The following is a 56,811-nucleotide window of genomic DNA, read 5'->3' on the forward strand; positions in this document are numbered from 1 at the left end:
TGATCGGCGTTGGTTGGAACGGGGGCGGGCAGGGGCAGGGCGACAGACTGGATCTGGATCCGTCCGTCCACCAGACGCGTGGGGTAGCGGGGCAGGGGGTCAAGCGCCAGTGGTTCGATCAGGCTGCCGTCATTCAGGTCAAAAACAGCCTTGTGCCATGGGCAGACCAGTTTGCCCGCGCATAACGTGCCCTGTTCCAGCGGTGCGCCCTTGTGTGGACAGGTTGCGGCAAAGACCCGCACCCGCTCCCCCTGCCGCACGACCAGAAAGGACCGGTCGCCCACCTGCATGCGGCGTGGGGTGGCATCTGCCAGATCCGCCAGCGGCATGACGTCATGCCAGGGGCCGTCCAGATCAGGGGATGACGGGGTGCGGATGGCGGGAAGTGTGGTCGCCTGCTGCATGGCGCGTCTCCTGCATTCCGGTGCCGGGCGGAAGCAGGGACGCGTACCGTCACGGCAAAAGGGTATACAGGGATCAATACGCCGCGTGGCGGTGAATGTTCCCCTGATAGCGCAATTGCCGCGCGTGTTGTTCTTACGCCGGCGGGACGCGATACATGGCACACAGCTTGTTGCCGGTCGGGTCACGCAGGTAGGCAAGGAACAGGTCACCGGATTCATGGTGACGGATGCCTGGCGGGTCTTCGCATGTCGTGCCGCCATTGGCCACGCCCGCCGCATGCCATTTGCGCACGGCATCTTCCGAACGGGCATGCAGGCCGATTGTCCCGCCATTGGCAGCCGTTGCGGGCTGGCCATTGATGGGCCTGGTCACGACCAGACGGCCGGTGCGGTCGGCATAAACCAGCCGGCCCTTGGCATTGATTTCCGACGGCGGCACATCAAGGGCTTCAAAGGTACGGTCATAGAATTTCTTCGAAGCTTCAATATCGTTCGAACCGATTACGATATGGGTAAACATGAAAGTTTCCTCTGTTCTGTCCGGACGCGATCATGGCATAGGCCGCGACAGGGCGGCAACCACGTCACGGCGGGGAATAAGCGTGGACCGGGGAGCAATTTTTTGTAACAATACCGGATGGGGTCAGCGATAGGGCTGACCAGTGACCTGATACGTTTGCTGAAAAGGAAAACCATGCGTCTTATTGCCTCACTGGCCGTCGTGACCGGACTGGTTGCAGCACCACTTGGCGCGCATGCGGCATCGCTGCATACCGACTGGGAAAAATACAAGGTAACCCGTGCGTTCAATCATCTGTCCGCTGATGGCCAGCGCGCGATGGCTGATATCCTGAATGCAAAGCAGATCCTTGACGGCGGCCAGACAGACGCCGCCATTCCCGCGCTGTACGACGCGACAAAGCGCCTGACCGCGGCAGGCAAGGCGAACAGCAAGTTCATGGCCGCTGAAAACAGCCTGCAGCCCGCTCCCCAGCATCCCGCACCCAACGGACATGTCGCGGGCACGACGCCGGTTGCGTGGGTGCCGGTTGGTGGTGAAATCATCGGCAGCGAGACGCTGGCACCGGAAAAGAAGACGGCCATTTCCACCGCCAATACCCAGCTGAAGGCCGGGAAGACCCAGCAGGCGGCACAGACGCTGCAGGTCGTGGCGGAAGATGCCGACTTCATCATGGCAATCACACCGCTGGACCAGACGCTGGGTGCGGTAAACCGCGCCACCGTCTTTACCGAAGCCCGTCACCCGAAGGAGGCTTCGGCGGCCCTGCAGCAGATTATTGACAATCTGGTTTTCGTTTCCGAAGATTTTGCTGAAACTGCCATTCCCGATCAGGGGCAGAAATCCGCCCCGGCCAGGAAATAACAGCCAGACCACCGGATGCCGCGCCACGTACGGGGCACCCGGCAGGGTGGGGATCATTCATCCCCACCCACCTTTTTCTTTTCACGTTCGGCATCCACGCTCATGCGCTGGAACACGCCAAGCGATACGACAATCAATGTCGCCACCACCAGCAGGCTGGCAGGGTAAAGGATATCGCCCGGTTCGCTGGTATTGGTTTCAAATACACCCACCAGCCCTTCTATGAACACCGCAATGATGATGGTGGTAATGAACTTGGTCAGGCTGGCGCGGGCTTCGCCCAGGCTTTTCTTGCCACTTGTCTGGATCACCTCCTCCTCGACAAAATACTTGGCCACGTCAAAGACCGCGACGGCAATAACGACATAGCTTATGGCCTGTAATATCGCGTTCCGGCCCGCATGCCATGAATGGCCCAGTGCGGACAGAAGGTTGACCATTCCGAATGTCAGAAGCAGCAGTGCAAGCAGCATGAGCATGACACTGGCGCAGGCAAAGGCGAAGCGTGACAGATGTTGCATGGACGGGTTCCGTCATTTCTGTAAGGGGGTGGCAGTTCACGGTCCGGCAGTGATTGTATGAAACCAGGTCTACCCTGCGCGTAGCAGCGACCGCACAGGCATGACCTTTTTTTACATGCGGCAGGCATGCAATGGTTTCAAGTACGGGCAGGCTGCCGCCTGTGATTTTTATATTATGAACTCGATACATAATTCATGAATTCATAAGGGAATATTATTTTTTTATTCTGCCTGGCGGAGCCGGAACCGCCTGCATCCTGTCCCGTTGATCTGTTCACAGCGTGTAGTTTCAGGATTGCTTCCCTATGACAGGCCCGACGGCGGCAGGGGAAAAACAAGGATCCCCATATATCGCTGTAATCAGCAAAACCGGGAAAGGTAAACGGTCATGGTTTGTCGCATCGATCCGCATGAACGCCTCAGTATCATCACAATGATCCCTGCCAACAGTCATGGCGGTGGATGAACCGCGCATGGTCCGGGCAATTTCGCTAACAATTCCGAAAAGATTGTAGCGGCACGGCATGAAGGCGGCCGGCATGGCCATGCACGGTCACATGGAAAAACCTGAATATGACGGGTGTACTTTCATGGGTTCCGTTTTCTTGCATGCGGACAGTCAGGCTGACCGGACCTGCTGATACGGTCGGCTACCATTTTCCGTGCCTGCCATGAATATCCGGTCCGGGCCATGAGGGAACAGGGCAGAGGTCATGTTCCTGTCCACCGTGATGATGGCCTGACTGCATGGAACACACCTGTTCCAAAATATCTGGAGTAAGCCAAATGAAGAAAAGCACAATACTGATGCTGGGGATGGCAGTATGCCTGTCCGCACCCGTCATGGCGCAGTCCATACCGGAAAAGGCAGGGATCAATTCCCTTATGGGCGTTGCCCCGCGTACGGAAGATTTTGTCAAGATCGCGACGATCAGTGACATGTTTGAAATCCAGTCCAGTGAACTGGCATTGCACAGCAAGGATACTGCCCTGACGGAATTCGCGACAAGGATGATCGCGGACCACAAGAAGACATCTGCCGCCCTGCAGGATCTTCTTCATAGCGGCAGCGTGCAGATACAGCAGCCTACCGCGCTGGATGAAACCCATCAGGACGAACTGGACAAGCTCAAGACCCTGCATGGACGTGATTTTGCCCTGCAATATAGAAGTGACCAGGTATCCGCACATGAAGATGCGGTGTCCCTGTTCCGGCGCTATGCTGAAAATGGCGAGAATGCCAGCCTGAAAACATGGGCGGCCAATACCCTGCCAACACTTGAAAACCACCTGCAGGCGGCAAGATCACTGCCGCAATAGGTGACGGTATGCCGTGTTCCCGTCATGCTGTTTTTTTTGTAAAATGATTATCCCGTTCCGCCCTGTCGGGTGCAACTTTCCACAATGCATGCTGTTGAAGCCGGATATCCGGTAAAGGATGGTTCCAATGAAGTATTCATCAAATGGAAATCCGCGGGACGGACGTGCCCCTGTCAATCCTACTCATGCCCCGCCATTCACGACACCTGAGCAGAAACGGCATGGTTTTATTGTCGGCTGCATGGTCGTCTTCTTTGTCACGCTGATTGCGATGGTCTGCTGGTTTTTCCCGCAGATCCCGCTTCCCAGATTCTGACATGCCACCATGAACACAAAAACACACATGACCCGAATGCCGGTCCGATATGGGCCGGCATTTGTTTTGGGGACTGTTTGAAAAAATCTGCTTTTTTAAACATCATGCAGATTAAAAAGAAGTTTTGGTGCAGCTTTTTTCAAAAAGTGCCAAGAAATTCCGTCTTTTTGAAAAAAGACGGTACCCGGAAACGTCAATTTTTCAATAAGCCTGCCCTACAATGTGCTGGCCGCACACCATAGCCCCAGCGATATGGGGGCAGGACAAGGCCTGAACGGCCGTAGCGGCGGAACCGGGTCTGTGTATATCGCTGTGCGTCAGGAAGCCATGTCACGGTGTTTCTTCCTTCTGCCAGATGGGCAGGGGATGTGAGCTGCTGTTGCGGTCGTGTGCATGTGCTGGATATGGGCGCCTGTTCCGCCACAGGGCGGGAGTATAAATGTGCCAGCCGGTCGAGCAGGGGCATGCTTCATGCAACCGCCCCGTTCAGGGGGCGTTGGCGGCAGGCCACGTCATGACGGGTGCCTGTCGCCAGCGCACCGGTCCCAGCAAGAATGTAGCGCCATGAGCGATATGACGCCATCATGCAATACCGATGATGAACAGGCAGTGACCGATCTGGCGCTGGATCTGCACTGGACATGGAATCACGCCACCGACCGGCTGTGGCGCCAGCTTGCGCCGGATATATGGGACCACACGCATAATGCGTGGACCGTATTGCTGAACACGCCGCGCAGCCACCTGCGCAGCCTGCTGGCAACGTCTGATTTTCGTGACATGCTGGCGCAACTGGTGCAGGCCCATGCCGACAGCCAGAAAAAACCGTCATGGTTCACGCCCGTCAGCACCATGACCCCGTCACCGACCATCGCCTATTTCAGCATGGAATACATGCTTGATGAGGCCCTGCCCATCTATTCCGGGGGCCTGGGCAATGTGGCAGGAGACCAGTTGAAGGCCGCCAGCGACCTTGGCGTACCGGTGGTGGCGGTGGGGCTGCTGTACGCGCAGGGGTATTTCCGGCAGGGTTTTTCCCCAACCGGGCAGCAGGAAGCCCTGTATCCCATTAACGATCCCGCCCAATTGCCGCTTACGCCGGTATGCGATGGCAATGGCGACCGGCTGCGGGTGCCCTTCCGCATTGCCACGGGGCAGGTCTGGCTGCGTGCGTGGCGGGCGCGGGTGGGGCGTACGGTGCTTTACCTGCTGGATACCAATGACCCCGACAACCCCCCGGATATCCGCTGTATCACAACGCAGCTTTATGGCGGGGATGATACGCTGCGCCTGCGGCAGGAACTGGTGTTGGGCATAGGGGGGTGGCGACTGCTGCGTGTGCTGGGGCTGCGGCCCGATGTCTGTCACCTGAACGAAGGCCATGCCGCCTTTGCCGCGCTTGAACGTGCATGCGGCCTGATGGAGGATCTGGGCATTTCCTTTGCCCATGCCCTGACCATTGCCCGCGCGGGCACGATCTTCACCACCCATACCGCGGTCCCCGCGGGATTTGACCGCTTTGCCCCGGAAATGGTGCGGCGGCATCTGGATTTTTATGCCCGCCATGACCTCCGCACCGATATTGCCGAGATCCTTGCGCTGGGACAGGGGGAGGGCGCATCCCCCGATACCCCCTTCAACATGGCCTGGCTGGCGCTGCGTGTCAGTGGCGCGGTCAATGCCGTCAGCCGCCTGCATGAACAGGTCAGCCGCAGCCTGTTCAATCCACTGTTTCCCCGCTGGCCACACGTTCAGGTGCCGGTATCCCATGTCACCAATGGCGTGCATGTGCCGACATGGGACAGTGCCGCCGCCGATGCGTTGTGGACCAGCGCTGCGGGCAAGGACCGCTGGCTTGGCACGCTGGAGGACGTGGAAAATGGTATCCGCGCCCTGCCCGCCCATGACCTGTGGCACAGCCGCATGCAGGCCCGTGCGGCACTGGTCGGGTTCATTGCGGACCAGCACGGCGCGCGTTCATGTCTTGCGGGCGGACAGCATGATTGCGGCATGCCATCACCGCAATTCGATCCCGCTGCCCTGACCATCGGTTTCGCCCGTCGCTTTGTCGCCTACAAACGTCCCGACCTGCTTTTGCATGATCCCGACAGGCTGGCCCGTATCCTGACCAGTACGGACCGCCCGGTGCAACTGGTGATCGCGGGCAAGGCGCATCCGCGCGACATGGCGGGGCAGGCGCTGATTACACGATGGATGGATTTCATCCGGCGGCCTGATCTGTGCGGCCGGGCAACCTTTCTGGTAGATTATGACATGTCCATTGCCCGGCGGCTGGTGGAAGGGGTGGATCTGTGGGTCAATACGCCCCTGCGCCCGTGGGAAGCCTGTGGCACCAGCGGTATGAAAGTACTCGTCAATGGTGGCCTGAACGTGTCGGAACCGGACGGGTGGTGGGCCGAAGCGGGTGCGCCGGATGTCGGCTGGGTCATTGGGGATGGCATGGATCATGGCGAAGGCCCCGCGCGTGACGCTTATGATGCGGACAGCCTTTATACCCTGCTGGAAAACGAAATCGTTCCCCTGTTTCATCAGCGTGACGGGGCGGGCATACCGCAGGGATGGGTTGCGGTGATGCGTGAAAGCATGGCCCGTCTGACCCCACGTTTTTCGGCCAACCGGGCCGTGCGTGACTATACACAGCGGTTTTACCTGCCTGCCGCCGCCGCCTGTCGCGCGCGTCTGGCCGATGGCGGGGCAAAAGCGGCCGCAATCGGTCGCTGGCGGCAAGCGCTGGCGGCGGGGTGGCATGACATACGCTTTGGCGCGCTACGGGTCACGCGCGTGGCGGACCGCTGGCGTATCGGTATCGACGTGCATCTGGGGGCGATTACGGCGGACATGGTGCAGGTACAGCTTTATGCCGATGTGGCGGCCGGAACCCCGGTCATCGTGCTGATGACACCGGCGCCGGGCGGGGCGGATGGGCAACTGACCTACAGCGCGGAAGTGAATGCCACGCGTGCTGCGACCGATTATACGCCACGGGTTGTGGGCTTTCATCCCGATGCCGCCATCCCGCTGGAAGCCGCCTTCATCACATGGCAGAAATAGGCGCGGCCCCTGTGCGGAGAAATAATAACGCCAAGTCTATATTTGGTTATTTTGTCACATAATTGCCATTTTTATTATATCCGGAATTTCTGAACAATATTCAGAAGTAATGGTTCGTCATCATAAGATCACATAACCGTGTTGGTGAGACCATGCAGTCCATGGCCCGTTAACTGCCTAGAACCAGAAAATATGACCGGTTTTTCCCCCTGCAAGGAAACAGGCCGATGGTCCGTGCGGTTACCACTTTCTTTTCCCCGATCCGGCTGCTGTCTGTCACGGCGGAGATGTTTCCCTTCGTCAAGACCGGGGGGCTGGGTGACGTGGCGGGTTCGCTACCTGCCGCCCTGACCCCCTATGGTGTCATGGTCACGACGCTGCTGCCGGGCTATCCCGCCGTCATGGCGGCTGCGCGTGAACGTCGGGCGGTCGCCCATATGGACAACCTGCTGGGGCACGCGGCCACATTATGGTCCGCAACCGTCGCGGGGCTGGACCTGCTGATCCTTGACGTGCCTGAACTGTTTGACCGCCCGGGCAATCCCTATATGTGCCCCGACGGGCAGGACTGGCCTGATAACGGCATCCGTTTCGCGGCCCTGTCGCGCATGGCCGCCGATATCGCGCAGGGTCGCATCGACCAGTACCGCCCCGATATCGTACAGGCGCATGACTGGCAGGCGGGGCTTGTGGCAGCCTACCTGCATCATGACGCCATTGCGATGGGAACGCCCCGCACGCCGGTGGTCCAGACCATCCACAACCTTGCATTCCAGGGACGGTTTCCCGCCGCCTGCCTGGCACGGTTCGGCCTGCCGCCTGAAGCGTTCTCGATCGAAGGATGCGAATGCTATGGCGCGATCAGCTTTCTCAAGGCCGGGCTGTACTATTCCGACCGCATCACCACCGTTTCCCCCAGCTATGCGCAGGAAATCCAGACACCCGAGGGCGGCATGGGGCTGGATGGCCTGCTGCGCCATCGCAGCGACAGGCTGGAAGGGATCCTGAACGGGATCAATACCGACATATGGAACCCTGCCAGTGATCCGGCAGTACACTTTCCCTACGTGGTGGGGGACATGACCGGGCGCGCGTTCAACAAGCGCGACCTGCAGTCGGAATTCGGCCTGTGGGCGGACCCCAGTGCCTTCGTGATCGGTATTGTCAGCCGCCTGACCGCGCAGAAGGGCATTGACCTGCTGGCCGATGTCATGGCCCGGCTGCTGGTGGGCAATACCCAGATCATTGTGGTGGGGGAAGGGGACCGGGATATTGAACGTGGCCTTGTCGCCCTGCAACGGCAGTTCCCCGGACGGTTTGCGTGCCGTATCGGGTATAGCGAAGTACTGGGCCACCGCGTGCCCGCGGCTGTGGACGCGCTGCTTGTTCCCTCGCGTTTCGAGCCCTGCGGGCTGACGCAGCTTGGCGCGCTGCGTTACGGGGCCGTGCCGATCGCATCACGCGTGGGAGGGCTTGCGGATACCATTGTGGACGCCAACCCCGCCGCACTGGCGCGTGGCGGGGCGACGGGGTTCCTGTTCGCACCCGTTGATGGCGATACGCTTGTCGCGTGCGTCAACCGCGCACGCACGCTGTATCGCCGCAACCGGCTGGCCTGGCGTCAGTTGCAGCACAATGGCGCGGCGTATGACGTATCATGGAATGACAAGGCCGCGCATTACGTCATGCTGTTTGCCGAAGTGCTGGGGGTCGACCTGTCAGCGCCTGCGGTGTCGAACGTGATCTCCCTGTCCGGTGGGGCGGATATGGGCATGCGCCTGCGTGAAGGGCGCAGGCGCACCATTGCCCGGCGGCCCCCGCGCCTGTCCCGCCCGCTTGCCGCGCCTTAGCCCGCGCGCGGCGATACCTGTTCAACGGCGTCATTACATTTAAAGACAATAATAAAGGCCACGGCATGAGGATCAGGCACGATGCAGCCCACTATTCCCTTCCCGAAGGCGTTGATGACCTGGTGCATGGACGCAGTCCCGACCCGTTTTCCATCCTTGGCCGCCATAATATGGGCAAGGTCGATGTCATCCGTGTCATGTACCACGACGCAGCCCGTGTACGGCTGGTGGTCGAACGCCCGCGCGCGGGCGCGATCGAACGCCCCATGCGGCGCATGGGGGATACCGGACTGCATGTCGGCACGATCCCCGCAGGCGCACGCTATCACCTGAAAATCCAGTGGGCCGATGCGGCGGAGGAAACGGATGATCCCTACGCCTTCGGCCTGCTGGTGCCGGAGGCGGACCTGCGCCTGTTTTCCGAAGGACGGCATCCACACCTCGACCGCGTCATGGGGGCGCAGCCCATGGTGGTGGAGGGGACGGCGGGCGTGCGCTTTGCCGTATGGGCCCCCAATGCGCGGCGGGTTTCGGTTATCGGGGATTTCAATTTCTGGGACGGCAGGCGTCATCCCATGCGCCTGCGCCACGGGGCGGGGGTATGGGAACTGTTCATTCCCGGCCTTGGCCCCGGGGAGCGGTACAAATTCGAGATCATGACGCGCGAAGGCCATATCCTGCCGCAGAAGGCCGATCCCTTCGCCCGCTTTGCCGAACGTCCCCCCGCCACTGCGTCCGTCATTGCCTCTCCCGCGCCCTTTGCGTGGCAGGACCATGAGTGGATGGAACAGCGCGCGGGCAGGCAGCGCGAGGATGCGCCCGTTGCCATATACGAACTGCATGTTCCCTCATGGCGCAGGCCGCAGGGCGATCCCGACCGCATCATGACATGGCGTGAACTGGCGGCGGAACTGATCCCGTATGTAGTGGAGGCGGGCTTTACGCATGTCGAACTCATGCCCGTGATGGAATACCCGTTTGGCGGGTCATGGGGATACCAGCCGCTGGGCCTGTTCGCCCCGTCCGCACGCCACGGGACGCCAGCGGATTTCGCGGCCTTTGTCGATGCCTGCCACGGTGCGGGCCTGGGTGTGATACTGGACTGGGTACCTGCCCATTTCCCCAATGATGTCCATGGTCTGGTCAATTTTGACGGCTGCGCGCTGTATGAACACCAGGACCCGCGCGAAGGGGTGCACCGCGACTGGAACACCCACATCTACAATCTTGGCCGGCATGAGGTGCGCGGTTTCCTGATCGCCAGTGCGCTGATGTGGCTGGAACGCTTCCATATCGACGGCCTGCGGGTCGATGCAGTGGCGTCCATGCTGTACCGTGACTACAGCCGCCGGGATGGGGAGTGGATACCCAACATACATGGCGGCCGTGAAAACCTGGAGGCCGTGGCCTTCCTGCGGCAACTGAACCAGGCCGTGCACGACGCCATGCCCGACACCATTACGGTGGCGGAGGAATCAACCGCGTGGCCCGGTGTCACCCGTCCGGTGGAACAGGGGGGGCTGGGGTTTTCATACAAATGGAACATGGGCTGGATGCATGACAGCCTGCGGTTCTTTGGCCGTGACCCGTTATGGCGGGGCTATCACCTGCCGGAAATCCTGTTCGGGCTGCATTATGCTTTCAGTGAGCGGTTCATCCTGTGCCTTTCACATGACGAGGTCACGCACGGCAAGGGATCGCTGCTGTCACGCATGCCCGGTGACAACTGGCAGCGCCATGCCAGCATGCGGCTGTTCCTGGCCTTCATGTGGGCGCATCCGGGCAAGAAGCTGGTTTTCATGGGCATGGAATTCGCACAGGAAGGCGAGTGGTCGCATGATGGCCAGCCCGAATGGCACACCCTGCCCGATCCGTTCAAATCCGGCATGCTGCGGCTTGTGACCGATCTCAACCATATGTACCGCACGTTGCCCGCATTGCATGCGCAAGACTGCGACCCCGCAGGCTTTGCGTGGGTCATTGGCGATGACACCGTCAATACGGTCCTTGCATGGCTGCGCCTTGCCCCCGGTCATGCGCCGGTTCTTGTCGTGCTCAACATGACGCCGGTGGCGCGTCACGACTACCGCGTGGGCGTGCCGGTTGGGGGGGCGTGGCGTGAATGCCTCAATTCCGATGCCACAGAATATGGCGGTAGTGGGGTGGGCAACGGGGGATATGCCATGGCGACGGACCATGCCGCCCACGGGCACCCGTGTTCGTGCGTCCTGACGCTGCCGCCGCTGGCCGCGCTTTACCTTCATCCGGCAGGAGATGGATCATGATGCGCTTTCCGTCTTCGCTCCTGCCCGGAATGCCCACGCGCCTTGGTGCGCACTGGGACGGCATGGGCGTCAATTTCGCGGTCTTTTCCGCCAATGCGCAGCAGATTGACCTGTGTCTGTTTGACCCGCGCGACCGGCGCGAGATCGCACGGTTCCACCTGCCCGAATACACCGACGAAGTCTGGCATGGCTACCTGCCGGATGCGGAACCGGGGCTGCTGTACGGCTTTCGTGCCTTCGGGCCGTACGACCCGGTCAACGGGCACCGGTTCAATCCCCACAAGCTGCTGATCGACCCGTACGCCCGTCGCCTGACCGGCCCGATTTCATGGTCGGACATGCAGTTTGGCTACCGGCTGCACTCACCCCGCGCCGACCTGTCGTTCGACCGGCGCGACAGCGCGCCCTACATGCCGCGCTGCGTGGTGGAGAACGATGCCTATGAATGGGAAGACGATGTCCTGCCCCGCGTGCCATGGGACCGTACCGTCATCATGGAAGCCCACGTAAAGGGGTTGACCATGCGCCGGGAAATGGATCGCAATCCCCAGCCCGGCACATTCCAGGCACTGGGCGCGCCGGAAATGATCGCCCACCTGCACCGTCTGGGTGTCACCACCATCGAACTGCTGCCCATCCAGTGCTTTGCGCCCGAACGTTACCTGCTGGAACGTGGGCTGACCAATTACTGGGGCTACAACACGCTGGCGTTTTTCGTGCCGCATGCGGGTTATCTGGCCAGCGGGTCGCCGCACGAACTGCGCGCGGCGGTCCGCAGGCTGCACAAGGCGGGGATCGAGGTGGTGATGGACGTAGTCTACAACCACACCTGCGAAGGCAGCGAACTGGGGCCGACCCTGTGTTACCGGGGGCTGGACAATGCCACCTATTACCGTCTTGTGCCGGGGAATGAACGCCACCTGATAAACGATACCGGGTGTGGCAATACGCTCAACCTGTCACACCCGCGCGTGTTGCAGATGGTACTGGATTCCCTGCGCTACTGGGCGAGCGATTTCCATATCGATGGCTTCCGCTTCGACCTTGCTCCCGTGCTGGGGCGTGAACCGTATGGCTTTGACCCCGGATCGGGTTTTTTCGATGCGATCATACAGGATCCCGTCCTATCCAGCCGCAAGCTGATTTCCGAACCGTGGGATCCGGGGCCGGGCGGGTACCAGTTTGGCAATTTTCCACCCGGCTTTGCCGAATGGAATGACCGTTTCCGCGATACGACGCGCCGCTTCTGGCGGGGGGATGCGATGCAGCAGGGCGAAATGGCGGCCCGTATCGCAGGGTCGGGCGACCTGCTGGACAAGCGGGGACGCAGGCCATGGAGTTCGATCAACATCCTGACCACGCATGACGGGTTCACGCTGGAAGACGTGGTCAGCTATGCCGGGCGGCATAACGAGGCCAACAAGGAAAACGGGCAGGACGGCAGCGCTGAAAACTACAGCGCCAACTGGGGCGTGGAAGGGCCAAGCGATGATCCCGCCATACTGGACCTGCGTGGCCGCGTGCAGCGCGCGATGATGGCGACCCTCATGCTGTCCCATGGCACGCCCATGCTGCTGGCGGGTGACGAGTTCAACCAGACGCAGAACGGCAACAACAATGCCTATTGTCAGGACAATAACATAAGCTGGCTGGACTGGAGCCGTGCGGAAACGCCCGCAGGAAAGATGATGACCGGGTTCGTGGCACGGCTGGCGATACTGCGCCGGGCGCATCCCTCGCTCCGGGCCGCGCGTTACATGCATGGGCGGCATCATCCATTGCCCGACCTGCCCGATATAGGCTGGTTCCGCCGCGACGGTTCCCCCATGGGACAGGAACAGTGGGGCGAGGAAGCCTTCCACCTGCTGGGCGTACGCCGCGCCAGCACGGAGGCGGGCAGCGTGGACATTACCTACATGCTGCTCAACCCCGGCGGTGATGACATTCACGCCACCCTGCCGGGACCTGCGGGACGGTGGACGCTGCTGCTGGACACCACCCGACCAGAACAGCCGGAAACGGCGCTGGATGAGGCCGCCGATGATGTTGTCGTCCCCGCGCATGGTCTGGTGCTGCTGTCAGTCACGCCCGGGGCGGAGGACGCGCCATGAACCGGTATTTCCAGTATCCCCGCCATGCCGGGGCCACGGTTGTGGACGGGGGGCATACGCGTTTCCGCCTGTGGGCGCCGTCATGCGATACGGTGGCGCTGGAGGTGGAAGGTCATGCCCCGGCGCCGATGGCACGGCGTAAGGGGGGATGGTACGAATGCGTCTTTCCCTGCGGTCCCGGCGCGCGCTACCGCTACCGTGTCGCTCCCGACCTTGCGGTGCCCGACCCCGCATCATGCTACCAGCCCGATGACGTGCACGGGCCGAGCATGGTGGTCGATCCCGGTGCGTATGACTGGCAGTATCCACGCTGGTCCGGGCGGCCATGGCATGATGTGGTGATATATGAACTGCATGTGGGGTTGATGGGCGGGTACGAAGGTGTCGCGCGCGAACTGCCCCGCATCGCCGCCCTTGGGGTCACAGCCATCGAACTCATGCCCCTGTCGGAAATACCGGGTGGCCGCAACTGGGGATATGACGGCGTGTTTCCCTATGCACCGGAATCCGCCTATGGCTATCCCGATGCTCTCAAGGCGCTGGTCGACGCGGCGCATGGGCTTGGGCTTATGGTGTTCCTTGACGTGGTGTACAACCACTTCGGGCCGGACGGGAATTACCTGACTGGTTATGCCGCACCTTTTTTCCGTGCCGACCTGCCTACGCCATGGGGGGCGGCCATTGATTTCCGGCAGGCCGCCGTACGCACGTTTTTTGAGGATAACGCGCTTTACTGGCTGATGGAATTCCGTTTTGACGGATTGCGGCTGGATGCGGTGCAGGCCATTGCCGAACGGGACTGGCTGCGTGAACTGCCCACACGCATCCGCACCCGTACCGAACCGGGGCGCCATGTCCACCTGATCGTGGAAAACGAGAATAATGACGCGGGCCTGCTGCGCGCGGGCTATCGCGCGCAGTGGAATGATGACGCCCATAACGCCCTGCATGTGATGCTGACGGGCGAGGATGAGGGATATTACGCCAACTTTACCCCCGATCCCACAGCCGCCCTGGCGCGCGTGCTGGCGGAAGGCTTTGCCTTTCAGGGGGAAATCTCGCCCGTTACCGACAGGCCGCGTGGCAGCCCGAGTGGCGACCTGCCGTCCGACCGGTTCATCATCTTCCTGCAGAACCATGACCAGATCGGCAACCGGGCGCTGGGCGAACGGTTGAGCGTGCTCGCCCCGGAACCGGCGTTGCGCGCGGCCTACGGGCTTGTGCTGCTGTGTCCGCAGATTCCCATGCTGTTCATGGGGGAGGAATGGGGATCACGCCAGCCCTTCCTGTTCTTCACCAGCCATACGCCCGGTCTGGGCCGAATCGTGCGTGACGGGCGGCGTAGGGAATTCGCGGCGTTTTCACATTTTACGTCCGAGAAGATGCGTGACACCATTCCGGACCCCAATGCGCCGGAAACCTTTACCGCGTCCCGCCTGCACGATGCGGAACGCACGGCACCGGAGCATGTGGCGTGGACTGCCTTCATCCATCACCTGCTGGCGCTGCGTCATCGCTGGATCATGCCCCGCCTGGCCGGTGCCCATGCCATCGGGGCACGGGTGATCGGGCCAGGGGCGGTGGTGGCGCGGTGGCGCATGGGGGATGGGGCGGTGCTGGGCATCGCGCTCAATCTGGGGGACGTGTCCGTTCCCATGCCCGATGCGCCGCGGGGACAGCGCCTGTATATCCTGCTCGGGCCGGAAACCTGCGGGATTTCAGGCGTTCTGCCTGCCTGTTCCGTCATGGTCTGCCTTGCCGAGGTGCCCGATGAATAACCGCGACCTTGTCGATCGCGCCCGCCATGTCGGGCTGAGCATGCGCTGGCGTGACGCGGCGGGGCAGATCCACCGTGTGTCCAACGAAAGCGTGCGCCGCCTGCTGACGGTGCTGGAGGGGCATGGCGGTCCAGCCACCGCCGGACTGCCGCCCATGGTGGTGACGATGGTGGGGCAGGTCACCCCGCTGGTCCTGCCCGACAATACACAGGCCGCCGATTTCCGCATCGAGATGGAAACCGGGGACGTGATGGAGGGGCCACTGCGCCGTATACGGGGGCGGCCCGCATTGCCGCCTGTTCGGGTGTGCGGGTATCACCGCGTGTCCATCGGTCCGCACGTCACAACCCTTGCGGTGGCCCCGCAGGCCTGCCCGACTGTTGGCACGCGGATGGATGGGGCGGGATCCGGCCGGCCATGGGGGCTGGGAGCGCAGGTCTATAGCCTGCGCACGCCCGGTGACGGTGGCATGGGCCATCTGGGCGCGGTGGCCACGCTGGCGCGCCTTGCGGCGGCACGGGGGGCGGATGCGCTGGCCATAAGCCCGGTCCATGCCATGTTTGCCGCGCGTGTGGGGCAGTACAGCCCGTATTCGCCGTCCACGCGCCTGTTCCTCAATGTGCTGCTGGCGGACCCGCTGGCGGTATTCGATACCGCGACGGTGCAGGCGGCGGGGCTGCGTAACGGCAGGACTTATGTCGATACGGTCAGGACGCTGGAAGATGCGCCGCTGATCGACTGGCCACAGGCTGCCACCCGGCGTTACGAACTGCTGCGGCGACTGTATGATGAACGGATCGTGCCCAATCCGCCTGCCGAACTTGCACAGTTCCGTAAGATACGTGGCATACCATTGGAACAGCACGCCGTGTTTGAGACCCTGCATGCCTATTTCACCACCCGGGGCGCCCGTGGCGGGGACTGGCGGCAGTGGCCACTGGCAATGCGCCGCCCCGACAGCCCGGAGGTGGCGCGTTTTGCCCATGAATTCGCCCATGACGTCAGCTTTCATGTGTTCTTGCAGTGGCTGGCCGCAAAAAGCATGGAACAGGCATGTGGTGCCGCGCGCGCGGCGGGCATGCGTATTGGTCTGGTGGCCGACATGGCGGTGGGCGTTGACCCGACCGGCAGCGAATGCTGGGCGCGGCAGCAGGAATTCCTGGTGGGGGCGTCCATTGGCGCGCCGCCCGATGCGCTAAGCCCGGTAGGGCAGGACTGGGGGCTGACCACCTTTTCCCCCGCCGGGCTGCAGGCGGGGGGCTATGGTGCCTTTATCGACACGGTGCGCGCGGGGCTGGCCCACGGGGGCGGGTTGCGCATTGACCACGTCATGGCGCTGGAGCGGTTATGGGTCATACCGCAGGGTGGTACATCGGCCGAAGGGGCGTACCTGTCCTTTCCCGTGCGTGACCTCATGCGGCTCGTCGCGCTGGAAGCGGCGCGCGCCAATGCCATCGTGATTGGCGAGGATCTGGGCACGGTCACCTCCGCCTTTCGCACCATGGCGCACAAGCACGGGATCATGGGCATGAACGTGCTGTTTTTCGAACGCACGCCACAGGGGGCGTTCAGGCCACCGGGTACGTGGTCGGCCAACGCGACCGCCATGACCACGACGCACGATCTGCCCACCGTGGCGGGCTGGTGGCAGGGGACCGATATCGACTGGCGCGTGAAACTGGGCCAGATGGCCCCGGGTGTTGATGGCGTCACCCTGAATGACGAGCGCGAGAATGACCGCACCGCGCTATGGGCGGCGATGATGGCGCAACGCGACACGCTGCCATCCGACCCGGCCGTACGCAGGAAGCCATCTGTGGAAAAACCCCCCGCCACAGCCGACGGCGCCGTAAAGGTAGTTGATGAAGCCATCGGGTTCGTTGCCCGCGCGTCATGCCCGCTGGCGGTCATTCCGGTGGAGGACCTGCTGGGCCTGAACGAACAGCCCAATCTGCCGGGTACCACTACCGGCCACCCCAACTGGTGCAGGCGGTATCCGGGCATGACCGCGACCCTGCTGTCCGGCGTGGCGGCGCGCCGGCGTTTCGGTCGGCTGCGGGCGGGACGGTCGTCATGAACAGCCGCCACGGCGGGCCGTCGGTACGGGCGACGTACCGCCTTCAGTTCCGGGGCGGGATGACGCTGGATGGCGCAACCGCACTCGTGCCGCAGCTTGCGCGGCTGGGCATAAGCCATCTCTATGCCTCGCCAGTGTTTGCCGCCACGCCCGGTTCCACGCATGGTTATGACACGATCCGCCATGACCGGATCGATCCAGCGCTGGGGGACGAAGCGGCACTGGCACGGCTGGCCGCGCGACTGCATGCCCATGGCATGGGGCTGGTCATGGATATCGTGCCCAACCACATGGCGGCGGATGCGCACAACCCATGGTGGATGGACGTGCTGACATGGGGGCGGGCATCACTGCACGCCAACTGGTTCGATATCGAATGGGACGTGCCCGACCCCGATCTGCGCGGGCGTGTCGTGCTGCCTTTCCTTGACCGTCCGTTTGATGACGCGCTGACGGCGGGCATGCTGGCATTGCGGCATGATGGGGAAAGCGGGCTGTTTTTCATCCATCACCATGACCATCGCTTTCCGCTCTGTCCCACCGGGTATGCTGCCCTTCTGGCGGTGGTCGATGCGCCGGGGGATCTGCTTGCGGCCTTTACCACCGTGGCCATGCGCGCGGGTCCGGGGCGGGAGGCCGATGCGGCGCTGGACAGGCTGCGGCAATGGGTGGCGACTGGCGCGGGAAGGGTGGCCATGGCGCGTATCGCCATGCTTCATGACGGCACCGGGCTGTCGGGCCGCGCGCGCCTTGTGGACGTGCTGGCGGGGCAGGCATGGCAACTGGCAGGGTGGCGCGATGGGGCGCTGCGCCTGAACTGGCGGCGGTTTTTTGATATTACCGGCCTTGTCAGCCTGAGCATCGAACGTGAAGAGGTGTTCGACGCCGTGCACGACTATGTTTTGTCCCTGTACCGGCGCGGACTGGTTGATGGCCTGCGGGTGGATCATATCGATGGATTGGGCGCGCCCGCCATCTACTGCCAGCGCCTGCGCGCCCGGCTGGATGCCCTGACACCCGACCGGCCCCGGGATGTACTGCCCGGCGGAGCGGTCTATGTTGAAAAAATCCTGATTGCGGGGGAAAAGATCCCCGCCGCATGGCCGGTTGACGGCACGACGGGCTATGACTTCATGGATCAGGTATCGGCCGTGCTGCATGACCCGGACGGGGCCACGGTGCTGGACAGGCTATGGGCCGGATGTGGTCCCGATGCCCAGCCCCTTGGCCCGATCGTGCAGGCAGCGCGCACCTATCTGCTTGAGCATGTCTTTTGCGCGGAATTCGGCCATCTGGCTACCCTGCTGCGCCATTGCCTGCCCGATGAGGACGGATCATGGGCGGCACAGGATATGCGGCCCGTGCTGGCATGCCTGCTGCTGCATTTTCGCCCCTACCGCACCTATTTCGGTGATGAGGCGGTGCAGGACCATGCAGCGGACCGCCTGATGCTGGATGCGGCAAAGATGGCGGCGCGCCAGACCATGACCGGGGAGCAGGCCATGGTGGTGGAGGATGTCATGCGCCTGCTGTCGGCCCGTCCCGAACAGGCGCCGCCCCCTGTCATGCGCCGGGCGCAACTGGCCTTTGAACACCTGACCGCACCACTGGCCGCCAAATCGCTGGAGGATACGGCCTTCTACCGTTACGTTCGCCTGCTGTCGCGCAACGAAGTGGGATCGGACCCCGCGATACTGGGGCTGCCGGTCGCGGCTTTCCACGCCTGTTGTAAGTCCCGTCAGGAACAGTTTCCCCATGCAATGCTGGCGACCGCGACCCACGACCACAAGCGCGGGGAGGATGCCCGCGCCCGCCTTGCGGTACTGAGCGCCATGCCTGTCGAATGGGAACGGCAGGTACATGACTGGTTCGCCCATAACGGGGCTGTCGGCCGGGGCGGCCCCGACCGTATTGATGAACTGATGCTGTACCAGACGCTGGTCGGGACGTGGCCGCTGAAGCCGTTTGCGAATGAGGCCGAACGGCTGCATTTCCGCAGGCGCATCCAGCAATGGCAGACCAAGGCCCTGCGTGAAGCCAAGCGCCACACCGGCTGGATCAGTCCCGATACGGCGTATGAGGATGCCTGCACCGGTTTTGTCGACCGCCTGCTTGATCCCGTTGCCAGTGCAGCGTTCCTGCGGCAGATGGCGGGATTTGTGGGCCGCATCGCCCCGGCGGGTGCGGTAAACGGTCTTGCGCAGACGCTGCTGCGCCTGACCGTACCGGGGGTGCCGGACCTGTATCAGGGGTGTGACCTGTGGGATTTCAGCCTTGTCGATCCCGATAACCGTGCCCCGGTCAATTTCGACTACCGTGCCGGACTGCTGGAACATTCCACCAGTTTTGCCGCCGCCGCGGCCGAATGGCGCACGGGACGGGTCAAGCAGGACATGATCCGCCGTATCCTGGCGTTCCGGCAGAATTATCCCGACCTGTTCATATATGGAACCTATGAACCGGTGGAGATCAGGGGGCGGGACCGCGTTCACGCCATTGCCTTCCTGCGGCGGCATGGGGGCATCAGCCTGCTGGTCGTCGCACCCCGCCTGCCATCGGCATTGGGGGTACAGGCCGCGGATCTGTCGGTGGGGCACGATGTTGACCTTGGGCTTGAACTGCCGCGCCTGCATGGGCCGTGGCACAGCCTGCTGGGGGATGTGCCACGGCAGGTGACGCATCCGTTCACGCGCGGGCAGGTGCCGCTGGCCTGTCTTGTGCACCATGCGGTGGGGGAATAACGCAGCGGCCTGCCTGTCCTGTTTCTGGGCGGCGCTTGCGTCTGGGCGGGAATTTTGTATCCTGTTATGTTTCAGGTGCTTGTGCGATGGCACGGGCACGGACAGATACAAAAGGCTGGAACTTGACCGGTTTTGACGACAACCAGAAACACAGGCGTTCTGGCCTGAAACGCAGGGACCTGTTTGCCGGCTCCCTGGCTTTTGGCACCCTTGGGGCGCGCGGTATGTGGAATTCCGTGCCGGCCGCTGCCGCTGCCCTGCAGCGCACCGCTGTCGGTGGCACCGTGCCCCGGCTGGTGCCCATGCGCGCCCATGCCGACCAGATTACCGATATCAAGGTCTGCCTGCGCCCGTTCCGCCCCGCCGGTCCCCGGCTGGATGTCGAACGCGTGGGGGACAAGGTGGTCATCCATAATTATGGCCATGGTGGCAGCGGGTGGTCCCTGTCATGGGGATCGGCCGATATCGCGGTGGGCAAGGCGGCGTCACTGTCGCCCCGGCGGATTGCGGTGGTGGGCTGCGGCGTGATCGGCCTGACATCGGCACTGAGCGCACAGCGCGCGGGCTTTGATGTCACCATCTATACCCGCGACATGCTGCCCCATACCCGTTCTGTCCGGGCCAATGGCAGCTGGACGCCGGATTCACGCATCGCGCTGACCGCCCCCGCCGGGCCGCAGTTTGCCGAAGTGTGGGAACAGATGGCCCGGTATTCGTGGAAAGCCTATCGCGACTATCTTGGCCTGCCGGGCAACCCGATTGATTTCCGTGACAACTACCAGTTGTCAGATACGCCGTTTGACGAAGCCCCTGAACCCGAGGGCCGCACCGGACCGGGGGATTATGCATCAACCGGGATGCCGCGCGCGACCAGCGAATTCGCGGCATATGGCGACCGGATCAAGGATATCATTCCCGCACCCGAACTGCTGGCCAGTCAGGATAACCCCTTTCCCGTAGCATACGCGCAGCGTGCACCGATGATGATGTTCAATTTCGGCGCGTACGGGCATCTGCTGCTGTCGGAATTCTATCAGGCGGGCGGCAAGGTCGTGATCCGTGAATTCCATACTCCCTCTGACATGAAATCCATTGCGGAACCCGTCATCATCAACTGTCCCGGCTATGCCGCGCGGGATCTGTGGGGGGACAGGACCCTTATTCCCGTGCGCGGGCAGACGGCGTGGCTGCCACCGCAGCCGGATGTCACGTATGGGGTGGAATACAGGGGGGCGGCTGCCCTGTCCAAAAGTGACGGGTTGATGATCCAGGCCGTTGACCTGAATAATGTTGGCGAAATGGAAGGGGTCGGCAACAGCTTCGAGCATGCTGACCGCGCCGAAGCTGAAAAGGCGATTGCGGTGTTTGAAAACCTGTTTGCACGCTTTCCCGCGGGGCGTGGCTGATGCGCGGGCGGGGTTATGCCTGTCGCGCGGGCCTTGGGGCCGGGCTTTTGCTGGCGCTGGTGCATGGGAACGTACCTACGGCCAGTGCGGCGCAGGCGCGGACCGTATCCTATTACACCATGGAACAGGCCCAGCGGGGGGAGAGCGCATACCAGCAGTTCTGTGCCGTCTGCCATGGCGCCAGCCTTGCAGGTGCGTTTGATGTGCCCCCGCTGAAGGGCCGGTTCGTCACCAACTGGTCCGGTAGCACGCTGGATCGGCTGTTTGACTATGTTTCCAAGGCCATGCCGCTGTTTTCCCCAGGGGCGCTGACACCGGCGCAGAATGCTGACCTGATTGCGTTCATTCTGCGTGAAAACGGCGTGCCTGCAGGTAAGAGTGACCTGCCTGCGACGGATGCCGCGTTGAAAACGATGGCGTTTCCCGCCATTTCCGCTGACAGGGTAAAATAATGTAGGCACCTTCCCACGTCTGGGAGGGTGTTATGTACTTTGAGGAAGTATGGCGGCATTTCCGGGCATAAAACATGTGAAAGAGACGGCATGGAGATCTGCGCGTGTTGAAGCATGACACTCGTAATCCCTGACGAGACCATGGCAGCGTCTGGATAAGCCGTACCCTCATTGAATGTTAAGAGGCTGCCTGAAAAGTCCGTCCGGAAAACATCCTGCAATCATAAAGCTTTTTTCAGGCGGATCTGGAAAACGCTACCTTTTTGAAAAAAGACAGCACCCAAAAACTTTTATCGTTTTTTATCAATGCGCTGTTTTCAAGCAGTCTTTAAGACCGGAACCCGGCGCATCTGCTGGGCTTTACGCTCAGTTTGTCGGGTTTCCGGGACTATCCGGCATTGGGGGCGCTTCGCCCGGTTTCGGCTTGGGGGCGGGCTTTTCGGGTGGATATTGGTCAGGTGTCTTGCTCATCTGATTTAAGGCTCCAGTTCTGTTCCTGCGATTATTTTGCCGGGGTGCCGGTCGGCATCGGTGCTAACGGTTCACTGCCGCCGGAAGATGCGGGGTTCCCGGATCAGGCATAGTTGCCTCCTTGCTAATCAAGCCCGGTACGTGACGAGAGTTCCCCGATGTATGCGGTCGTCATGCCATGCTCTGAAATTATTGCTGCAGGCACATTTAAGCCAGACGAAGCTGCGCTGGCGGCGTGGTCGCCATGTCGGCCTTTCACTATTTTCCGCAGAAAACTGTCCGGTTGCTCGTTCGCGACAACCGCCTGTCTGCCGGGTGGGAACGGGCTGGGCAGCCTTGCATGCAATCCTTTATGGATGGGCGCAGGAAAGCCGGCATGGCCCGGTGGCTCTTTACGACATGATGCGCGCAAGTTCCGCGAGAGCATTGATCTGGCGAACCAGAAAGTCACGCGTGCCCTGATCCGTCAGTTCGCGCCGTTCGGTGTCGAATTTGGTTGCGGCCTGCCCGATCATGACTTCCGGCCTGTTCAGCACGCAGGCATCCAGAAACACCAGTATCTGCCGGAGATGATATTGCGCGCGGGCGCCGCCGATCATTCCGGGTGAAACCGTCTGGATGGCGAGCGGCTTTCGCGCCAGCGGCTGTGGTGTCACGCGTGACAGCCAGTCCAGGGCGTTTTTCAGGACGCCGGGCACCGAATAGTTATATTCCGGCGTAACGATGATGACGCCATCGGCCGATCTGATCTGGTCGGCCATTTCAAGAACGGGGCGCGGCATTTCCTGATCCTGCAGGTCCTGATCATAAAGTGGAAACGCCCCCACGGAGCCGAGCAGAGAGATCTGAATCCCCTCTGGCGCTATCCGGGGCAGGGTTTCAGCCAGCATGCGATTCAGGGATGCCTTGCGAAGGCTGCCAAGGAGGACGACGAAATTTAGTTTCTGCGACATGAAAAATGTTTCCTGCAAATCCGGATCAAGATGCATCATCCGTGCTTTCCCGGGTAATCACGCTGCCCGGGGGCGTGTGTCACGACCTGCTGGTCCTGTAGGATGTGATGAGATTACGATAGTCGGGAATATGGTTCGACAGCAGCGTGCCGAGCCCATCGACGTCGTTGCGCCAGTCCCTGTGCAGTTCGCATGCGGCCCCGAACCATGTCATCAACTGCGCCCCGGCGGCCTCCATGCGCGCCCAGGCCGCATCGCGTGTCATGGCATTGAAGGTGCCCGAGGCATCCGTCACGACAAAAACCTCATAACCTTCGGCAAGGGCGGACAGGACTGGAAACGCCACGCAGACTTCGGTTACCACGCCGGCAATGAGCAGCTGTCTCCTGCCGGTTGCCTTGATTGCCGCGACGAAATCCGGGTTGTCCCAGGCATTGATCTGGCCGGGCCGGGCAATGAAGGGGGCATCAGGAAACTGTGCCCTGAGTTCCGGCACGATCGGCCCGTTTGGCCCGTCTTCAAAACTGGTGGTGAGAATGGTCGGTAATCTGAAATACCGTGCCATGTCCGCCAGCGCCAGAACGTTGTTGCGGAACCTGTCCGGGTCGATATCGCGAACGAGCGACAGCAACCCGGTCTGATGATCGACCAGGAGGACGGTCACATTGTCCCGGTCGAGGCGCACGTATGGTCTGTTCATATCGGATCTTCCATTCTTCTTGCACAAAGGGATGTGCCTCGCAGGTTTCAGGGCAGGGCACATCCCGACCCGTCCATTTCAGGCAATAACGCCGAACCGGCCGGCCCGGACATCGTTGATCGCCTGCTGGATTTCTTCCTGGGTGTTCATGACGAACGGCCCATATCCCGCAATCGGTTCATTCAGCGGCTGGCCGGTCAGCACAAGGAAGCTGGAGTCCACGGCGGCCTGTACGCTTACCCGGGTGCCCGCCGTTCCCAGCAGGGCGAACTGCGCGCTGCCCAGTTCCTCCGCGCCATTTACGATCAGTTTTCCTTCGAGCGAGACGACGGCGCAGTTGTGCCCTTCCGGCAGGTCAAGTGTGACCTGGCGTCCCTGATGCAGGACCGCATCCCACACGTTCAGCGGCGAGAAGATCCGGGCCGGTCCATGTGTACCGTCATGGTCTCCGGCGATAACCCGCAGGTGCCCCGCGCCATCAGGCAGGGCCACGGTTGGAATGTCCGCCGCAAGCAGGGTCTGGTACGCGGCCGGCACGCCCTTGTCCCTTGCCGGAAGATTGACCCACAACTGGACCATGCGGAACGCCCCGCCGGACTTCGCATATGCAGGGGAGTGGTATTCCGCATGCTGGATGCCGCGCCCGGCAGTCATCCACTGCACGTCGCCCGGTCCGATCACGCCGCCACCGCCTGAAGAATCACGATGCTCGACCTCGCCATCATAAACGATCGTGACCGTTTCAAAGCCCTTGTGCGGATGTTCGCCCACGCCACGGCGGGATTGTGTCGGCTGGAACTGGTGCGGTCCTGCATAATCCAGCAGCAGGAACGGGCTAAGATGCTTACCGAAATCACTGTATGAAAACAGGGAACGGACGGGAAAGCCGTCTCCAACCCAGTGGCCGCGATCATTTCCGTAGCGACCGAGAATCTGTTTCTGCATGGCTGCATTCCTCCATAACGTGACCCTGAATATGCAATGGTCCGGCCGTCTCATGAAGATTGTCAGATCGAACGATACGTTCTACTGATAGAACAATGCGGGATCTTAATGATTTCTACTATTTCGTGCAGGTTGTGCGTCACGGTGGCTTTTCTGCAGCCGCCAGGGCAACGGGGCTGCAGAAATCCCTGCTGAGCCGACGGATCCAGGGACTGGAGGACCATCTGCATACGCGGCTGATCCAGCGGTCCTCACGCCATTTCAAGGTTACGGAGACCGGAAACAGGTTTTATGAACATTGCATGGCCCTGCTTGAGGAAGCCGACCTTGCTGAACGCTCGGTCGCGGAACTGCAAAGCGAACCCTGTGGTGTGATCCGCCTGAGTTGCCCTGTGGCGCTGCTCAATTTCCAGTTCGGGGCACTGCTGGCCCGGTTCATGCAGCGATACCCGGCGGTTACGTTGCATCTTGAGAGTACCAATCGGCACGTGGACGTGCTTAAGGAAGGATTTGACCTTGCCATTCGTGTGCGGTTTCCACCACTCGAGACCTCGGACCTTGTCATGCGCGTTTTCGATACAAGCACCCAATGTCTTGTCGCGGCCCCGGAACTTGTCAGGACGCCCCTGACATCGCCCGCCGACCTTGGTGCATTTGCCAGCATGGATTTCCATACCGCACCCGGTGCCCATTCCTGGATACTGGAAAGCCGGGACGGGCAGACCGCCACCGTTTTCCATGAGCCGAGGTTCGTCACGGATGATATGGCAGTACTGCGCGAGGCCGCGCTGATCGGCAATGGTATCGTGCAACTCCCCACCACGATGGTGTGGAAGGACATCAGGGCCGGGCGCCTGATTTCCCTCCTGCCCAACTGGCATCCCCAGGCCGGGGTCGTTCACGCGGTCTTTCCATCAAGACGGGGTATTGTTCCGGCTCTCCGGGCACTGCTCGATTTTCTGGCACATGAATGCGCGGTGCAGCGGCAGAGGATCGGCCGGGTAATCCAGTAAGCGCAGGACTCATGGCCTTGAGCCAGACGATGACGCCTGCTGCGATATGGATTGCGGACATGCGGGTACGAACACGATGGTCATATTGTGCGGCAGGGGGAACGCCATTGCAGGAAGATGGCGGAACGCATAGGTCACTCCGGACACCTGTTTGAAAACAGCATCACCAGAAACGTCCATCTTTTGCGGCGGTCTCCGTGCTCTGGATCACAGTGTGGGGAGAAAATGTAATCTTCCCGAACTTATGTTAATATCTGGCGTTGGATACATGTAGCAGGCCGCTACAGCGTTCCCACATACCTCGTGACAGTTCCAGTACCCACCATGCAGATGCAGGGAGATGGACATGACGAAGTCAGATTACACCGTGAATAATCAGGAACTTGAGACGCGGGCGATCAGCCTGTGGAACAAGCAGCATCCCGACCGCCCATGGCGGCGGTTAAGTAACCTGCACCGCTATCGCCGGGCCACGCATGCGCTGCAGGGCATCCCGGCCTTTCCTGAAGAACAGGCGCAGTTCCGGTTTCTTGCATCGCATGGCATGGGTCTTTCACAGGACAGGGACTGCATGTAACCCCATGGCGGGCAGGGGGCATGTCTATATGCACCTGTCCGGCCATAGTGGATCGTAACGATATGGGGTGGGGGCAGTCATGCACCCACCCGTTTTCATATGCTCAGTGCAGGGCTGATGGACTGCGCAGGGTCTGGTGATTGCTGGACATGCCGGGGTGGTCCGGGCTTTTGTTGCCCGCAGGCTGTTTTGTCAAGGGTTGATCGGGGGGCTGTTGCTGCCGGGCCGGGTCAACCTGTTCCGGCAATGGTTCCGTCTTGCGGGAATAAGGCTGTGCCCGTTCGATCGAGGATGGCGAATTGCCACCTGGCTGGCTTACGTTCCTGTCCTGTGGGTGCTGCTGCGCCATGGCGGTCGGGGTGATGGCCAGAGGCAGGCACAGCACGAGTATTGCAGGAAAATATCGCATCGCGTCATGTCCCTGAAGATATCTGGAGGGAAGGGCGAAAAAACCGCCATTCTCATCTGCTTTCCTGTCCATAGCGTGCAGGCATATGAACAGTTTCAGACCGCAGGGTGTTTTATTTTCATTTTTACTGACAACGTATTTGCGTCATTCCGTTCTGTGCAGAAATAATCTGAAACTTCAATAAAGGTAGAATGTTATAACCCGGATTGCCAGGGGGCAGCTGCGATGCCGGGCCGATCAGGTAAACGCCAGAGCGTACATGAAATGCACATGACAGAAGTGTGCATGTTTGTGCGGTCATGACGCATGCAATGAACAGGAGTGCGCACATGCCGAAGAGAAACTCTGTCCAGGCGGACTTTTTTAATTCGGATTTCTGTCAGCATAAGAATTTCTGGCAGAAACGTAAGGTCTCCGTCCTGACTGACATGCTGTTTGATATTCATAACACGAAATTCGCCGTGCAGGTCAGGCGTATTGCGACACGCCACCCGATACGCAAGGTGCTTGTTACATCCGTACAGGTTCCCAGACGTAACAGGAAACTTGACAAGGTATTCAACCGGTTCCGGAATACACGACATACCGTTGACTTTGCCCCGGTCCGCATGGTGCATGGCCGGGGCAAGTTCGGTAATATCAATACTGCCCTGTCAAAGATAAACCTGCCTGATTATGACTGGATCGTGGTAACGGATGATGATGTGAACCTGCCCCACCGGTTTCTGGACATGTTCATTCCATTGTGTGAAATCATGAACCTGAAGATATCACAGCCCGCGCACCGGTATCATTCCTATACATCCTTTACTTTCAATTACAGGAAATGGAACAGTATTGGCCGCGTAACACGGTATGTGGAAGATGGCCCCGTTACGGCATTCCACCGGGACGCCATGGCTTACCTGTTTCCTTTTCCCGAATTGCGCTGGGCATGGGCGACTGATATCGCATTCTGTGATGAGGCCCACCGCAACCGTCATAATGTCGGTATTGTCGATTATACGGCCATTGAACATCTCAAGCCCGCCGGGCAGGATTATCCCGTAACGGAAGCCATGGCCGAGGCCCGCACCTTCCTGGCGCGCCGGTCATTGCAGCCTGACCGGCTTGACCTGTTCCGTGATACGGAAATACTCCGTCATATCGGTAACGGATGCCTGACATATGACGTCATGGTGTAAGGGGGCATACCCCCTGCATTGCCAGTCAATACTGGTCGTTTTGATGAATTCCCTTTATGGCAATCCGCACGGGATGACCAGGCGGCAATGGCATCCATAGTTTTTGCGAAGGATTGACCATGCCCCCATCGTATGATGATGCACTGTCCCCTGCCGAACGGGCGCAACTGGGCGTTCATATCTGGCATAATGCCTTTTGCGCCGCCCTGCTGGATATGGACACGGCGCAGCGCCGGACCCTGCTGGCACGGCTGGAACAGCTGGGGCAGACAATAGAGCAGGGCAAGGATACACCCAGCCGCGTCAATACCCCCGCCGCGCGCGATCATGCCCTGAATCTGGTCCGGCAGGCGATAGGGGAGACGGAAAACCGTGTCCCCCCATTGCGTGTGCCCGTGTGGTGTCGGGATGTCCCTGATTGTGACTGATCGTGCATAAGCGTCTTTTCCTTGTTGCTGATTGTCTGCGGGCCGCAACTGGCCCAGTTTGACATTGTAATCATGATGGAAAAGAGGATTTGACGTGATCGACCGTGACCTGCAGGGGATGATGCTGCATCGCATGGCCGCCAATGGCGGGGCGGCCAGTCTGGCGCCCGAGCACGATGCGGATGCCGAACGCTGGGCCCGAAACCTGCTTGATCTGGAATTGCAGGGGCTGAGCAAGGGGGGTGTCAGCATTACCCCTGACGGATTGCGGATTACGGGGGATAGCACTCTTACCAATGCAGGGCGTGCATATCTGGACCGTCCGGATGACATGCATGTGGTGCTGGATGGTCCTGATACCGTAAAGGCCCTGCATCAACGTATTGCTGGCGATCCCGACCTGTCGGACACGGAACGCCACGACCTTGCCCGCTCACTTGATGACATGCACCCGCTGACGCTGAAAGCCTTCGGTCAGGAACTGCTGGAACGCGCGGTATCACACGGGTCGGATACGGTATCCCTATTGAAAAAACACACGGCCCCCAGGGATAAGCCGTAAGTCCGGTCGCCGTGCATGCTGGCCCGCATATGATATTATTTATTCCAAAAACAAATATAAGAAAAAATGTATATAAAATTAAAAATAAGTCTTATTTCAATAAAAATTAATTATGGCAAATAAAAATCCGTTGCCGCAAGTAAATTGCAAAAAGGTAGACGGTTTCTTGCATATCAGCTCGGCTTCCCTGTCTCTGCGCTTTTACAGCCATCTCTGCAATAACGCAGGGTGATTGCCTGAAATGGGAAATTATCGTGCCATTTTTACATGGCAGATATTCATGATCAGGCAGCCGGGATGGAAGGGGAACAATGCGGCACTTAACCTATACTTGCCAACGGGGCGGCAAAGGCCATTCCCTGCCGGGGTTCTGGCGGGTTGCCGTTCTGGGGTTTGTCGCAATGTGCCTGCTGGCCATGCCGGGACAGGGCCATGCCGCCGATACGGATGCGGCGCAGGGCATGAGCCGTGAGCAGGCGCAGCAGGTACTGGCCGTCATGAACGACCCCGCAAAACGGGCCGAGTTCACCAACACCCTGTCGGCTATCGCATCCCGGCTTCCTTCCGCCCCCGCCGCGCCTGCCGCTGCCCCCAGACCCGCCGCCACGGATGCCCTGTCGGTCGAACCCGATACGCTGGGCAGTGACCTGGTGCAGGACATGGGAAGCCTGCGTGGCCGCCTGATCGTGCAGGCCCAGCATTTTGTCGCCCTGTTTGGCGACCTGGTGTTTGTGGCGCACTGGACCCATACCATTTTTGCCGATCCGCAATCGCGGATGATCCTGTTTGACGCCATGGGGCGGGCGACCCTGATCCTGCTGCTGGCGCTGGCGGCGGAACATGGTTTTTCCCTGTTGCTGCGCAAGCCGCTGCTCAAGGTCACCGAACGGGCGGTCGCGACCGAACGCCGCCTGAACCTGCCTGACGCCACGGCCACCGCGGCACCCCCCCCGGCCGGGGCGACAGCGCAGGACAAGGATGACGCGCAGGCCCGGCAGGGCGACATACAGGCCCAGCACGCGACACTGCGCCTGCTGACCCGTGTGCCGTATTCACTCATGCACCTGCTGATCAAGCTGCTGCCGGTGGGGCTGTTTTTCGCACTTGGCACCTGTTTTGCCTATCTGCTGACCACCACGCATCAGGCCATGCTGGTCACGCTTACGCTTACGAATGCCTATGTGGTCGCCCGCGTGGTCTATCTGTTGATGGAAACGCTGTTCGTGCCGCATTCGCCCGCCATCCGGCTATGCAGCGCCAGTGACCAGACGGCCTTCATGGTTACGCACTGGCTCAACTTCCTTGTTGCCGCACCGTCGGTTGTGGTCTGCCTGTCCACGCTGGGTGGCGTGTTTGACATGCCCGCACGCGGGACAGAGGCGATCATCCGTTCCGTCGTGCTGATCGAGCACGTGCTGGTCGCCATTTTCACATGGCGCGTGCGCATGCATGTCGCGCTGGCCCTGCAGCCACCCGCACGCCTGCGCACGCAGCCATTCTGGATGTTTCTGGGGCGACTGGTCTACCTGTGGTGGGTGCCGGCCATGTTCTTCAACTTCGCGTTGTGGCTGATCTGGGCAACCCATATCCAGGGCGGTTATGCATGGATCATCCGTACCGTCATCCTGACGACGGCTGTCGTGATCCTGTCGCGGGTGCTGTCGGTCCTGATCTTCAACCTGCAGAACCGGCTGTTCCATGTCTCCCCCGCGATGGAAGCGCGTTATCCCGGCCTGCAGGCACGGGTGAACTATTATTACCCGGTCTCGCGCAAAATCCTGTCCTTCCTCATGTTCTTTGCCTCCGCCATGCTGTTCCTGCAGGCGCTTGGGCTGCCCGCCATCCACTTCCTGTTCCATGGCAGGCTGGGGCCGAAGATCATTGGCGCGATGCTGTCCGTTCTGGTTGCCTATACGGTCGCCATTTTCATATGGGAAGCTGCCAACGCCGCCCTGCAGGGGCAGATTACCCGCTTCGAGAATTCATCCCAGACCGGGCGGGCCAGCCGGCTGCGCACTGTCCTGCCCATTATCAAGACCGTGCTGCTGGCGCTGATCATCATTATCGTGGCGGTTACCACACTGTCGCAGATCGGGATCAATGTGGCCCCCCTGCTGACCGGTGCGGGGATCATGGGTGCGGCCATCGCCTTTGGCGCGCAGAGTCTGGTCAAGGATTTCATCACCGGCTTCTTCATGCTGGTGGAAAACGCCATTCAGGTGGGCGACTGGGTGACCGCCGGTGGCGTATCCGGCACCGTCGAACACCTGTCGATCCGGACCCTGCGGCTGCGTTCGGTCAATGGCGACCTGCATATCATCCCGTTTTCGGAAGTGTCGTCCATCGCCAATACATCGCGTGACTATAACCTTGTCGTGGTTGATTTCATGATCGACCTCAGCCAGGACACGAAACAGCTTTGCGCCATCCTGCACGAGGAACTGGAACTGATGCGCAAGACGCCCCGTTACGGGCACCTCATCATGTCCGAATTCGCGTTCCTTGGTATTGAACAGGCAGATGGCAATGGCGCGCGTTTCCTTGGCTCGGTCCGCACCACGCCTGGGTCAAAATGGACGGTCTATCGCGAATATTACGCCCGTCTGGCCGTGCGCATGAATAATGAAGGCATCAAGTTCCCGGTTCCCAGCTTCCTTAACCTGCTGGACAATGGCCCGGGGGCGGATGGCCTGAAGGTAACGGCAGCCGTTCCCCCCACGACAGGGACGCACGCGCCACAGGCCTGATCCCCTATAAGAAAGTTTTTGGTGAAGCTTTTTTTAAAGCGTGGAAAGAACGCCGCCTTTTTGGGAAAGGGCGGCACCCCAAGACCTTTGTAATTTTTATCAATGAGTTATTACGCCGGGAAAACCGTATCGTACAGCAGCTTGAAATTCAGCACCAGAATGATGGCCGCTACCAGCCACGACAACAGGGCGAACGGGCGGGAAATAACGAATTCCCCCATTTTCTGCCGGTCGGATACAAACATCACCAGCGGGATCACGGCAAAGGGTAATTGCAGTGACAGGATCACCTGACTGGCCAGCAGCAGTTGTCCCACGCCCCTGTCACCATACAGGGCCGTAACAATCACAACCGGGACAATGGCCAGCCCACGTGTCAGCAGCCGTCGCGCCCAATGGGGAATGCGCAGCCGCAGGAACCCCTCCATGATGATCTGTCCAGCCAGCGTGCCGGTAATGGTTGAATTGGTGCCCGCCGCCAGCAGGGCAACCGCAAACAGGGTGGAGGCAATGCCAAGCCCCAGTATGGGGGACAGCAGGCGGTACGCATCCTCCAGTTCCGCGACATCCTGGTGACCGGTGGTATGGAAGGCGGCTGCCGCGACAATCAAGATAGCGGCATTGATGAACAGCGCCAGCATCAACGCAAGGGTGCTGTCCCATGTGGCCCAGCGTATGGCATCCCGCCGTCCCGGCACGGTGCGGGGAAAAGCGCGTGTCTGCACGATGGAAGAATGCAGGTACAGGTTATGTGGCATGACCGTCGCCCCGATAATGCCAATGGCGATATACAGCATCTGGCTGTTGGCCACGATCCGGGGGGAGGGCACAAACCCCTTCAGTAAGGCCATGATGGGGGGCTGTGCCGCCACGACCTGCACGGCAAAGCATAGGGCAATGATGCTGAGCAGCCCGATAATGAAGGCTTCAAGGTAACGGAAACCCCGGTTCATCAGGAACAGCACAAGAAAGGCGTCCAGCACGGAAATCAGGGCGCCCACCAGCAGGGGCATGCCGAACAGCAGTTGCAGCGCGACTGCCGTACCGATGACTTCCGCCAGATCGCAGGCGATGATGGCCAGTTCACAGGCCAGCCACAGGATAATGTTCACAACCGGTGGAAAATGATCGCGACAGGCCTGTGCCAGGTCACGCCCGGTGGCGATGCCCAGCCGTGCCGACAGCGATTGCAATATGATCGCCATGAAGTTCGACAGCCCGATGACAGACAGCAGCGTATAACCGAACTGCGCACCACCCTGCAGGTCGGTTGCCCAGTTGCCGGGGTCCATGTACCCGACCGAAACCATATAGCCCGGCCCCACGAACGCCATGAACCGGCGCAGCCATGATGCCCCCGCATCCGGTACCCGCACGCTGGCGAAGGCTTCGGGCAAGCTGTTGGTTTCAGGCTCCCCCGGTCGGGCGAAACGCCATGCTGCGGTGGGGGCAGGGGGCGAGGCAGGCGGTCTTGCTGGCGTCATGGGCATACTCAATCGTATCCCCCATAAATATGCAATATGCTATATTGCATGGCATAAGGAAATCTTATCAGCATATGCCATGACATGCAGGCATAATGTATGAAGTATAAAATCATGGAAAAGTTCTGGTGAGGCATCCATAAATAAATATTCATGAAAATCCGTGATTTTGAAAAATGTTTAAAAAATAAAATATTTCCAGAAGAATAATAAAAGCTTTAGGTGCCGCCTTTTTTTAAAGGCGGCATCCCGTGGCGCTTGTTGAAAAAAACTTCACCAAAAACTTTCTTATGATTGCAGGATATTACTGATCCGGTTTTTTGAACGGCCTCCAGAATGAAGGTAGCAGCATAGTGATGGTCATGAATGCCGTGCCGGTTCCGTCAGGGCCACCCTGCCTGCCGCCGCCAGCACGACATCCTCCTGTGGGGCGTGAATACGTGCACAGAGCACGTTGCGAAAATGGCGCTCCAGCGGGTTATCCTCACTCAATGCCGGGTTGCCGATCGCGGCAACGCCCAGTTCCACGGCTTTGATGGCGTTTTCCGTCATGACGTATTTGGTCAGATTGGCTTCAGTACCGGGATAAGTCCCCTTTTCAGCCCGGTCGAGGGCAACGTCCATTATGCTCCGGTTGGTCATCAGCAACGCGTCAATCTGTCCCAGCAGCGTATGGAACCGGGGCAGGGTGGCAAGTGGCCTGCCCAGCGCCGTCGGCACGCGCGCATGCAGGAATGAAATCAGCCAGTCACGCGCCGTGCGGGCCACGCCATCATACAGCGCTGCAATGGCTAGCGCGTGGCCGGTAATTTCTGCCCCGTTATTGCTTTGCCACTGTTCGGGCAGGCGCAGGTCAACCAGTGCCGTTTCGGGCAGTTCCACATTTTCAAATATGAAGGTATGGCTGCCCGTTGCGCGCATGCCCATCTGGTGCCAGCTGCGTTCAATGCGAACGCCCGGCGCATGCAGGTCAACCAGAACCTGCCCCACCCGTGGCTGGGCCTCATCCGTTGCGACCCATACCGTGCCCCAGCGCAGGGCAGTTGACCCGGTGGAATAGATTTTCCGTCCGTTCAGCACCATCCCGCCAGCGCCAGACGTAATGCGTGTTGCGGGCAGGCCGCCACGTGACGGGCTGCCCAGTTCAGGCTCAACCCGCAGCGCGTTGATCAGCGCACCATCATGCAGGGCGGTTTCGGTTACCTGCCGTCGCGCGGCTTCGGGCCAGCGGTCGGACTGCGCAATCAGCATATGCTGCAGGAAATGCATGGCCATGATCAGTGCGGTGGTGGGATCGCCGGTGGCAAGGGTGCCGACCACATCAATCACCTGCCGCAGGCCGCCCCCCTGTCCCCCATCCGCGCGCGCAATGGTCAGGCCCAGCAGGCCTGCCGCACGGCATTCGTCAAGGTTTTCGGTGGCAATTTCACCAGACCGGTCATGGGCGGCCGCACGGGTGGCGAAACGTGTCGCCAGTTCGTCCAGTGTCTGTTGGGCTTCCGGAACGGTTGGGGTAGGGGGGGAACCCATGGTTCAGATATCCTTGCTGCGGTTATCCATGACGAATCAGGCCTTATGGACTTCATCATGATGGATCGATGCACGCAACCCATGCCGTATCCGGGCACGCAGGTATCAGGCAGCAGCCCATATAAAACGATAAATAATGTACATTTACGGAAATATCATGCTGTCCGGTTGAAATGATCGGCCATCCTGTTACCGTCCTGTCATGGATGGGGGAAGGCATGTGTCCGCGCGGTCGCGTCCGCAGGGGCATGATGGTCGTCATGGCTGTCCCTATCCCGGTTGCGCAGCGCAGGCGTGTCGGTTTTTTTTACAACCAGCAGGGTTTCAGATGAAGCAACGTGAACTTGGGCGTACCGGTATCAAGGTCAGCGAGATCTGCCTTGGTACAATGACATTCGGCCAGCAGAATACGGAAGCAGAGGGGCATGCCCAGCTTGATATGGCCGTGGCGAATGGCATCAATTTCATTGATACGGCCGAGCTGTATTCCATCCCCCCACGCGCCGAAACCCATGGTGCGACGGAGCGGATCATCGGCAGCTGGCTTAAGGCCCGCGGCGGGCGTGAGCGTCTGGTTATCGCCAGCAAGGTGGTGGGGCGTGGCACTTCGCCATGGTTCCGCCCCGGGGGCGAGGAAACGCGCCTGACCCCGAAACAGATCCGTTACGCGCTGGATGGATCGCTGCGCCGACTGGGCACGGATTACATCGACCTGTACCAACTGCACTGGCCGGACCGGAAGGTGGGCCTGTTCGGGGCCGGGGGCAATACGTTCACCACTGTGCCCGATGCCGATGAGGTGCCGATTGCCGAAACGCTGGACGTGCTGGGTGAACTGGTGAAGGAAGGCAAGATCCGCCATGTCGGCCTGTCGAACGAGACCGCATGGGGCCTGTCGCAATACCTGTCGGCAACCCGCAATGGTGCGCCGCGCGTTGTGTCGATCCAGAATGCCTATAACCTGATCAACCGCACGTTCGAAATCGGGCTGGCGGAAATGGCGCTGCGCGAAGGGGTGGGGCTGCTGGCCTATTCACCGCTGGCGCAGGGATACCTGACTGGCAAATACCTTGATGGCGCGCGGCCCGCCGGTGCGCGCACGACCCTGTTCAACCGTGGGCAGCGATATGAAAAACCCGGTGTGGATGATGCCGTTCGTGCCTATATCCAGCTTGCACATGAATACGGGATCGATCCGGCGCAACTGGCCATCGCCTTTGTCACGTCGCGTCCGTTCGTGACATCCAACATCATTGGCGCCACCAGCACGGCCCAGCTTGAGACCATTCTGGGGGCGGAAAACGTCACCATTACCCCCGAACTGCTGCAGCGGATCAACGCCATCCACCAGGTCCATTCCAACCCCGCGCCCTGACCCGGCGGGCCATGGCGTGCGGTGTGGGGCCGTGTCGCCATGGTTGTTCCCCATGCCGGGACGGGCGGCCTGCATTTTTATCAACGATCCGTAATGTAATATAAGTAAAAAACGATTTCACCTGATTAAACATATCTGTGCGGATTTATAAAGTTACATGCTATATTGCATGGCCGTCATTTTATGGGTGTCCCGGTGATTTTGTTTTTTTCTGGCCTGATCGCGCTTGTCCTTCTGGTTGCACTTAATATCTTCATTTCACTGTCTGAAATATCCTTTGCCGCGGCACGCGACGCACGCCTGCGTTCGCGTGCGGAAGCGGGCGATGAACGGGCCACCGCGTTCCTTAAGCTGCGGCGCAACAGCGGGCAGGTCATGACCGTCCTGCAGATATGCCTCAATGGCGTGGGTGTTCTGGGCGGCATGATCAGTTCGGAAATGATCGCGCCCTCCGTCACCCATGGGCTGATGGGGTGGGGCCTGCCGTCCCCGACCGCGGAAACGCTGGCCTCGGTCTTCGGGTTCGTGCTGGTGACGGGACTGTTCGTGCTGTTTGCCGACCTGCTGCCCAAACGTGTCGCCATGAACGCGCCAGACAAGATCGCACTGGCTGTCGGCTGGTTTCCCGCTACCGCGCTGAAGCTGCTCTATCCCATCGTCTGGGTGTTTTCCAAGATGTCGGACGCCATCCTGCGCGCCCTGAAGATCCCGGCGGCATCGGCGGTCGAACCGGTCACGCCAGAGGACCTGCGCGCGATCCTGGCCGCGGGCACGGCATCGGGCGTGCTTTTGGAACAGGAACACCAGATGATCCAGAACGTGCTGGGCCTGCAGGACCGTTCGATCACGTCCGCCATGACCCCGCGTGATGAAATCGTGTTCCTCGACCTGCAGGAAACGATCGAGGAACAGAAAACCAAGGTCCGCGCCAAGCCCTATTCGCGCTATCCCCTGTGCAATGGCGGGCTGGACAATGTCATCGGTTCCATCCGCGCGGAAGACGTGCTGGCGGCCGTGGTGGATCGTGACCCGACCCAGCCGCCCGCCAAGGGGCCGCAGGGTGCGCTGTCCAGCGGCAACGCGATCTTTCAGGTGCGGCGCGATGTCCTGTCCGTGCCCGAGACGATCAACCTGTGGGATACGCTGTCGCAGTTCGACACCCATGGCGCGGGCTTTGCGCTGGTCGTGAACGAATACGGGCTGGTGGTGGGGCTGATTACCTTCAAGGACATCATGGGCGCCCTGATGGGTGGGCTTGCCAACCCGTTCGAGGAACAGCTGATCGTGCGCCGTGACGCCAATTCATGGCTGATCGACGGCGCAGCCTCCATCGGTGACGTGCGCCGCGAACTGGAGGCCGCCGATCTGGATGAAGCCGGGCCATTCGACACCATTGGCGGCTTTGTCATGCACCGCCTGCGCCGCATGGCACGCAAGGCCGACCGGGTCGATACGCTGGGTTTCCGTTTCGAGGTGGTTGATGTGGAAGGTTTCCGCATCAACCAGCTGCTGGTCACCCGGCTGACCGGGCCGTAACCCACAGGGATTACGGCCTGCCCATGCCGCCCCCGCCGCCCATATAGGGACCACCATATCCGCGCCCGGGCCCGCCATACCCGTTTCCGTAACCGCCACGGTTATAGCCGTCATACCCACCACGGTGGTGGTGATGGTGATAGCGGCCATCATGGCACCCCGCGACGGACAGGCCGATGGCCAGGGCGATGAATAACCTGATGGGACGTGTCATGGGAAAACCTCCATTACCTGCCATGACAACGTCATGGCGGTGCGAAGGTTTGGGTCATGTGGCCCGAATACATGCTAGCGGCGGCGTTTGCGTACAATCAGCCCATGCATGGCACGGGCTTTTTTCAATATGGGCTGGAAAGTCGCGCGATCCGTCTGCGCCAGGTCGGTCAGCAGGGACGTGGCTTCATGCACCGTATGCAGTGCCACGTCATAATCCTTGTAGGTAATCAGGTACTGCGCCAGATCGAGCAGGCACTGCGCCAGTTGCGGGCGGAATTCCTGCGGGTAACTGGCGGCAAGGATACGGTACAGCGACAGGGCTTCCTTCAGCGCCACCAGCGCCTGATCCAGCTGTTCCAGCCCGTTATGGCATAAAAAGACCCTGTACAGGCTGTCCGCGTAACCGGCGCGGTGATGGTCGGGATCACTGGCATACAGCCCGGCGTAAAGGGTCACCGCTTCCTGTGCGGATTCCAGTGCGTCCGCCCATGCGGGGCCGCCGCCCTGCCACTGGCACATGCATAACCGGACAAGGAAACTGGCCAGATCGGGCAGGAACTGTTCGGGGCATGTTTCGGCCAGCGTGCGGTACAGTGCCACGGCGTCAAGGGTATCGGCCAAGGATTCATCCCTGCCTGTCGCCGCCTGCCGCAGGCGGGGCAGGGCGCGCAGGCATTCAGCAAGCGGGGCTGATAAATTGGCCGGTTCCTGTCCGGCCAGTCTGGAATACAGGTCGATCGCTTCTGTGACGGCCTGCAACGCGGCGGCATGCTGCCCCAGCGTGTCATACAGGCTGGACGCACGGGCCAGGTTTGCCGCCAGCGCCGGTTCAAGCGCCTCCAGTCCGGGCAGTGATATGGGCGAATCCTGTTCAATAAGCGTGCGGAACCGGGATATGGCCTGCGTTGTGGATGCCAGCGAACTTTCGGTCTGGCCCAGATGCTTCTGGCACATGCCCAGCACGCTGTATTTTTTGGCCAGTTCCCATTCAAAACCCGCTTCGCCCTTGTCAATCAACTGTTCGTAAATGGCGATTATGGCTTCGGCAACCCGCCGCATGTCGTCATACTGGCCCAGGGTTTTGTAGATATAGGCCAGCATGTCCATGCTGTGCGCCAGGGCGACATGGCGCTGGCTGTCGTTAATGATCTGTTTGTCTATGCGGCCGTGATGGACGGATATGGCGCGCTGGATGGCCTGCAATGCCTGCCCGGGCTGTCCGTTGTCCAGCAGCCGCTGTGACAGTTTTTCCAGGTTGCCGATCAGAACCGGCGTGAAAATGGCGGGGTGCTGGTGGACAAGTGCGGTAAGGTCCTCGGCAGTTTCATGCCACAGGGCAAAAAACGCATCCTTTGCCGCGCTGTCCTCGCATGGCATGTCTTCCAGTTCGGAAAGGATCCGCTTCAGTTCGTCGGCAAATGTCTCGGGACGCAGGGCGGCGAGTTCCATCATCATGCGCAGGCCTTCGTGCCATGGCGCGTGCATCTGTTCGAACTGCCCCATTTCCAGCGTTATCACTGCCTGCCACAACAGGAAGGTGGCCAGATTCATGCGTATCTGCAGGTTGTTCGGGTTCCGGGCCGAGATGTCGCGGTGCAGGGCCATCACGTCATGCAACAGGACAAGGCATTCCTCCGCCCGGTCATCCATCAGCAGGCTCGCGGCATCCCTGAATGCATCCAGCAGAGCTTCCTGAAATTTATCAGGATTCTTCCGGGTCAGGTCCATGTACAGCCTGACGGCGGCGATACTGCTGACAATGGCCTCGTCGTGCCGGTCCCACCTTTCCTGACGCTGTGACAGTTCGCTCAGGATATGGGCCTGCCGGGGCATGAAGCGCTCCGGGTCCGTCCGGGCCAGTGTGTCATACAGGCTGACGACTTCCTGCATGACCCGTATGTTTTCTGCCCCTATCGCCGGATCGATGGGGGATGTGTCCGCGCTGAACCGTTCAAGCACCCGCGCCAGCGGCGCGCTGAAGGCCTCCGGTGCTTTTTTCGCCAGTATCCGGTACAGCCGGATGGCTTCACGTAGGGTATTGTTACCGTCGTTCACCCGCCTCAGCCCGTCGTGGCACAGGGCAAGGGTATCAAGGTATGCCGCCAGCTCGGGCATGCCCGCCCCCTGCCACCGCTCGGTAAACGCGGACTGGAGCGAGACCGCTTCCTCCAGGGATTTCAGCGCGGTTTCGTGCCGGGCCAGCGCCATCTGGCGGTTGGCAAGCTGGTGCAGGCTGTCCGCCAGTGCGGGCTGGAACGTATCGGGGTAATCATGCGCCAGTCCCGTGTACAGGATCACCGCCTCCAGCGCGGTTTCGCGTGCTTCCTCATACGCGTGCAGGCCGGCCTGGCATGATGACAGCAGCAGCAGGCTTGCAGCCAGGTCTGGCCTGAACGTCACCGGATTGGTGTCAGCCAGCTGGGTCTGGATGGCCATGGCGCGGCGTAGCGTCTGTCGCGCCGCCACGAACTGATCGAGGCCATGCTGGGCGCGTGCCACCTGATACAGGCTGCGGGCACGGTAAGGGCGGAAAGTGGCCCGATCCCCTTCCGCCAGTGCGGTATAGGTCGCCACGGCCTGCTGTGCCATGGGCTGGGCCGCAGCCGGGGCATCCAGCCCGTTGTCGTACCGTGCGATGTCATACAGGCTGGCGGCGGCAGCCGGGCGGCAGGCACGATCCCGCGCGGCAAGGCCGGTCTGGACCGCCACGGCCTCGCGCGCTGCATGTCGTGCCTGTTCCAGCTGCCACAGATCGGCATGGCGGTGGAACAGGGCGGTCAGCGCCCGGCCCAGCGGGGCGGTGGGGCCCGATGCTGTGTCCGCGCGCAGGGTGGCTGTCAGCCTTTCAACCACATCCAGTGCAATGACCTGTATTTGTGATCCCTGCCGGGGCAGGTACCGGGCCAGTGCCTGCAATGCATCACGATCCGCGCCGCACAGGCCGATCAGATGCTCGAGCAATGCAAGGGGCTGGTTATCCCCGATTTCCCATGCGGCCTGGCAGGCGCGGACCGTTCCGGCAATCAGCGGCAGGCGCAGGGATGGGGTGGCAGGCAGCCGGTCCAGTATGTCCGTCCCCTGCGACATGGCCAGATGCATGCCAAGCGCACCGGCCACCATGCCCGGCAGGGACACGGCCGTGCCGCCGTCGCAACCCGGCTGGGCCATGCGCACGGCATGCAGGCAGGCCTCCATCGGGGCGGACGCATCCTGCTGGCTGGCCGGGGCTTCGGCCCTGGCAACCTGTTGCTGTGTGGCCGGGGTCATGCCACCACATAATGCGCTGATACCGGTCAGGTGCCAGGCCTGCGGCCGCAGGTCTGCCGGTATGCCGCCATCCGCCTGCCACAGGGCTTCGATGCGGCGAATTTCTTCTTTCACCATCCGCGACAGGAGGGACGGGACGCCCAGCGTACGGGCAGCAAGCAGCCCCTCACGCGCCGCGACAAACCCCATCGCGATCAGGAACAGCGTCGAACCCTCCCGTGCCAGTTCATCCAGCTTGTGGCGCAGCATCATGGCGGTATCGACGGGGGGCGCATTGCCGCTGGTGGCGCGATAGGCGGCGGCAAAAACCGCGTATCGGGCATCGGCCCCGTTCAGGGGGGGCAGGTCAGGCCACTGTGCAGGGGACAGCAGCGCGGCCAGGGCGGAATCAGCCGCATTGTCCGGGCTGAAAATGTCCTCCACCCACAGGGAGTCCAGTCCCGCGCGTTCCAGCAGGACCAGACGCAGCGGATGTGTGGCAGGACGGGGCTGGCGGACCAGCGCGCGCAGCCATGCCCTGACCTGTGCGACCCGGCTGGCCGCGTTGTCGATAATGACCAGCGTGGGCTGCTGCCAGACCGTGGTGAAGGGTATATCCGTGAAAATTTCCGCATTGCCGGGTGGCAGGAAACCCGCCATCCAGCCATCTTCGCGTGCGCGGGCAGCCAGTTCGGTGCCCAGGCGCGTCTTGCCCTGTCCCGGCCTGCCGGTAATGATCTGGACCGACACGTCCCGGGTCGTGTCCGCCATCCACTGGCGCAGCGCATCCAGCTGTTCCCCATGCCCCTGGAATGGGATGTCATGGCTGTTGCCGGGATACAGGATCTGGGCCAGTGACCGCCGGCTGCCTGTTTCCGCCGGGACGGGGGCACAGGCGCCCAGATCCAGGGAATGGCTGATGAATTCCGCGGTTCCCGGTTCGTTACAGGTTATTTTCAGGACTGTATTTCGGGTCCGGGATTCATGCATGCGGTGATTGCGGCTCATTACCTGACTATACCCATGGATGAAAAGCACGATAAAGAGACTTTACGCGCCATTATGGTCCGACGTCCCTGAAAAACACCAGCCGGACCCGCCATGGTCATGTGGGTCTGGTGTGCGTCCCGTCCTGCGGTGGGGGCGGAGCATCGACCGGCATGCAGCCTTCGGGCGGGTTTTCGCGCAGGAAGCGGGCAAATTCGTCAAATGCCGGGCCGCGTGGGTCGGACGTGCGCCAGACAAGCCCGATCGTGCGACCCGCGCCGGGCAGGGGGGTTACGGTTATCAACCCGTCCCATTCGCCCCGGTGGCGCAGCGCAAGACGGGGGATCAGGGAATATCCCTCACCCGCGCCAATCATGTGCCACAGCATTTCAAGGCTGGTGGCCAGGCGCGACGGGTCACGCTGTGGCGACATGCCACACAGCGCCAGCGCCTGATCGCGCAGGCAGTGCCCGTCTTCCAGCAAAAGCAGGTCCGGCCCCTTCAGGTCCGGCATCGTCAGCGCCCTGCGCCGGGCCAGGAGGTGGCTGGCGGGAAAGGCGGCCAGAAACGGTTCGCGGAACAGGGGCGCACACTGGAATCCTTCATCGCTGACTGGCAGGGCCGCGAACACCACATCCAGTTCATCATGCCGCAGCATCCGCAGCATGGTATCCGTCAGGCTGTCGGTCAGCTGCAGCTTCAGTTGCGGATAGGCCCGTCGCAGCAGGGGCAGCAGGTCAGGCACGTAATAGGGGCCAAGGGTTGCAATGATCCCCATGCGCACCACGCCTTCCAGCGGGCCGGTGCGCGCACGCGCGGCCTCGATCATGGCGCGGGCGGCGGCCAGCACGTCGCGCCCCATCGCGATCAGGCGCGCGCCATCGGGTGTGACCGTTACATGGCGACGCGTGCGTTCGAACAGGACCACACCCAGCAGCGATTCCAGCTTGCGCACCTGTTCCGACAGGCCGCCCTGGCTTACGCCACAGCGTTCCGCCGCACGGGAGAAGTTGCGCAGGTCATCCACCGCCACCACATATTCGATGTCGCGCAGCGACAGGCCCGAAAGAGGAATATAATTCATATCTATAGATAGGACCGATTTCGTGGCATTTGTAAAAAGGTTTTTCCGATCAGACCCATTGACAGAAACGGTTTCACCCCATTTCGTATTTATGGGACAGATACCCGGTCAATAACTGACAAGCCAAAGCAAGGAGCATTCCGCATGGCACGCATCAATTCGTCTCTGAAGCCGTTCGAGACAGACGCCTTCCACAACGGAAAGTTCATCAAGGTGAGCGATGCCGACGTGAAGGGCAAATGGTCCGTCTTTTTCTTCTATCCGGCGGATTTCACCTTCGTCTGCCCGACGGAACTGGAAGACCTGGCTGAAAATTACGAGACGTTCCAGAAGCTGGGCGTGGAAATCTACTCGGTCTCGACCGACAAGCATTTCACCCACAAGGCATGGCACGACACGTCACCGGCCATCAGCAAGATCAAGTTTGTCATGCTGGGCGACCCGACGGCCCACATCGCACGTAATTTTGATGTTTATATCGAGGAAGCGGGCGTGGCCGACCGCGGCACCTTCCTGATCGATCCGGAAGGCCGCATCCAGTACATCGAAATCACCGCTGGCAGCGTCGGCCGCAGTGCCGCCGAACTGATCGCCAAGATCGAGGCCGCGCAGTATGTCGCGTCCCACCCTGGTGAAGTCTGCCCCGCGAAGTGGAAGGAAGGCGGCGCCACGCTGACCCCGTCGCTGGACCTCGTCGGCAAGATCTGACGCCCATGGCCGTGGCCCGACCCTGCGGGGCCGGGCCACCCACGCCACCTTTTCCCAAAGAGCGGAGTCCATTCCCATGTTGCAAGATCCCATCAAGACGCAGCTCAAGGGTTATCTGGCCAGCCTTGCGCACCCGATCGTGCTGGAGGCCAGCCTGGATGACACCCCCAAATCGCGTGAGATGCATGAACTCCTGCATGAGGTCGCCGCCCTTTCGGACAAGGTGCAGGTGTCCGAGACAGGGCAGGCCACCCGGCGGCCCAGTTTCGTCATCCGCCGTGATGGCGCGAAAACGGGGGTGACGTTCGCCGCCATCCCGCTGGGGCATGAATTCACCTCCTTCGTGCTGGCGATGCTGCAGGTCGGTGGTCACGCGCCAAAGATCCCCGATGATGTGGCCGCCCAGATCCGCGCCCTGCCGGGACCATACAATTTCGAAACCTATGTCGCCCTGTCGTGCCAGAACTGCCCCGATGTGGTGCAGGCACTCAATGCGATGTGCGTGCTGAACCCCAACATCCATAACGTCACGATCGACGGGGCGCTGTTCCCTGATGAAGTCGCGGCGCGCAACATCATGTCCGTGCCGCAGGTTTACCTGAATGGTGAACTGTTCGAGACGGGACGCATGGAAATCGAACAGATCCTGGCGAAACTGGATGCTGACGCCCCACGCCGGGCCGCGGAAAAGCTGAAGGATGTCGCGCCGTTTGATGTCCTGATTATCGGGGAAGGCCCCGCTGGCGCATCGGCTGCGGTCTATGCCGCGCGCAAGGGGCTGCGTACGGGATTGCTGGGCGACCGCTTTGGCGGGCAGGTCATGGATACCGCCGGGATCGAGAATTTCATCTCCATTCCCGAAACCGATGGCCCGAAGCTGGCGGCGGCGCTGGAGGCGCATGTCCGTCAGTATGATGTGGACATCATTTCCGGCCAGCGTGCCAAGGAACTGTTCCCCGCCACCCAGCCCGGCGGCCTGCATGGCGTCGTGCTGGAAAGTGGCGCGATCCTGCATTCCCGCACGGTCATACTGGCCACTGGCGCACACTGGCGGCATCTGGGCGTACCGGGTGAGGAGGAATACCGCAACAGGGGCGTCGCCTACTGCCCGCATTGCGATGGCCCCTTCTACAAGGGCAAGCGCGTGGCCGTGGCGGGCGGTGGCAATAGCGGGGTGGAAGCGGCCATCGATCTGGCCGGTATCGTGGCCCACGTGACATTGCTGCAGCGCGGATCACACCTGAAGGCGGACAAGGTATTGCAGGACAAGCTGCATACGCTGTCCAATGTCACGGTCCTGACCGAGGCCCTGACCACGCGGATCGAAGGCAATGATCATAATGTGACCGGCCTGACCTATCGCGGTGGCGATGGTGCGGACCACCATATTGATCTGGAGGGCGTGTTCGTGCAGATCGGCCTGCTGCCCAACACGGGCTGGCTGGAGGGCACGCTGAAACTGAACGACTTTGGGGAAATCATGGTCAATGACCATGGTGCCACCTCGATCCCCGGTGTGTTTGCGGCGGGCGATGCAACAACCACGCCTTACAAGCAGATCGTCATTGCCATAGGCGAAGGCGCGAAGTCTGCGCTATCTGCCTTTGATTACCTGATCCGCGTACCCGCGCCTGCACCGGAAAAGCTGGTTACGGCCTGACATCCGGCCCATCTGCAGGGTAATGAAAGTTTTTGGGCGCCGCCTTTTTGAAAAAAGGCGGCGTTCTTCGAAGCTCTTTGAAAAAAGCTTCACCAGAAACTTCTTTATGGTTTGTCAGGTATTGACATGTGCAGATGCCACGCAACCCGGACGCCTTCATGCCGTTCTGCACGCACAGGCGGCATGAAGGCGGCGTTGGCCGGTTAGGGTGCAACGCCACCGCATGGACCACGCCTGTTGCCTCAAGATCCGGATGGAGACAGGCCAATGGCGTACAAGACAGTCAATCCGTTTACCAATGAGACCATTGCAACATTCCCCGACCTGACGGACACGGAACTGGCGCAGAAGCTGGACCGCGCCCAGGCGACGTACAGGGAATGGTCGAAACTGCCCTTTGCCAGACGCGCGGCCATTGTAGGCAAGGCCGCCGATCTGCTGCGCACGCAGAAAGACAGGTATGCCCGCCTGCTGACGCTGGAAATGGGCAAGCTGTACCGTGAAAGTCTGGCGGAGGTCGAACTGTCCGCTGATATCCTGCAATATTATGCCGATAATGCCGAAACCTTCCTTGCCCCGCAGAAGCTGAAGGAAAAAAGCGGGCGCGGGGATCAGGCCATGGTGGTCAGCCAGCCACTGGGCATCCTGTTCGCCATCGAGCCATGGAACTTTCCCTATTACCAGCTTGCCCGCGTGGTGGGGCCACAGTTCATGGCGGGCAATGTGGTGGTGGTGAAGCATGCGTCCAACGTGCCGCAGGCGGCAGCCGCGTTTGAACAGTTGTTCCGTGATGCCGGTGCCCCCGAAGGGCTTTATACCAACCTGTACGCCACCCGCGACCAGTTGGGCAGGATCATTGCCGATGACCGCGTGATTGGCGTCGCCCTGACCGGTAGCGAGGGGGCAGGGGCCATCGTGGCGTCACAGGCAGGCAAGGCGCTGAAAAAGACCACCATGGAACTGGGCGGTAGTGACGCCTTCATCGTGCTGGAAGATGCCGACCTTGAAAAATCCGTGAAATGGGCGGTCTGGGGGCGCATGAACAACGGTGGCCAGTGCTGCGTTGCAGCCAAGCGCATTATTGTGGCCGACCCGATTGCCGATGCCTTTCTGGACCGGTTTGCGACCGAACTGGGCAAACTCGTCCCCGGGGACCCGATGGATGAAAAAAGCGGTGTCCCGCCCCTGTCATCACAGGGGGCGGCCGATCAGTTGAATGAACAGGTGGAACTGGCGGTCAAGAACGGTGCCAAGGTCATGCGCGTCGGCCCCACGCCCCCCAACCGGGGTGCGTTCGTACAGACCAGCATCCTGACCGATATCACGCCCGATAACCCGGTTTTCCATCAGGAACTGTTCGGGCCGGTCGCCATGTTCTTCCGTGTGCGCGATGAAGATGAGGCCATCGCCCTGGCCAATGACAACCCGTACGGGCTGGGCGGTTCGGTTTTTACGTCGGATACGGCGCGGGGCATCCGGGTGGCGGAACAGATCGAGACGGGCATGGTCTATGTCAACCATCCCACATGGACGACATCCGACCTGCCCTTTGGCGGGGTCAAGCGGTCGGGGTTCGGGCGTGAACTGTCCTCCATGGGCATACAGGAATTCGTCAACAAGAAACTGATTGACGTCGTGCCGATTGATGCTGGTCCGTAAACCGGTTGAAAGAAGTTTTTGGTCAGGCTCTTTTCAGAAAGCTTCAGGGAACGCCGCCTTTTTGGAAAAAGGCGGCGCCCAAGGACTTTTTATTTTCGAACGGTCTTTTATGCAGTCAAAAACACACTACGACGGGTTGGCCGGGGCCGCCGGTTCGCGTGCGGTATCACTGGTCGGTGCCGTCGTGGGGGATTGCGGGGCAAGTTGCGAAGTCCGTGTATCGGGCCGGTCCATTTTTGCAATGGCGGTCCGGGCGGGCAGCCATCCCCCTTCAAACCCGGCGCGTTCCAGCCCGGCGCGGACATAGGGGTTGCGCTTCATCACGTTCCACACCAGCCCGCTGCGCCAGTTTTCGATCATGAGCAGGATCGGACCCTGATCGATGCCCAGATATTCCCGATCGGTCCAGAAGGTCTGCCCGTTGCGGAAACTGGGGTTGAACGCGTCCACGAAACCATAACGCCCATAAATGTTCTGCCCGTACCGGTTTCTCATGTTCCGCAGCGTCGGCAGCACGATTTCAGGTGCGAATGCAATGGATCCGGCAGCGGCGGTGGGGGCTATGGTGCCATCATCCTGCGTATAGTCGCGGCCCGCGCCACGGGCGGAATAGGACAGGAAATGCCGTGACTGCCCATCAATCTGCCGGGTCACGTCACCGGGGCCGTCACAGGCGGTCAGGCCCCACATCGTTGCACTGTAATCCTGCCACTTGCCGGGATTGGCAATGGCATAGGCCCGCTGGGCATAGACGGCACGCCGGCTGTTTTCAAAGTAATCGATCTGCTTTTCCCGCGCCCATGCGTCCTGCATACCGCGGAAATCGATCCACGCATGGGTGTACTGGTGGCCGAACAGCGGCGCGAAGTTCAGGAAGGTCTGGCCATAATAATCGCCCCAGCGCTGGTTGTTGGTGGCCAGCCACGCCTGCCACGATACGGGTGCCAGCGCATGGGTGGGGGAACCAAGGCCCAGGATATAGGCCATCATCCCTTCGCTATAGCCTTCCCAGTAGCTGGGGATGAAGCCGTGTTCGGGACTCCATCCCATGCTCAGCCGGTTGTCGGGGCGGGTCATCCACTGCCAGTTGACGCGTTTGTACAGCTGGTCCGCCAGGTTGCGGATCTCGGTTTCGCGTGGTGTGGAGCGATCGTAGTAGGACTGGGCGAACAGCACGCCCTGCATCAGAAGTGCGGTGTCAATGCTGGACAGTTCGATATCGTGATTGAACCGCAGGCCCGTTCCCTTGTTGAGGAAGTGGTAGTAAAACCCCTGATAACCCATCGCCCCGTCTGCCGTATCATTCTGCGGTCCATCCAGAAGGTCGTGCAGGGTGGCCAGCGTCCGCGTTACGGCCTGCGTGCGGGTGATATAGCCCCGGCTGGCCCCGATACCATAGGCCGTCAGCCCGAAGCCGATGGAGGCCACGCTGCTCAATGTCTGCGGTGACGGATAACGGTCAGGCACCAGCCCCGTTTTTGCATCCCCCGCATCCCAGAACCAGCGGAAGGTCCGGCGTTCCAGATCATCCACAAGGGCACTATCTGCCTCACCGGGGGATACTTGGGGAACGGACGGGCTTGCCGCCGCGTGGCCTGCACCATTATCGACAGCATATGCGGACAGGCCGGGAGAGGATACGGCAAGGATCAGGGCTGACAGGAAGGCACGCGCGTGTCTTCCCCTTGGTCCAGAATGCAAGACTCAGTCTCCCGCCCGTGGCCGTTCAGCCCTTATGAATTCAGATCGGGACGGTGGCAATATCCACGCAGGCGCAAACAGGGGGAAGTTTCATTGCGAAGTGTAACTTATGCCTATGTAAAAAAGCTGTTTAAAAATAAATCATTGATAAATAAAAATAAAAGTTTTTTGGTGCCGCCTTTTTCCAAAAAGACGGTGTTTCCCAAGGCATTTTGAAAAAAGCTTCACCAAAAACTTTCTTATGATTGCAGGGCGTTCCTGGTCCGCCTGTTTCAAATATCCTCTTAAGACCGGCGCGACGCGTTTCTTAACGCCCCGCCGTCCGGGCTGCCGCGGGCGGCGGGGCAGGGGATTCCCAGCCAAGGCCAAGCGCCTTCTGCACGGCAATGTAGTCATTGGTCATGCTGGCCTGCGCCTGTGCCTGTTCGATCTGGACGCGCTGGCGTTCCACATCCAGCACGTCAATGACCGACAGGGTGCCCGCGCGCTGGCGCTGCCGTGCCAATGTCCATGACCGGTCCGACGCCCCGCGCGCATCCTGCAGTTTCAGTACATACTGGCGCTGGTGGCCATAGCGTGACAGCGCGCCTTCCGCATCCTGCAGCGCCGACAGGACAACCCCCTGGTAATGCGCAAGGGCCGCGTCACGACCGCCTTTTGCCTCACCAACGCGCGAATTGGTGCGGGCGAAGTTCAGGATGCTCCATTCCAGTGTCGGCCCGCCCATGTAGGAAAAGCTGTCGCCCGAAAAGAAACGCTGCCCGTTGGCGGCGGTGAAGCCAACCGTGCCGAACAGACTGATCTTGGGAAAATATTGCCCGATGGCCTGACCGATCTGGGCATTGTTGGCGGCAATGTCACGTTCGGCTACGCGTATGTCGGGACGTCTGCGCAACAGGTCGGCGGGATTGCCCACGGGAACCACCGCAGGGGGCAGGGGAATGGGGACGGGTGTGGACAGTTGTGCATCAAGCTGTCCCGCCTCGCGCCCGGTCAGGGTGGCCAGTGCGTCCATATACCCGGCCTGCTGGGCCTGCATCGGGGCAATGGCGGCCTGAACCTGTGACAGCTGGCCTGAAAAGCGTTCCACATCTTCCTGTGACGCCGTGCCCTGCATGCGGCGCTGGCGGGTCAGGTCCAGCATGTTCTGCTCGATTTCAATGGTCCGCTGCATGAGCGCAAGCCGGTGCTGCACTCCGCGCAGGCTGACGTAATTACGTCCCACATCCGCCGCCAGCCGGACCCGGGTATCGGCCAGCTGCGCCATCTGGGCCTCGCTTTGCGCGCGTGCGCCCTCATACCCGCGCCGGTTGCCGCCAAAGGGGTCGATTTCCCAGCTGGCGTCAAAACCCGCGCCATAGGAATCCGACTTGATGGCAGGCGGCAGCGACATGGCATCCGGCTGCCCACTGCCGCCAAGGACGGATGTGATATCCCCCGTCGGCAGGCGCGTACGATCCCAGAACGCGGCCATGCCGCCACCGGGGAAGAACCCGGCAAAGCGTTCACGCTGGGTCGCACGCGCGGTATGCAGCCGTGCCGCCGCCTGTTTCATGTCGGGGCTGTTGCGTAGCGCGGTGGTGACCAGATCCGTCAGCACCGGGTCGTTCAATCCTTCCCACCAGTGCGACAGCGGGGCCTGCGCCGTAGTCAGCGCGGGATCGGCGCGGTGGAAGGTGGCCGCGTGTTCCGCCACGGGGGCCACATGCGGCGGTCCCTTGTAATCGGGGCCTACGGAACACGCCGCAAGCACCGTGACCAGGGCAGCGCCGGCCGCAAGATGGCGGGCGTGACGAAGGGGAAGGAAAGGGGTCATGTCTGTCATCCCACCGTCATGCCGGTGTCTTTGGGCATTGGCTTGATAAGGAATACAAGCGGCATCATCACCAGCAGGGCGATGCCGAATATCCAGAACAGGTCGCCATAGGTCATGACGGTCGCCTGCCGGGTAATCAGCGCGCTGAGGCGCGCCAGCCCGTAATGCTGCACGAATTCCTGCCCCAGCGCGGAATTGGCGGTGACCGTTTCCTCGATACGGGCGGTATGCAGGTCCATCCTGCGGTCATGCAGGGTAGCCACCGCCGCCAGCCCGAACGAACCGCCAAGGTTACGCGCGGCATTGAACAGGCCGGATGCATCTTCGGCATACTGTATGGGCACGGCGCTGGTCGCCGCCTGATTGAGGAAAAGCAGCGAGAAGAACTGCGCAAAGCCACGCACCACTTGTGACCAGAAAAAATGCGGCCCCGCGCTGTCCGGTGACAGATGCGCGTTCATGAAACAGCTGACGACATACAGGAACATGCCAAACGCGATGGCCAGCCGGATATCCAGCTTGCGCACCAGAATGGGAAAGACCGCCAGCATAAGCAGGGTGGGAATGCCGCTTATGGCCGCCACGACACCGGACTGTTCGGAATTGTAGTCGGGGACGGCGGCAAGGAACTGCGGGATCAGGTACAGGATACCATACAGCGCGCCACCCACCCCGAGGCTGAGGACAAACACCCCGAAAAAGCTTTTCTGCAGCAGGATTTTCAGGTGAATGACCGGCTGGCGTGAACGGAACTGCCCGATGACCAGCAGGATCATGCCAATGGCGGACATGATGCTGAGTTCACGGATCATGTCGGATTCAAACCAGCGTTCACGCTGCCCTTCCTCCAGCACCACCGTAAGACCGCCCAGCCCCAGTACCAGCCCCGCCAGTCCGTAATAATCGGTATTGCGGAATTCGCCCCAGTCAATTTTACCCGCGGGCAGGCCGACAAACAGCAGGATGCCCAGCCCGATGCTGATGGGCAGGTTGAGGAAGAAGGCATAATGCCAGCTGAGGTTTTCCGTCAGCCACCCGCCAATGACCGGCCCGATCACCGGCCCAAGGACGGCGGTCATGCCAAACAGGGCGATGCCCACCGGGCGCTGGGCCGGCGGCAGGCGTGTCGCGACGATGGTCATGGCGGTGGGGATCATGGCCCCGCCGGTAAAGCCCTGTCCCACGCGGCCAATGATCATATGCATGAGGTTGGGCGACAGCCCGCACCACATGGAAAAGATGGTGAACAGCACGGCTGCGATCAGCAGGAAATTGCGCAGCTTGAATATGCGCTCGAACCATCCGGCCAGCGGGATCATGACGATTTCAGCCACAAGGTAGGCCGTGGTGACCCATGTGCCCTCGCTGCTCGACGCCCCGATTTCGCCCTGGATGGTGGGCAGGGCCGAATTGACGATGGAGGTATCCAGCGTCGCCATCAGCGCGCCAATGGTGCCCGCCGCCACCGCCAGCCATGCCGCCGCGTCCGCTTTCTGCGGGACGGCGGCGGGGCTGCCATCATCTGGTGGCTGAATGCTCACGACCCGTTGCCGGTCGGGGCTGGGTCATTGACGGCTACGGATGTATCAACCGCCGCCGTGACCGACAGGCCGGGGATCAGCACCACGCGTTGTGCCGCATCGGGCTGGATATGGATGCGCACCGGCACGCGCTGCACCACCTTGGTGAAATTGCCGGTCGCGTTGTCAGGCGGCAGCAGGGCGAACTGCGCGCCCGTGCCCGGCGCGAAGCTTTCGACCGTGCCGTGTATTGTCTCACCGCCCAGCGCATCGACCGATACCCGGACCGGCTGACCCGCGCGCATGCGGCGGATCTGCGTTTCCTTGAAATTGGCCACCAGATAGATGTCCTGCACCGGCACGATGGTCATCATGTGCGTGCCAACGGCGGCATACTGCCCCACGCGCGCACTGCGGTCGCCCACGCGCCCGTCCACTGCGGCGCGGATGGTGGTGGCGTCCAGATCCACCTGCGCGGAACGCTGCTGGGCAATGGCCTGTTCAATACGGGCCTGTGCCTGCAGGATTTCCGCGCGGAAGGTGGCGATCTGCAACTGGGCCGATTTCAGGGCGGCGGTGGCCTGCGCCAGCTGGGCATGGGCCTGTGCGCTGCTGTTGCGCAGCTGGTCGTAATGTTCGTTCGTTTCTGCCCCCGTGGCGGCCAGCGCACGGTAGCGGGCAACCTGCCGGTCGGCAAAATCGACCTGGGCCTGCGCTGCATCGCGCCGGGCCTGCGCCTGTGCGATTTCGGCATCCTGCGCATCGATCTGGGCCCTGGTCTGGATGATCGCGGCATTGCCCTGATCGGCCAGCGCGCGGGCCTGTTCAAAACGGGCGCGGGGGTCGCGTTCATCCATGCGTACCAGCACCTGTCCCTTCGTCACCGCCTGGTTTTCGGCCACCAGCACCTGATCGACAAAGCCCGCCACGCGGGTGGACACCGTGACCTGATCGGCCTGCAGGTACGCATCATTGGTGGACTGGATGAAGCGCCCATGCAGCCACCACTGGACCAGCCACGCCACGAATGCGACCACGGCAACACCGGCAATGCATGCCACAACCAGCTTGCGTATCGCAGCCTTGCGCGGGTCAGCCGGTTTTTTCGTATCGGGCTGTGGCGCGCCGGACGGGGCAGGCTGGCCTGAGGGGGACGGGTCGGTCGGTGAAGTATCAGGCATGCGCCACCATATATGGAACGGTTCGGTACGGTTTTGTTAGGTGGACAATTCCGCGTGGTCAAGCCACATATGGCCGCACAGTTGCGGCAAAACATGTTGGGAACGGGAAAGCTGTAATGTCGACCATGCTGGGCAAGCCGCGCCGTTCAGGCCGCCCGACGCCCGAGGATTCCGCCCGGCTGGACCGCTACCTGCTGGACGTGGCGGGCAGGCTGTTCATCGCCAATGGTTACGCCGGGACATCAATGGGGCAGATCGCGCGTGCGGCGGGGGCCAGCAAGCAGACGATCTATCACCGCTATGTCTCCAAGGAAGCCCTGTTCAAGGCGGTCATCACGCATCTCAGCGCCTCATTGTTGGAAACGGATACGGAAGCCTCCCTGCGTGACCCGTTGCAGGCGCTGAAGGAAGTCTGCCGGATGCTGCTTGATTTCATCATGCGGGACAACGTGATCGCCACGTACCGCATGATGATCGCGGATGGCTATCGCTATCCCGGCCTGATCGACCATGCCATGGATGAAATCGTCGCCCCTTTTCACGGTCGGATCACGACACTGCTGACCGCCGCCGTGGCGGCAGGGCAGATCCGCAGTGGCACGGATAACGAAAACACATCCCGCCTGCTGACCGGGATCATGACCGGATGGCCGATCCAGCAGCGCCTGCTGGGGCTTTACCCCCTGCACGACATGGCGGCACGCGCCGCGTTTCTGGAAGCGGCATGGTCCATGTTCCTGCGCGGGGTGGCAGATTGAGGGGCCGGATACAGCGCATCCGGCCCGGCAGGATCAAGCTGTAATGTGCCGCTGAGGCCTGAAACATGCCGGAACAGGGCGTGAACCCCAGATGCAGCAGGGAAGATGCCGCAGGGAAAAGGTCACCCCATCAGCCAAACCGGAAACCCGACAGCGCCTTGCCCATGACGGTGTCGCTGTAATCACGCACGCCCCGGTCCGTCCCGGCTGCACCCGCGGCGAACATGAGCGGCAGCAGGTGTTCGGGCCGGGGGTGGCAGATCCGTGCGCCCGGTGCGTGGGTCCACTGCGTCAGGGCTTCGGTCCGTATGTCCGGCGGGGATTCCACCGCATGGGTCAGCCATGTGTCGAACTCCTGCGATACGGCGTTTGATTGCGGGTTCTGTGCCATAAGGTGATGCAGGTTATGATACGTCATGCCCGTACCCACGATCAGTACGTTCTGCGCGCGCAGCGCCTGCAATGCCGCCCCGGTCCGTATTTCCATCGCGGCGTTCAGGTCGCGTTGCAGCGACAGTTCGACAATCGGGATATCCGCCTGCGGAAATGCCAGCATGAACGGTATGAACACGCCATGGTCAAATCCCCGTTCCGGGTCCTGCGCGCTGGTGATGCCCGCCCTGTCCAGCAGGGCGCACACCTGTGCCGCAAGCCGGGGAGAACCCGGCGCGGGATAACGTAGCTGGTATGTATGGGGCGGAAAGCCGGAATAATCATAGATCAGTGGCGGGTGCGCGCCGGATGTCACCGTGGGCATTCCCGTTTCCCAATGGCTGGACATGACCACGATCCCGTCAGGACGCCGGGGCAGGGTGGCAGCCACCCCACGCAGGTAGGCTGCCATATGGTCCCATGTATCTGGCCAGTCCATGAAGAAGCATGGCCCCCCGCCATGGGGCAGGAACAGGACCGGCTGCCGTGGCCGTGCCGTATCAGTCTGGGGGCCGGGTTGCTGTTCCATGCCGGTTCTTTCCCTGTCGTGGTCATGAGAAGCTGTTTGAAAACAATGAATTGTTAAAAACTATAAAAGTTTTCGGACGCCATTTTTTTTCAAAAAGGCGGCGTGTTTCGAAGCGTTCCGAAAAAAGCCCGTCACAAACTTCCTTATGATCTGTTCATTCCTGCCATATCGGAATCAACGCCTTGCTGGCGGGTACGTTACGGGAAATGGGTGTGGGTGTGCCAGCCGTTGCGTGACCGGCGGGGGAGACTGCCGGGCTGTCCGGAAGGACATTTTTGGATATTTCCCGAAACACCGTCTTTTTGAAAAATCAGATCTGAAAACATCCTGCAATCATAAGAAAGTTTCTGGTGAAGCTTTTTTCAGAAAGCTTCTTGGTTTTCAAAATGGTCTTTCAGAATTTTATCTGGAACATGGACATGACCGCATGAAAATGTTCGGCAGACGGCGTGCGTGTGACCTGCCCGTATTCATACTGCACGGTCGTGCGGATGATGCCCGTGGGCCACCAGTTCACGGCCAGTGACCCGGTCTGCTGGTCGCCGCCATGTATGGGGCCGGATTCAAGATCGACCTGTGAATAGCGGGCCGCGATTTCCAGCACGCCATAGCCGTTACACAGCACGCTCTGTTTCCTGTCGCATGACGGCGCGGAAAACGCCGCCGTGCGTCCCTTCCATTCCCTCTGCTTTCCATTGATGGTGTAGCCAAGCTGTCCGTACCACCCGTGAAAGCGTAACTGCTCGCTATCGTTATGGATGTTGCTGTTCAGCAGGATGTCATAGGCCTCGCCCTGAAACAGCAGTCTTTTCCATGACACGGCTGCCTCCACCCCGAAGGCACCCCCGCTGTCGGACAGGATCTTTCCTGTATCGAGGTATTTTGAAACCGTCCCCGGATTGATTTCCGGGTTGTCGGACAATGACAGCGCGGGGGCGGCGTTGCGTGCGGAAGCCGGGCGGAAGACCCATTCCCCCGAAAATCCCAGATGGAACAGCACGGAGCGCGTGCGCACCGGCAGGCCGACAAGGCGGAAGGCCATGGCGCGCTGGTTGCCGTTTTCGCCCGGTCCCGCAGTGCCTGCGGTGGCGGACAAGGCGAAATGATAGCGTTTCCCGTATGCTTCCGCCTGCACTGCCTGCCGTTCGATACCCGTGGCCAGGTTGCGCGTCAGGGTGGAGATGCTGGAACGTTCGATAAAGACGGTATCGCCCTGCGCCTGCATGGATTCAAGGCCGAAGCTGGGCTTGAAAATCCCTGCCGTGAATACGAAATGCCGCAGCCCGACATAGGAAACCTGACCTTCAAACAGGCGCATTGGCCCACCGGGCGCGGGACCGAAATCCCATATGGCCCCGATTTCAACCTGTTTGTGGATATTCAGCCGCACACCATTGCGCATGCGCGCGCCCCGTGCCCCCGTGCCTGGATGGGCGGGGGACGCATCGGCAAACCCGCCTACATCAAGCTGGTCCGTTGCATAGGGCTTTATGGTCACGCCATGCAGGTCAATGGTGGGTACGCTCTGCGCGTGGGTGGGGCCAGCGTATAGCAGCACGAAGGCACATAACGCGGACCCGGCTTGCAATCGGCATGACAAAGGGACGACATTCTCCACGCAACGCATCGGGGCGGATCCGCAGCCCCATAGCATGAACATGCGGGAGGGGAGGCGATCAAATA

The 56,811-nt window shown here is 61.0% G+C and carries 42 protein-coding genes; 24 read left to right on the forward strand and 18 right to left on the reverse strand.

Annotation, left to right across the window (positions count from 1 at the left end; genetic code table 11):
* Both F1542_RS02235 and F1542_RS02240 read right to left on the reverse strand, forming a co-directional pair.
* Positions 1–404: Rieske 2Fe-2S domain-containing protein (locus tag F1542_RS02235; RefSeq protein ID WP_193731598.1), on the reverse strand; the 404-nt coding region annotated here is incomplete at its 3' end.
* Between the two features lie 133 nt (positions 405–537).
* Positions 538–924, reverse strand: a complete 387-nt coding sequence (locus tag F1542_RS02240; protein WP_193731599.1) for a VOC family protein — start codon at positions 922–924, stop codon at positions 538–540.
* Positions 925–1,098: 174 nt separating this feature from the next.
* Here F1542_RS02240 and F1542_RS02245 point away from each other — a divergent pair, with 174 nt between their 5' ends.
* Positions 1,099–1,788 carry a YfdX family protein gene (locus F1542_RS02245; protein WP_193731600.1) on the forward strand — a complete coding sequence of 230 codons (690 nt, stop codon included), beginning with the start codon at positions 1,099–1,101 and terminating at the stop codon, positions 1,786–1,788.
* A 53-nt stretch (positions 1,789–1,841) separates the two neighbouring features.
* Here F1542_RS02245 and F1542_RS02250 read toward each other — a convergent pair whose 3' ends face one another.
* A complete protein-coding gene (locus F1542_RS02250) occupies positions 1,842–2,309 on the reverse strand; it encodes a hypothetical protein (RefSeq protein ID WP_193731601.1) in 468 nt (155 codons plus the stop codon).
* A gap of 786 nt (positions 2,310–3,095) precedes the next feature.
* Between F1542_RS02250 and F1542_RS02255 the strand changes: the two genes are divergently transcribed.
* The 11 genes from F1542_RS02255 (at position 3,096) to F1542_RS02305 (ending at position 21,717) form a co-directional block, all read left to right on the forward strand.
* Positions 3,096–3,629: a DUF4142 domain-containing protein gene (locus tag F1542_RS02255; protein ID WP_193731602.1), complete on the forward strand. Its 534-nt coding sequence runs from the start codon at positions 3,096–3,098 to the stop codon at positions 3,627–3,629.
* Between the two features lie 127 nt (positions 3,630–3,756).
* Positions 3,757–3,945 carry a hypothetical protein gene (locus F1542_RS02260; protein ID WP_193731603.1) on the forward strand — a complete coding sequence of 63 codons (189 nt, stop codon included), beginning with the start codon at positions 3,757–3,759 and terminating at the stop codon, positions 3,943–3,945.
* A 564-nt stretch (positions 3,946–4,509) separates the two neighbouring features.
* Positions 4,510–7,017, forward strand: coding sequence for an alpha-glucan family phosphorylase (gene glgP, locus F1542_RS02265; protein ID WP_193731604.1), 2,508 nt, complete (start codon positions 4,510–4,512; stop codon positions 7,015–7,017).
* Between the two features lie 227 nt (positions 7,018–7,244).
* Positions 7,245–8,867, forward strand: coding sequence for a glycogen synthase GlgA (gene glgA / locus F1542_RS02270; protein WP_193731605.1), 1,623 nt, complete (start codon positions 7,245–7,247; stop codon positions 8,865–8,867).
* Positions 8,868–8,932: 65 nt separating this feature from the next.
* The gene (gene glgB, locus F1542_RS02275; RefSeq protein WP_193731606.1) at positions 8,933–11,152 is read left to right on the forward strand and encodes a 1,4-alpha-glucan branching protein GlgB; all 2,220 of its coding nucleotides are present in this window, start codon (positions 8,933–8,935) and stop codon (positions 11,150–11,152) included.
* On the forward strand, positions 11,149–13,263 hold the full coding sequence (glgX, locus tag F1542_RS02280; RefSeq protein WP_193731607.1) for a glycogen debranching protein GlgX: 2,115 nt from the start codon (positions 11,149–11,151) through the stop codon (positions 13,261–13,263). Before glgB ends, glgX begins: the two co-directional genes overlap by 4 nt.
* Positions 13,260–15,041, forward strand: coding sequence for a malto-oligosyltrehalose trehalohydrolase (gene treZ, locus F1542_RS02285; protein WP_193731608.1), 1,782 nt, complete (start codon positions 13,260–13,262; stop codon positions 15,039–15,041). The genes glgX and treZ overlap by 4 nt, the downstream gene beginning before the upstream one ends.
* On the forward strand, positions 15,034–17,118 hold the full coding sequence (gene malQ, locus F1542_RS02290) for a 4-alpha-glucanotransferase (RefSeq protein WP_193731609.1): 2,085 nt from the start codon (positions 15,034–15,036) through the stop codon (positions 17,116–17,118). The genes treZ and malQ overlap by 8 nt, the downstream gene beginning before the upstream one ends.
* Positions 17,115–19,859 carry a malto-oligosyltrehalose synthase gene (treY, locus tag F1542_RS02295; RefSeq protein WP_193731610.1) on the forward strand — a complete coding sequence of 915 codons (2,745 nt, stop codon included), beginning with the start codon at positions 17,115–17,117 and terminating at the stop codon, positions 19,857–19,859. Before malQ ends, treY begins: the two co-directional genes overlap by 4 nt.
* A 164-nt stretch (positions 19,860–20,023) precedes the next feature.
* Positions 20,024–21,265 (forward strand): FAD-dependent oxidoreductase, encoded by a 1,242-nt coding sequence (locus F1542_RS02300; protein ID WP_193731635.1) that lies wholly within the window; start codon positions 20,024–20,026, stop codon positions 21,263–21,265.
* Positions 21,265–21,717 carry a c-type cytochrome gene (locus tag F1542_RS02305; protein ID WP_193731611.1) on the forward strand — a complete coding sequence of 151 codons (453 nt, stop codon included), beginning with the start codon at positions 21,265–21,267 and terminating at the stop codon, positions 21,715–21,717. Before F1542_RS02300 ends, F1542_RS02305 begins: the two co-directional genes overlap by 1 nt.
* An 863-nt stretch (positions 21,718–22,580) precedes the next feature.
* Here F1542_RS02305 and F1542_RS02310 read toward each other — a convergent pair.
* From F1542_RS02310 to F1542_RS02320, 3 genes are all read right to left on the reverse strand, one after another.
* The gene (locus tag F1542_RS02310; protein WP_193731612.1) at positions 22,581–23,141 is read right to left on the reverse strand and encodes an NADPH-dependent FMN reductase; all 561 of its coding nucleotides are present in this window, start codon (positions 23,139–23,141) and stop codon (positions 22,581–22,583) included.
* A 79-nt stretch (positions 23,142–23,220) separates the two neighbouring features.
* Positions 23,221–23,841: an isochorismate family cysteine hydrolase YcaC gene (gene ycaC, locus F1542_RS02315; RefSeq protein WP_193731613.1), complete on the reverse strand. Its 621-nt coding sequence runs from the start codon at positions 23,839–23,841 to the stop codon at positions 23,221–23,223.
* Positions 23,842–23,919: 78 nt separating this feature from the next.
* Positions 23,920–24,786: a pirin family protein gene (locus F1542_RS02320; protein ID WP_193731614.1), complete on the reverse strand. Its 867-nt coding sequence runs from the start codon at positions 24,784–24,786 to the stop codon at positions 23,920–23,922.
* A gap of 95 nt (positions 24,787–24,881) precedes the next feature.
* Here F1542_RS02320 and F1542_RS02325 point away from each other — a divergent pair, with 95 nt between their 5' ends.
* Both F1542_RS02325 and F1542_RS02330 read left to right on the forward strand, forming a co-directional pair.
* Complete coding sequence (locus tag F1542_RS02325) at positions 24,882–25,799, forward strand: LysR substrate-binding domain-containing protein (RefSeq protein ID WP_193731615.1); 918 nt, start codon at positions 24,882–24,884, stop codon at positions 25,797–25,799.
* A gap of 346 nt (positions 25,800–26,145) precedes the next feature.
* A complete protein-coding gene (locus F1542_RS02330; RefSeq protein ID WP_227672402.1) occupies positions 26,146–26,376 on the forward strand; it encodes a hypothetical protein in 231 nt (76 codons plus the stop codon).
* Positions 26,377–26,479: 103 nt separating this feature from the next.
* On the opposite strand, the gene F1542_RS02335 is transcribed toward F1542_RS02330, so the two are convergent.
* Positions 26,480–26,785, reverse strand: coding sequence for a hypothetical protein (locus F1542_RS02335; protein ID WP_193731617.1), 306 nt, complete (start codon positions 26,783–26,785; stop codon positions 26,480–26,482).
* Between the two features lie 428 nt (positions 26,786–27,213).
* Between F1542_RS02335 and F1542_RS02340 the strand changes: the two genes are divergently transcribed.
* From F1542_RS02340 to F1542_RS02355, 4 genes are all read left to right on the forward strand, one after another.
* Positions 27,214–27,969: a hypothetical protein gene (locus F1542_RS02340; protein WP_227672403.1), complete on the forward strand. Its 756-nt coding sequence runs from the start codon at positions 27,214–27,216 to the stop codon at positions 27,967–27,969.
* Positions 27,970–28,088: 119 nt separating this feature from the next.
* On the forward strand, positions 28,089–28,397 hold the full coding sequence (locus F1542_RS02345; protein WP_193731619.1) for a hypothetical protein: 309 nt from the start codon (positions 28,089–28,091) through the stop codon (positions 28,395–28,397).
* 94 nt (positions 28,398–28,491) lie between these two features.
* Positions 28,492–28,959, forward strand: a complete 468-nt coding sequence (locus tag F1542_RS02350; RefSeq protein ID WP_193731620.1) for a hypothetical protein — start codon at positions 28,492–28,494, stop codon at positions 28,957–28,959.
* Between the two features lie 401 nt (positions 28,960–29,360).
* Positions 29,361–31,706: a mechanosensitive ion channel family protein gene (locus F1542_RS02355; RefSeq protein WP_193731636.1), complete on the forward strand. Its 2,346-nt coding sequence runs from the start codon at positions 29,361–29,363 to the stop codon at positions 31,704–31,706.
* A 110-nt stretch (positions 31,707–31,816) separates the two neighbouring features.
* On the opposite strand, the gene F1542_RS02360 is transcribed toward F1542_RS02355, so the two are convergent.
* Positions 31,817–33,196 (reverse strand): Nramp family divalent metal transporter, encoded by a 1,380-nt coding sequence (locus tag F1542_RS02360; protein WP_193731621.1) that lies wholly within the window; start codon positions 33,194–33,196, stop codon positions 31,817–31,819.
* Between the two features lie 354 nt (positions 33,197–33,550).
* Entirely contained in the window at positions 33,551–34,720 is a 1,170-nt protein-coding gene (locus tag F1542_RS02365) for an acyl-CoA dehydrogenase family protein (protein WP_193731622.1), read from the reverse strand.
* Positions 34,721–35,048: 328 nt separating this feature from the next.
* Between F1542_RS02365 and F1542_RS02370 the strand changes: the two genes are divergently transcribed.
* On the forward strand, positions 35,049–36,095 hold the full coding sequence (locus F1542_RS02370) for an aldo/keto reductase (protein WP_193731623.1): 1,047 nt from the start codon (positions 35,049–35,051) through the stop codon (positions 36,093–36,095).
* Between the two features lie 195 nt (positions 36,096–36,290).
* On the forward strand, positions 36,291–37,631 hold the full coding sequence (locus tag F1542_RS02375; protein ID WP_346011743.1) for a hemolysin family protein: 1,341 nt from the start codon (positions 36,291–36,293) through the stop codon (positions 37,629–37,631).
* A gap of 10 nt (positions 37,632–37,641) precedes the next feature.
* Here F1542_RS02375 and F1542_RS02380 read toward each other — a convergent pair whose 3' ends face one another.
* The 3 genes from F1542_RS02380 to F1542_RS02390 all read right to left on the reverse strand — a co-directional run bounded on the left by F1542_RS02380 (position 37,642) and on the right by F1542_RS02390 (position 43,164).
* Complete coding sequence (locus F1542_RS02380; protein ID WP_193731625.1) at positions 37,642–37,845, reverse strand: hypothetical protein; 204 nt, start codon at positions 37,843–37,845, stop codon at positions 37,642–37,644.
* A gap of 74 nt (positions 37,846–37,919) precedes the next feature.
* Entirely contained in the window at positions 37,920–42,101 is a 4,182-nt protein-coding gene (locus F1542_RS02385) for a hypothetical protein (RefSeq protein ID WP_227672404.1), read from the reverse strand.
* A 97-nt stretch (positions 42,102–42,198) separates the two neighbouring features.
* Positions 42,199–43,164, reverse strand: a complete 966-nt coding sequence (locus F1542_RS02390) for a hydrogen peroxide-inducible genes activator (protein WP_193731626.1) — start codon at positions 43,162–43,164, stop codon at positions 42,199–42,201.
* 144 nt (positions 43,165–43,308) lie between these two features.
* Between F1542_RS02390 and ahpC the strand changes: the two genes are divergently transcribed.
* The 3 genes from ahpC (at position 43,309) to F1542_RS02405 (ending at position 47,191) form a co-directional block, all read left to right on the forward strand.
* Complete coding sequence (gene ahpC / locus F1542_RS02395) at positions 43,309–43,872, forward strand: alkyl hydroperoxide reductase subunit C (protein WP_010508485.1); 564 nt, start codon at positions 43,309–43,311, stop codon at positions 43,870–43,872.
* 76 nt (positions 43,873–43,948) lie between these two features.
* Positions 43,949–45,532, forward strand: a complete 1,584-nt coding sequence (ahpF, locus tag F1542_RS02400; RefSeq protein WP_193731627.1) for an alkyl hydroperoxide reductase subunit F — start codon at positions 43,949–43,951, stop codon at positions 45,530–45,532.
* Between the two features lie 267 nt (positions 45,533–45,799).
* The gene (locus F1542_RS02405) at positions 45,800–47,191 is read left to right on the forward strand and encodes an NAD-dependent succinate-semialdehyde dehydrogenase (protein ID WP_193731628.1); all 1,392 of its coding nucleotides are present in this window, start codon (positions 45,800–45,802) and stop codon (positions 47,189–47,191) included.
* 126 nt (positions 47,192–47,317) lie between these two features.
* Here the strand turns inward: F1542_RS02405 and F1542_RS02410 are convergent, their stop codons facing one another.
* The 4 genes from F1542_RS02410 to F1542_RS02425 form a co-directional block, all read right to left on the reverse strand.
* On the reverse strand, positions 47,318–48,892 hold the full coding sequence (locus tag F1542_RS02410) for a glucoamylase family protein (protein ID WP_193731629.1): 1,575 nt from the start codon (positions 48,890–48,892) through the stop codon (positions 47,318–47,320).
* A 307-nt stretch (positions 48,893–49,199) separates the two neighbouring features.
* On the reverse strand, positions 49,200–50,708 hold the full coding sequence (locus tag F1542_RS02415) for an efflux transporter outer membrane subunit (protein WP_227672405.1): 1,509 nt from the start codon (positions 50,706–50,708) through the stop codon (positions 49,200–49,202).
* Between the two features lie 5 nt (positions 50,709–50,713).
* A complete protein-coding gene (locus tag F1542_RS02420; protein ID WP_193731631.1) occupies positions 50,714–52,249 on the reverse strand; it encodes an MDR family MFS transporter in 1,536 nt (511 codons plus the stop codon).
* Positions 52,246–53,409, reverse strand: a complete 1,164-nt coding sequence (locus tag F1542_RS02425; RefSeq protein ID WP_227672406.1) for an HlyD family secretion protein — start codon at positions 53,407–53,409, stop codon at positions 52,246–52,248. The genes F1542_RS02420 and F1542_RS02425 overlap by 4 nt, the downstream gene beginning before the upstream one ends.
* A 116-nt stretch (positions 53,410–53,525) precedes the next feature.
* Between F1542_RS02425 and F1542_RS02430 the strand changes: the two genes are divergently transcribed.
* Positions 53,526–54,167 (forward strand): TetR/AcrR family transcriptional regulator, encoded by a 642-nt coding sequence (locus F1542_RS02430; protein ID WP_193731632.1) that lies wholly within the window; start codon positions 53,526–53,528, stop codon positions 54,165–54,167.
* Between the two features lie 130 nt (positions 54,168–54,297).
* On the opposite strand, the gene F1542_RS02435 is transcribed toward F1542_RS02430, so the two are convergent.
* Positions 54,298–55,128: a class III extradiol ring-cleavage dioxygenase gene (locus tag F1542_RS02435; protein ID WP_193731633.1), complete on the reverse strand. Its 831-nt coding sequence runs from the start codon at positions 55,126–55,128 to the stop codon at positions 54,298–54,300.
* 394 nt (positions 55,129–55,522) lie between these two features.
* Positions 55,523–56,788 carry an OprO/OprP family phosphate-selective porin gene (locus F1542_RS02440; protein ID WP_227672409.1) on the reverse strand — a complete coding sequence of 422 codons (1,266 nt, stop codon included), beginning with the start codon at positions 56,786–56,788 and terminating at the stop codon, positions 55,523–55,525.
* Positions 56,789–56,811: the final 23 nt, after the last annotated feature.

Origin of the sequence: Komagataeibacter sp. FXV3, from assembly GCF_015155755.1 — a bacterium.
Lineage (GTDB): Bacteria > Pseudomonadota > Alphaproteobacteria > Acetobacterales > Acetobacteraceae > Komagataeibacter.

Coding starts and splice junctions, on each gene's coding strand:
- treY (WP_193731610.1), top strand. CDS start 17,115: ATGAACAGCCGCCACGGCGGGCCGTCGGTACGGGCGACGTACCGCCTT.
- ahpF (WP_193731627.1), top strand. CDS start 43,949: ATGTTGCAAGATCCCATCAAGACGCAGCTCAAGGGTTATCTGGCCAGC.
- F1542_RS02430 (WP_193731632.1), top strand. CDS start 53,526: ATGTCGACCATGCTGGGCAAGCCGCGCCGTTCAGGCCGCCCGACGCCC.
- F1542_RS02340 (WP_227672403.1), top strand. CDS start 27,214: ATGCTGTTTGATATTCATAACACGAAATTCGCCGTGCAGGTCAGGCGT.
- F1542_RS02415 (WP_227672405.1), bottom strand. CDS start 50,708: ATGACCCCTTTCCTTCCCCTTCGTCACGCCCGCCATCTTGCGGCCGGC.
- F1542_RS02305 (WP_193731611.1), top strand. CDS start 21,265: ATGCGCGGGCGGGGTTATGCCTGTCGCGCGGGCCTTGGGGCCGGGCTT.
- F1542_RS02425 (WP_227672406.1), bottom strand. CDS start 53,409: ATGCCTGATACTTCACCGACCGACCCGTCCCCCTCAGGCCAGCCTGCC.
- F1542_RS02390 (WP_193731626.1), bottom strand. CDS start 43,164: ATGAATTATATTCCTCTTTCGGGCCTGTCGCTGCGCGACATCGAATAT.
- F1542_RS02360 (WP_193731621.1), bottom strand. CDS start 33,196: ATGCCCATGACGCCAGCAAGACCGCCTGCCTCGCCCCCTGCCCCCACC.
- glgB (WP_193731606.1), top strand. CDS start 8,933: ATGAGGATCAGGCACGATGCAGCCCACTATTCCCTTCCCGAAGGCGTT.
- F1542_RS02320 (WP_193731614.1), bottom strand. CDS start 24,786: ATGCAGAAACAGATTCTCGGTCGCTACGGAAATGATCGCGGCCACTGG.
- F1542_RS02310 (WP_193731612.1), bottom strand. CDS start 23,141: ATGTCGCAGAAACTAAATTTCGTCGTCCTCCTTGGCAGCCTTCGCAAG.
- F1542_RS02325 (WP_193731615.1), top strand. CDS start 24,882: ATGCGGGATCTTAATGATTTCTACTATTTCGTGCAGGTTGTGCGTCAC.
- F1542_RS02440 (WP_227672409.1), bottom strand. CDS start 56,788: ATGTTCATGCTATGGGGCTGCGGATCCGCCCCGATGCGTTGCGTGGAG.
- F1542_RS02370 (WP_193731623.1), top strand. CDS start 35,049: ATGAAGCAACGTGAACTTGGGCGTACCGGTATCAAGGTCAGCGAGATC.
- F1542_RS02240 (WP_193731599.1), bottom strand. CDS start 924: ATGTTTACCCATATCGTAATCGGTTCGAACGATATTGAAGCTTCGAAG.
- F1542_RS02385 (WP_227672404.1), bottom strand. CDS start 42,101: ATGAGCCGCAATCACCGCATGCATGAATCCCGGACCCGAAATACAGTC.
- F1542_RS02380 (WP_193731625.1), bottom strand. CDS start 37,845: ATGACACGTCCCATCAGGTTATTCATCGCCCTGGCCATCGGCCTGTCC.
- F1542_RS02250 (WP_193731601.1), bottom strand. CDS start 2,309: ATGCAACATCTGTCACGCTTCGCCTTTGCCTGCGCCAGTGTCATGCTC.
- glgP (WP_193731604.1), top strand. CDS start 4,510: ATGAGCGATATGACGCCATCATGCAATACCGATGATGAACAGGCAGTG.
- F1542_RS02335 (WP_193731617.1), bottom strand. CDS start 26,785: ATGCGATATTTTCCTGCAATACTCGTGCTGTGCCTGCCTCTGGCCATC.
- ycaC (WP_193731613.1), bottom strand. CDS start 23,841: ATGAACAGACCATACGTGCGCCTCGACCGGGACAATGTGACCGTCCTC.
- F1542_RS02365 (WP_193731622.1), bottom strand. CDS start 34,720: ATGGGTTCCCCCCCTACCCCAACCGTTCCGGAAGCCCAACAGACACTG.
- F1542_RS02355 (WP_193731636.1), top strand. CDS start 29,361: ATGTGCCTGCTGGCCATGCCGGGACAGGGCCATGCCGCCGATACGGAT.
- F1542_RS02260 (WP_193731603.1), top strand. CDS start 3,757: ATGAAGTATTCATCAAATGGAAATCCGCGGGACGGACGTGCCCCTGTC.
- F1542_RS02330 (WP_227672402.1), top strand. CDS start 26,146: ATGACGAAGTCAGATTACACCGTGAATAATCAGGAACTTGAGACGCGG.
- F1542_RS02245 (WP_193731600.1), top strand. CDS start 1,099: ATGCGTCTTATTGCCTCACTGGCCGTCGTGACCGGACTGGTTGCAGCA.
- glgX (WP_193731607.1), top strand. CDS start 11,149: ATGATGCGCTTTCCGTCTTCGCTCCTGCCCGGAATGCCCACGCGCCTT.
- malQ (WP_193731609.1), top strand. CDS start 15,034: ATGAATAACCGCGACCTTGTCGATCGCGCCCGCCATGTCGGGCTGAGC.
- F1542_RS02435 (WP_193731633.1), bottom strand. CDS start 55,128: ATGGAACAGCAACCCGGCCCCCAGACTGATACGGCACGGCCACGGCAG.
- F1542_RS02255 (WP_193731602.1), top strand. CDS start 3,096: ATGAAGAAAAGCACAATACTGATGCTGGGGATGGCAGTATGCCTGTCC.
- F1542_RS02345 (WP_193731619.1), top strand. CDS start 28,089: ATGCCCCCATCGTATGATGATGCACTGTCCCCTGCCGAACGGGCGCAA.
- F1542_RS02405 (WP_193731628.1), top strand. CDS start 45,800: ATGGCGTACAAGACAGTCAATCCGTTTACCAATGAGACCATTGCAACA.
- ahpC (WP_010508485.1), top strand. CDS start 43,309: ATGGCACGCATCAATTCGTCTCTGAAGCCGTTCGAGACAGACGCCTTC.
- treZ (WP_193731608.1), top strand. CDS start 13,260: ATGAACCGGTATTTCCAGTATCCCCGCCATGCCGGGGCCACGGTTGTG.
- glgA (WP_193731605.1), top strand. CDS start 7,245: ATGGTCCGTGCGGTTACCACTTTCTTTTCCCCGATCCGGCTGCTGTCT.